Genomic DNA, 57,671 nt, shown 5'->3' with positions numbered 1-57,671 from the left:
ATGATCTTATAGAAGAATTGATACCAAATATTGATAACGAGAATGAGGTAAATTCAGAACACACCATTACTGAATTATCTCAAAATAAGTTTGAAATATCGGCAAGGGCCCTTATAAAGGATATAGAGGAAAATCTAAAAATAGAGTTGTGTGACTCTGAAGAGCATTATGCCACACTTAGTGGTTTGGTTCTTTCAATTGCTGGTAAGGTACCTTCTGTAGATGAAGTTATAAGATATAAAAATGGTATAAAATTTATCATCAAGGATGCAAATGAACGATACATTAACAAAATAATACTAGACTTAAGTGATTACAAAAATTAAATTCAATATTTTTTAGTGAAAGGTACTTTATCTTGGAAGTAGGAGACATAGTAGCCAGGTATGCAATTTAAACAATTTCTTAATATACAAAAGTTTGTAGTTCTATACGTTACTGTTTGATAATTAAGGTGGGAATAGTTTTTTTGGTATAAAGTTATAAAAATTAGTTGTTTAAATATTTTTAGCGATCTGTAACTTTCAAAAAGGGAGTGTTAAATAAACTGTGTCAAGCCGCATTTTTAATTCAACTCTACAAGAAAAAAAGATATCAAGTTGAGACATAGTCAAAGCCCAATCATGTATAGGCATAGCCCATTTTTCTCCTAACTTTTTTATAGCACAATATACCTGTTCATAGAAGGCATTTGTGCTAGTAAATGAGCCCTTAGTTTTAGTAAATTTTCTGATCTGTCTATGTAACCCTTCAATAGGATTTGTGGTATAAATTAATTTTCTTACAGGGCCGGAATATTTAAAATAACTAGACAGATTTTCCCAATTATTTTCCCAAAACTAAAGTATAGCTGTTCTCATAATAGTGGAAACAAATGAAGAAAAGCAGAATCGACAGCTTGACGAAAAGATTTAAAAAGAGGAATGTTTTTCCTGGCTCTGTTTTTTATAGCAAACCAATGATGCTCAATTTTATTGAAATCTGGAGAATATGGAGGCAGATACAGAATGTCTGCACCAACCCTTTTGGCAAATTCGACAATCTTTTTAGACTTATGAAAAGTTGCATTATCTAAAATCACTGTTTGTCCAGGCTATAAAGTTGGTGCCAGAAATTGCTCGAACCAGCCATTAAAAACCTCTGTATCACAATAGCCTTCAAACGTCATAGGTGCAACGATTTTTCCCTTATTTAAAGATGCAATCATGCTAACTCTCTGAGTTTTCTTGCCTGATTTTAGTGCATGAAACCTCTCTCCCTTTCTGCAATATCCGTATGGGTAATCTTCTGTATTGTCTATACCAGATTCATCAATATATACCAAATTTTTAGGGGACTCTGCCGATATGACTTTCAGAAATTCAGCTCGTTTTTCTTCGTTTCTTTCTTCATATCCATAAATCTTTTTTTGCGTGTAAATCCAAATTTTTTTAGAGCTCTATGAATCGTTTGACGACTTATATTGCCCCAGAGTTTGGCCACCTCTGATTGTGTTTTACCGCCGTGCTTTTTTATAAATTCTACAAACGCATTCCAATCGGTGATTTTATGATTATAGCCTCTATTTCCCAGTTTCTTCGATTCCTGTTTCTTTCCGCCTTTTCTCCCATTTGTACAATGTCACTCTACCGATTTTGAACCTCTTTGCTACTGCTGTTTTACTCTCTCCTTCATGGCTTTTTTCCCTAAGTCATAACTGTATGCTGCTGGCACTTTTACCTTCTTATTACCCTAAGTCTCTATTTTATCCTGTTTCCACTATTATGAGAAGAGCTATATATTTTTCTCACCATTTTTCCTCTAGCTCAAGCAAATAATTTTCGGCAGTTTCTCTACTTGCAGCACGGTATATTTTTTTCAAATCATTCATGAAAATTTTCACATCTTTGCTCGATGCATATTTCAGTGAATTTCTTATCTGATGTACAATACATAGTTGTATTTCTGCTTTAGGAAATACACTGTTTATTGCTGTAGGAAAGCTTTTAGCCCATCTACACATACAATCAGGATATCTTCTACTCCTTTCTCTTTTAAGTCATTTAACATCCCTAGCCAAAAGTTAGCTCCCTCACTTTCTGCTATATAAAAACCTAAAACTTCTTTCCTTTCATTCTGCTAATATATTCTACATGTATTTACTTACGCAATGCCTGTCTTCTTTGACCTTAAAAAACATAAACACTATTGGATACACTGATTGCAGTGGACGACTACGCCACTCATTGATTACAGGCAATAATTTATCAGTAATACTTGATATCTCTGCTACAGATATTTTATATCTTTTCTACATGCGACGCTATATCTCTATATACCATGCCACTGGCATATACTTAAAACCTTTGCTTCAAGTTCGGTTGTTTGCCTTTTTCTGACTACTTGTGGCTCAAAGCTTCCTTCCCTATCCCTTGGTGTCAATAACTCAAATGAACCTACACTTGTCCGTAAAGTCTTTGAATTTCTTCAATTTCTTCGGTTATTTTCTTCGCTTTTAGCCGACAAGTGATTTTTTATTTCACCTTCCAGACTCGATTCCAGTAGCCTTTTTACAAACGGTGTTAATGCACCATCTCTTTCCGTCAATGGTCTTCCTTCTCGTATAGACGATAAGATATTTGTTTCTAATTCTTTATAGTCTACCAAACCGGTAGTTCTGTTTGCTTGACTCATTGTCAAACCTCCATTTTTTGTTTCTATTTTATTATTACTTCTCGGTTTGATACAGTTTATTTAACACTTCCCTAAGTACGTAAAAAAAACACTCCTATACTGAAAGTACAAGCATTTGTTGAGATTATTAGGAATGTAAAACCTAGCAGAAATCTTGATAATTCAAACGCTGAACAACTTCAAGCTATTGATAGAAAAATCCCTTAATTGTACATAGGCCAAGTTGGCTTATGTGTTCTTATTCTCACTTTGTAAACATGCCAATAATTTTATCCACTATTCCACCCATATTTGCTTCAGCTTGAGTATGCGCTATTTTACCACCGTGTGAAATTAATTTAGGATCTGCACCAGGTAATATATTAACAAATTTACTACCAACAACTCCACTACTAGCGATTAGAGCTGAGCTATCAATTGGCAACTTTATGTCTCTGCTTATGCACATATCGATTCGTGCTATGTAGGTAGCTTTGTCAAGTGATACACCAGTTATGCTTCCGATTTCTACACCAGAGATCTTGACACTATCACCAACCCCTACACCGTTAGCATCAGTAAAAAGGCCATGTATTTTATAGCAATCCTTATAATTTCTCTTTGTGTAAGATAGCTTATTAATAGCGAAGAAGACAAGAAAAATAGTGAAAATTAATACAAATGATCCAGCAATTATTTCAAGTATATTTGACCTTCGCATCTTTAATTATTAGGATTCCAGCTTTCATAGTAGTTTTTCACCTTTTGATTTGGGTAGTATGCACCTTTCGTACCTGTTAAATTAGGAGTTTTTCTTTTGTTATTATTAACTGGTACTTCATTATTAGTATAATGCAGCCATATATGCCATTCTGGAGGAATTGTTGTGGGCTCAGAAACATTACCATATATTACCCATCTTTTCCCTTTACTTGACTCATAGTAAGAATTTACGTTTTCATCCCTACCTATAAGTTTACCTTTTCTCCTTAATAAGTTTGTTACTGCATTATAAATTTTAGATAACATAAAGGTATTAAAACAAAAAGTATTATATATACTAATACTTTAACGATGTATTAACAACAGTTTAATGCAATTACCAATTCTACAAGTTATTATACCAATAATTGCATTGATGTTCTGCTTTCTTACCAGGAAACATAAGGTGTCCTGGTTTATCTCTTTTTTTACAACGGCAGCTACTTTCTTTATTTCATTAATGTTGCTAGTGAAAACATACAATGGTGAAATTATAACTTATTATCTTGGAGATTGGGCTCCTCCATACGGAATAGAGTTGAGAATCGACATATTGAACTCCTTGATTCTAACTTTGGTGAATTTTATAGCGCTGATTAGTGTGCTTTATAGCTTTCATATTAATGAAAAAGAGATTAGCAAAAACAAAATCATTGGTTTTTATTCTCTATTTTTACTGTGCTTGAGTGGATTACTTGGAATTTTAGTAACAAACGATATATTCAACCTTTATGTCTTTTTAGAAATTTCATCTCTTTCTTCTTATGTTTTAGTTTCAATGGGAAGGGATAAGAAAGCTTTAGTTGCAGCATTTGAATACCTCATTAGTGGTACTGTAGGAGCAACATTTTACTTGTTTGGCATCGGCCTTTTATACTCTATGACCGGAACGCTCAACATGTCTGACATGGCTGAAAGAATAGTACCATTATACGATAATAACATCATAAGACTTGGTACATTATTCATTTTTGTTGGTCTCTCAATCAAAATGGCACTGTTTCCACTCAGCAGATGGCTGGTTAACGCATATAGTGAAGCACCTAGCTTCATTAGCATATTTTTTTCAGGTACAGTAACCAAAGTGATGATATATGTTTTTATTAGAATCTTTTACACTGTTTTTCAGCAAAATTTTTTCTTACCACTAAGCAACGTGATGATCATCCTTGCGCTTTGTGCTGTTGTATTTGGATCAATATCTGCAATGATCGAAAAAGATATAAAAAGACTGTTTGCTCACTCCAGTATCAGTCAGATTGGCTATATAATTTTAATGCTGGGTTTAAATTCAAAAGCAGGTTTGTTTTCAGCAGTTCTTCACATAGTAAATCATAGCATGATAAAAACGTCTTTATTCATGACTGCAGGGTGTATTTCTTATAAGTTTGGTATGACAAAAATAGAAAATTTATCAGGACTAAAAAAGTCAATGCCCTATACAACACTTGCATTTACTCTACTTAGTTTCGCATTAATCGGTGTACCTTTGACAAATGGCTTTGTAAGTAAGTGGTATATGATGAAAGCAATTATCGAATCTCATGCATGGATTTCCCTTGCAGTTTTTGCTGCTGGCTCTTTTCTTGCACTAATATATATGTGGAGAATGGTTGAGAAAATATATTTTGAAAACAGTACAGCATCAAACGCTGGAATGACACTTAATGAGGTACCATTGCTTATGCTCTTTTGTCTATTATTTATGGCAATTTTAACGGTAATAACTGGGATATATAGTAGTCCAATTCGGTTGGTAATTAATAAATTTGCTTTTTGATTTTCTTATGTTTTATTGTATCTCAAAGTCTGTAAAGTTTTTGCTGTGGATAAGCTGAAGAAGATTCACTTATTATTAGTCATTAACGTAATAGCTCTGTTTTGCGTTGGCATTGTTGTGCAATATTCTTCTGCTGGAGGAAAGTGGGCTCCATTTGCAATTCACCAATTGGTCATATTCTCTTTCTTCTTTTTGCTTGCTATAGCTATGTCATTTATAGAGCTAGATTTTTATTTGAAGCACGCTTATTTTTTTTACATAGTAGCAGTAATTGCGCTGTTAGCAGTAAATTTTTTTGGCTCGCATATAATGGGTGCAACGAGATGGATAAGAATTGGGTCAATTAGTTTACAACCATCAGAATTTGTAAAAGTGGGCTTAATACTTGCACTTGCTCGTTATTTTAATAAACAAAGTGTGTATAAAATGATGAAATTTCAAAGTTTATTTAAGCCACTTATAATTATTTTCTTACCTGTATTCCTTGTATTGAAGCAACCTAATTTAGGAACAGCTGTAATAATATTGTTTATAGGAGCATCAATTATATTCACAGCAATAATGGAAAGACCTCATTTAATAATTTTTGGAGCGCTTGGCATTTTCGCAATACCAGCTATTTGGCCTTTTTTGCGCCCTTATCACAAGCAAAGGATATTATCATTTTTGGATTCATCAGTAGATCCACTTGGAATAGGTTATAATGCACAGCAATCTCAAATAGCTATTGGTTCAGGAGGTTTATTTGGTAAGGGATTTGTTAATGGGAGTCAAACTCAACTTGGATTTTTGCCAGAGAAACGCACAGATTTTGCTTTTGCGGTACTGAGTGAGGAATGGGGTTTTTTAGGCAGCATAACTTTGATTTTACTCTATACCACATTCCTCGCTATAATATTCTCTATCGCTTACAGGTCAAAAAATTATTTTTCTAAGTTAATATCTATCGGGGTTTTCGCCTTTTTTGGTGCTCATTTCTTTATAAACATTGGAATGACAATAGGCCTTTTACCTATAATAGGTGACCCACTTCCATTTCTATCCTATGGCGGAAGCACAACTGCTGCGAGCTTAATATGTATAGGATTGCTACTTAGTTCCGTGGCATCTACAAAGAACTTAAAGCTAAGTTTCCGATTTCACCCATAGAAAGAGCTTAGACAACCATCACTCTGCTAATGGTTAACGTCTTATTCTTCAATGAGAATCCCATTTTACGGTGCTTAAATCTATTCCCTCTTGTACCATTTCCAAAAGTGGGCTCATTTCTCTTAGCCGTCCAACATTTTTAGTAACAAGATCTGCTGCATATAGAACTTCATCTTTAGTTGTAAATCGGCCAAGGCCAAATCTAATTGATGAATGCTCAAGATCGTGGCCATTGTTTAGTGATCTTATGACATAAGAAGGTTCAAGAGATGCAGATGTGCATGCAGAACCAGAGCTTACTGCTAAATCCTTGATTGCCATGATAAGAGACTCACCCTCAACATAAGGAAAACTTAAGTTAAGGTTACCTGGAATCCTATTTTCGTAGTCACCATTTAAAACAACATCAGGAAATGCCTCTTTTATTTTGTTGTACAAAATATCTCTCAACTCTTCTAATTTGCTTGCTTCTATTTCCATTTCTTCTTTAGCGATACGTGCCGCTTCACCAAAACCAACTGCAAGGGGAGTAGGAACTGTTCCAGAGCGCATGCCTCTCTCCTGTCCACCACCACTAATTAGTGGCGTCAACCTAACACGAGGATTTTTTCTACGGACATATAATGCACCTATTCCCATAGGTCCATAAATTTTATGGCTAGAAAGGCTCATAAGATCAATGTTCATTTCATTTACGTCTATTGGAACTTTTCCAAAGCTTTGAGCAGCGTCTGTATGAAAAAATATATTATGCTTTCTACACATTGCACCAATTTCTTTGACAGGTTGCATTACTCCGATCTCATTATTTGCCATCATCACTGAAATCAGAATTGTTTTATCAGTGATTGCCTCCTCAAGTTTCAACAAATCTATAATTCCGTTTTGCTTAACGGACAAATATGTAACTTTAAAGCCTTCATTTTCCAGATGTCGACAAGAATCTAAAACGCACTTATGCTCCGTGCAGACAGTTATTATATGATTTCCCTTATTCTTATAAAAATGAGCAACACCTTTGATAGCCATGTTATTTGATTCGGTTGCACCCGAGGTAAAGACGATTTCTTTGCTGTCTGCATTCACTAAATCAGCAATGTGCTTCCTTGCTTTTTCTACTGCTTCCTCAGCTGTCCAACCAAATGAATGACTACGAGAGTGTGCATTACTAAACTCACCAAAATAAGGTATCATCACCTCCAAAACACGAGGATCTACTTTAGTAGTAGATTGATAATCGAGAAATATTGGTAATTTTATTTTAGCATTGCGTATTTTTTCCATATTCATAGTCAGGTTTCAGCATAGAAGTTACAATATTTAGTAGCACTAAAGCTTAATTTTTTCAAGATATAATCTTGCCTAAACGAAAGTTGTCAGCGCTCTCTCCTACGTTATTCCAGTGTCCCTGTAATGTCATTTTCTATGATCAGTAGTTTATGCAGCTAGGTCGAATACGTGCTAGGTAACCCTACTAGTGCTAGCAGCTTCTTGACGCCCATCCATTAAGACTGCTACTCCATCAACTTTAGTACTGGGCTTTAACATCATATATGTAGCACCACCAACTGCTAGTGCTACTGCTATAACTGCAACCACTGCTATAGCTATAGGTATTGCAATTGTTTCAGTTGCAAAAAGTACCGCTGCTATAGCAGTGCCTAATAATGCAGTTTTTACAGCGGTAGCAATCCCTTTATTAAATGCTTTCACAAAAGAACGTCCTCCTGCCTTTAATAGAACTTCTACGTTTTGACCCTTGGCATAATCTAAAGGGGTCATTCCATGTGTATTTACTGCATTAACATTTGCTCCTTTTTCGAGTAAAACATCTACTGTCTCTTTGTGACAATAAGAAACAGCATAATGTAAAGGAGTTCCATACAAATGTTGCGCATCAACATTTGCTCCTGCTTGGAGTAAAACCTCTACTATCTCTTTGTGATCTTTATGAACAGCATTGTGTAATGGGGTAAACCCATGTTCATTCCTTTCATCAATTTTAATTCCTTCGATCTTTAATAGAGCTTCTACTGTTCCTATATGGCCATGTTTAGCTGCTAAATTTAATACAGGAGTCCAACCTTTTCCACTCTTATCGCTAATGTTTGATCCTGATGATATTAGAGCATCCAACACATTTGCATAGCCTGCCTCAGCAGCTATCCTTGATAACGTAAACTTTAAATATTTAGGATGATCTGAGGTAAATTCATGATTTATATCGAATTTCTCATCAATCCACTCTTTATGTAAATCTTGATCCTGCCTCTCTAGTTCTTCTTGTATTTTCTCAATTATGTTATCTTTATTAAAATCTTGCTTATCGTTAATTACATTCAATACTTTTTTCAGTGTTTCATATCCTTTTGCCATAACTTTACCTTTAAACTAGAGTAAAACATCTAACTATCATATATTATACTAGAAAAGCAATATTTATTTTAAATGAGCTTATAATCGAAATTGTGGGTAGCAAATTATTGCCTCTTGAATCACAATGTTCGTATAGCTGCAACCCTGAAGCTACTATCTCTCATCCACTGAAGGTATTGCACAGTGCTGTCTACTTGATCGTCGTGGCGGGTTTCTGGGAACATTAAAATTTCATACTCAAAATCGCTGAGCCATATTGCTTGATGCGGCAGAAAAACCTTGCCGGATTCTATTATCGGAACAATCTGGTGGAATCGAGCGATTTTACTGTTATGCGGCACTATCTCAATAACAGGTATTGTCTTTAGCTCTTGAATCAATTGTTGACCGCTTGTTTTTGCTTCGATTAAAATTGCGTGTGGCTTCCACCTTGCAGCTAGTGATAGAACTTGTTCTTTAAGTTTTGGATACTCAAGCTTCGCACGGTATACATCGAGTAAATAAAACTTATTATTCACCTTTGTCCAGGTGGTGCAGACACTAAAGCCGCTAGAATCGTTTGTTGAAACTGCAGTATCCCAGCTCTGAGTTATATGTGAGAGATTGTCAGGAAAATTTCTATAGCGTTTCAACCATTCTTGCTTAATTATACCACTTGAAAGCGGCAGAGGATTTTGTTGATATTGAGCAGCAAAAGCGTAACTCCCAAGTTCAGCCTTTATCATTTCAATTTCTCCTACATCTAGGGGATATAGCAGCTGACCTTCCTTTTTTAAGTATAAAATCCTTGAAGATGTAGCGCCTGTTGAGCTTTTGCACTCATTTGTAGTTACTTGAATAATAGGAACAGGAGAAGGGAGAATTGATCTTTTGATTGAATAGATAATTTCCTTATTTTCAGAAATCATTGGCAAACAAACATGATGCCATATATTTTTCGGCTTGGAGAGAAGATGCCCAGTCAAATCCTCTTGATGTAGTCTGTGCATTACAACAACGATAACTCCTTTTTTCCTGTCATTAAGCCTGGTTATTAGAGTCTGATCGAACCAGTTTGTGGCACGTTTTCTAAACGTCTCGCTCAAAGCTTGAGAGGAACTCAGTGGATCATCCACGACGATAAAATCTCCACCTTCACCAGTCAGTGTTCCACCAACAGATGTTGCAATCCTACATCCTCTCTGCACTGTTTGAAATTTATATTTAGTGTTCTGGTCTTTGCATAGTTCTACCTCTGGAAATAGCACTCTATACCAACTAGACTGCATCACGCACCTGGTGTCAAGCGAATGCTTTTCGCTAAGCCGCTGAGAATAGCTTGCAACTATTATTCTTGCGGTTGGCTGATTACCAAGTATCCATGCGGGCCATGCAACACTCACGCACATAGACTTCATCGAGCGCGGAGGCATATTGAATATTATTCGCTTCACTTCACCAACACTTGCTGCTTCAAGCCTGTCTGCTATGATTTTTATATACTGATAATTGTTATACTCACATCCCGGCATCACCGTTTGAAAGCATAGTTCGATAAATTTTAAAAAGTTCATGTTAGTCTCCTATAGTGTTAGTGGAATTTACTTTATGGTGGTGTCAGCCTCTTTGGTGTCATATCAGCGTCCTTTTTCTTGTCATCCAAGTAGCCCTTTCCTTGTCATTCCAGTGCTTGACACTGGTTCACCTTATGATGGTGTTATTCAAGTAGCCTCTATCCAAGTGCCCCTTTGGTGTCATCCGAGTAGCTGACACTGGTTTCTTACCAACAAAACCTAGCATAACTTTTGTGCTCAAAAGATTTCTGGATTCCAGCATCAAGTGCTGGCCTGAAGCTTTAGTTACAAGTATTAAGAAATTCACCAAATGAAGAAAAAAGGCAAAAGAATCCCCGTGTAACGAGTTTTGACCCTATAATAATGTAAATTGGCATTGTAATAATGTGCTAACGCTTATTTAAAGCGCATTTTGGCTGAATGTAGAAAAAATAAAAAAGACATGCAGCCGCTATAATTTTATGTAATCTGCCAATATATACCTGAGTTTTTTACTGAATTTTGTTGTTAAATCTGCAGAGATTAAAAACAAGGATAAATACTCTTATTGATATGATAAGGGAGTTGGGGAAATTTGTAAAGTAATCTTTTTCGTTTGTATTCCCTTATGCTTGAGATAACTGCATGCAGGTTCATGGATCTCTTTACTCTTTAATTTCGATGAATTCCCTTTGAAGTTGAATATTGAAAATTAACTGGAGAATTGTGAATTACTTTGTATATGTGATAACAAGCCATGGCGCTCTCAGCAAAACCATTTAGTATCAATTTTAGTTTGTCTGGATAAGTAGCTATATCTCCGATTGCATATATTCTATCTCTACTGGTTCTAAGTGTAGCTGGGTCGACAATTATGCGGCCATGTTCTAACTCTATACCCCAATTGTTTATTGGACCAAGATTCATTGATAATCCAAAAAATGGCAGCAAAAAATCAGCGGATATTTCTCTTTCTTCCTTAGAGGCAATGTTTTTTACTATCACTGCTCTCAACTGCCCATTACCTCCTGCTAGTTCGTGTAATTGATATGGCACTACCAGTTCTATCTTTCCGTCATTTTCAAGTGATTCTAATTTATTTCTAGTTTCAGGAGTGCAGCGAAATTCCTTTCTCCTATGTATCACATAAATTTTCTTCGCAACTTTAGAAAGTTCTACAGTCCAATCAGCCGCAGAATCACCCCCCCCTGCAATGACTATAGTTTTGTCCTGAAAATCAGAAATTTTATTTACACTATAAAATACAGATTTATTTTCATATTCTAATATACCACTTAAGGGTGGACGGTTAGGTTCAAACATTCCGTTACCTGCAGCAATGATAACGGCTTTGCATTTTACCTCTGTACCTATGTTCGTTATGATAGTAAAGTTTTCACCTTCGTTATTTGAAATCTTTTCCACTTTTTGACTTAAATGGTAAACAGGCTCAAACGGTGAAGCTTGCTCCATTAACTGCTCAATTAATTTTTGGGCAGTAATTACAGGATAACCAGGTATATCATATATTGGCTTTTCTGAGTAAAGAGCTGTGCATTGTCCTCCTGCTTGATCCAAAACATCTATTACATGACATCTCATATCAAGCATTCCCGCTTGAAAAGCAGTGAATATTCCAATAGGCCCTGCACCTATTATTACTATATCGGTTTCCATATTCAGATGGTGATCTATTTATAGATATTAGCTTTCTTTGCTAACAAGGTCAATTTACAAAGGGATGTATTTTTAAAAGATGTGGCTAGATTAGACAAGATTTCCAGCGTTACGAACCATCTAAATAAGCTCTAAAAATTAACTAACATTTTAAATCTGAGAAGTAAGTGCGGACGGAATGGGATTCGAACCCATGGTACGTTTCCGTACGTCAGTTTTCAAGACTGGTGCCTTAAACCGCTCGGCCATCCGTCCACCTCTTTTTTACCACAATATTTAATTTCAAGCAATCTATAAAAATCTTACTTGCCTACACAAAAGCTACTAAACACACTATCCAATATTTCCTCAACATTAATAATTCCAATTACTGCACCAAGTTCAAATGCAGCAAGCCTCAAGTCTTCAGATATCAACTCAATTGGATTATAGATATTAAAACGCTGTAAATGTTCCAGTGCTTTCTGCATGTGATTCCTATGTCTTTGCCGAGTAATCACAGGAGTGTCTCTATCATGCCCAAATTTTTCCTCTGCCTTCTTTTTTATGAGAGAGATCAACTTGTTTGTACCTATTCCCTTTAAAATAGAAATAGGTAGAAAATCTACACCGCCAATCAGTATATTTCTGTCATTAATTGCATCGTCAGCTTTGCTCAATACATAAATAGTACCGCTATTTACAACGTTGCAATTGATATTATGACGCTGTTCAAAAGGAAATAGTTCTATTCTTAAATCAGCTTCAAAAGACCTTTTTTTCGCTCGACTTATACCTTCTGATTCTATTGGATCTGAACTCTCACGAATTCCAGCAGTATCAGAGAGAATGATTGGGTATCCCCCAATGTCAATATGAGCTTCAAGTATATCTCTTGTTGTGCCTGCATATTCAGAAACAATAGCAATATCACGCTTGGCTAAGAAATTAAACAGAGTTGATTTACCGACATTTGGTTCACCAGTTATTACAATATGTAAACCCTCACGCAACCTTTCGCCCCGTCTATTATCATTTAAATGCTCTTGTATCAACTGCACGAGAGATTGCACTTCATTATTAATTTTTTCCAATTCACTTTTTTCTGCCCAAATGTCCTCTGGAAAGTCTATATATGCTTCGATTTTGGATTGTATCGTTATTAATCTTTGCCTCCAATTGCTGTATAGTCTCTCCAATTCTCCTGATATCTGCTTAATCGCTTGTTTAGCTTGCATTTTCGTTTCAGCATCAATTAAGTCTGCAATTCCTTCTATTTGCGTTAAGTCAAATTTACCATTTAGAAAAGCCCTAAGTGAGAATTCTCCAGGCCTGGCCATAACGAAAATTTTTGATAATTTCTCCAAGATGATTTTTATGACGGCCTTGCTTCCATGCACTTGTAACTCTATAACATCCTCGCCAGTGAAACTGTTTGGAGCAGGGAAATAGATGATTATTCCATTATCTATCAATTGATTGGAATCATCATATAGATCAACTAAAGTAGCAAATCTTGGTTTGATTTTTTTCTTAATATGAAAATGATTTAAAGCTTTAAGGGTGTAGTTGCCTGAAATTCTGATTACTGCAACTCCTGACTTACCAAATACGGTCGACAAAGCAAAAATAGTTTCATTTGTGTTTGTCATTATTTATATAAACTACTTAGCAATTTAAGAAATCGAAATACCTAATCTAAAAAATTTTTGCTTATATTACTTATTCATATTAATGCAGTATTAGTAAATATATTGTATAGAAAAACTACAAAAGTCATCCAGATGAAAATATTTATTTTGAAAACTGATAATATGATTTATAATGACTGACACAAGTTTTAAATATTATGCTCAAGAAATTAGCTTGGTATTGGTCTTCTGTAGAGTTAATTAAAGGGTTTGTTATTACATTAAAATATATGTTCAAACCAAAGGTTACTTTGAGGTATCCTATGGAGAAGGGCCCTTTAAGTCCAAGGTTTCGTGGTGAGCATGCGCTGCGTAGGTATCCAAATGGTGAAGAACGATGCATAGCTTGTAAGTTATGCGAAGTTATCTGCCCTGCTCAAGCAATAGTTATTGAAGCAGAGGAAAGAGAAGACGGTAGTCGCCGCACCACACGCTATGATATTGACATGACAAAATGCATATATTGCGGACTTTGCCAAGAAGCATGTCCAGTTGATGCAATTGTGGAGGGTCCTAACTTTGAATTTGCTACTGAAACAAGAGAGGAGCTAATGTACAATAAAGAAAAGCTATTGCGTAATGGTGAAGTTTGGGAAGAAGCAATTGCACTCAGGTTAAAAAAGAATAGGCCGTATTATTAACTAGGTATGTCAACAATTAAAATTTCTTACAGCAAGTATGTAATAGATCTCTTGTACAACTGTTATTTAACTGAAAGATCAGTAGCTCACCTTTTGGTGTCATTCCAGCGCGTGGCGCTGGAATCTAGAAAAGAAAGAAACATGGATCCCAGTGTCAAGCACTGGGATGATAAAAGGTCTAATGAATGATAAAAGTTACCTTTTTAGCCGAACAAAAAGTAAAAGAATACAGTGGTAGAGTCACTGGCTTTGATATATTACAACCGGATGCTTTGAGAGAAGCAATTGCCTTTAAGGTAAATGGTGAGTTGTATGATCTCTCACGTGAAATTGAATCTGATACAGAGATAGAGGTAATACAACTGAGTGACGAAGCGGGTTTAGATATAATAAGGCATGATGCTGCTCATATAATGGCGCAGGCAGTAAAAGAGCTCTTTCCTAATACTCAGATTACTATCGGGCCAACAATTCAAGATGGTTTCTACTATGATTTTGCTACAGATCGTACCTTTACCACGGACGATCTTGCTGCAATAGAAAAAAAAATGAAGGAAATTATAAAAAGTAACCACAGATTCGTCCGAGAAGTTTGGACTCGTAAGCAGGCAATTGATTTCTTTAGTGATATAGGTGAAAGATACAAGGTTGATATTGTCTCATCAATACCAGAAAACGAAAACCTAACTGTTTATAAACAAGGCAACTTTGTAGACCTATGTCGTGGTCCGCACTCACCATCAACTGGCAGAGTTAAAGCGTTTAAACTTATGAAAGTGGCAGGTGCATACTGGCGTGGCGATTCTAAGGGCCCAATGTTGCAAAGAATATATGGCACCGTGTGGAGAAATAAGGATGAATTAAATACTTATCTTAAACGTCTGGAGGAAGCAGAAAAACGCGACCACCGCAAAATTGCTAAGGATATGGACTTATTTCACATTCAAGAGGAAGCTGTTGGGCAGATTTTTTGGCATGAACAGGGATATACTTTATATAATGTTCTTGAGTCTTACATCAGAAAAAAGTTAATGAACAATGGCTACTTTGAGGTGAAAACTCCTATTTTAGTAAGCAAAGAGCTGTGGGAAAAATCGGGACATTGGGATAAGTTTCGTGAAAATATGTTCATTATTGATGAATCTGAAAGTAAAAAGCTAGCAATAAAACCCATGAATTGCCCTTGTCATGTGCAGATTTTTAATTCTCACATCAGAAGCTATCGTGATTTACCGATACGTATGGCAGAGTTTGGCACATGCCATAGAAATGAAAGCTCAGGCTCATTGCATGGACTGATGCGAGTGCGTGGTTTTACGCAAGACGATGCACATATTTTTTGTATGGAAAAACAAGTGAATTCTGAAACTGTAAAGTTTTGTGACCTTTTAAAAGAAGTATATTCAGAACTTGGGTTCAATGAAATTTCTGTGAAATTTTCAGACCGTCCAGATACTAGATCAGGTAATGATGAAGTGTGGGATAGAGCTGAAAGAGCACTGCTTGAAGCAGTTAAAGAAGCAGGGCTTAGTTATGAACTTAATCCTGGTGAAGGTGCATTTTATGGTCCAAAGTTAGAGTTTATTTTGAAAGATGCAATAGGTAGAAATTGGCAATGTGGAACGTTGCAAGTTGATTTTATTTTACCGGAGCGGCTTGGAGCTTTTTATATAGGAACAGACGGGCACAAGCATCACCCTGTCATGTTACATAGGGCAATTCTTGGAACTTTTGAGCGTTTTATTGGAATTTTAATAGAAAATTATGCAGGAAAATTTCCAGTTTGGCTTGCTCCAACACAGCTTGCTATTCTGACCATTACAAATGAGTCTGACGGTTATGCTACAGAAATCAGCAACGTTTTAAAAGAACAAGGTGTGAGAATCAAAACTGATTTGACCAATGAAAAAATTAGCTATAAGATACGTTTGCATAGTTCAAGTAAGGTACCTATATTATGGATCATAGGCAAAAATGAAGTTACAAATAAAACTGTGTCAGTGAGAAATTTAGGATCGGAAAAACAGGAGTCTTTTTCTTTGGAGAATGCTACTGAATTGCTGTTAAAGATTATTAATTTGAATTAATGGAGCTAAAATTTGCAAGTCAAAAAGAACAATAAAAACAGAATTAATGAACTCATCACAGCTAAGGAGGTACGCTTAGTTGATCATAGTGGTGAAATGGTCGGAATTGTTCCAATAGAAAAAGCTTTGGAAGTTGCACAAAGTGTTAATTTAGACTTGGTAGAAATCGCACCTGATTCAACTCCTCCAGTATGTAAAATTCTGGACTATAGCAAACAAAAGTATGATATAAAAAAGAAGGCAAGTGAAGCAAAAAAGAAACAAAAAACATTAACTATAAAAGAAATTAAACTGGGTCCTAATATTGGTGATCACGACTACGAAACAAAATTGCGTCAAGCAAGGGATTTTCTTGTGCATGGACATAGAATTAAAGTCACAATGAGATTTAGAGGGAGAGAGCTTGTAAACACTGAAGTTGGACTGAAAAAATTAGAACGGCTAATTAGAGACGCTGAAGATATTGCAAAAGTAGAATTAGCACCTAAAAGGGAAGGAAATCAATATTCTTTAACTTTAGCTGCTAAGTAGTAAAATCATTTAAAAGTATAAGTTAAGTTACTATCCTCTCTTCAATTATATGACGAAAATGTCTGATTAATCCTTGAACTGGCCAAGCTGCAGCATCGCCAAGTGCACAAATTGTATGCCCTTCTATTTGAGTTGTAAGGTCAAGTAGCTTATCTACTTCACCAGGTTTAATATTTCCTGCTACCATTCTTCTCATAATCCTCCACATCCATCCAGTGCCTTCACGGCATGGTGTACATTGTCCGCAGGACTCATGCATATAGAAATGTGATAATCTTTCTATTGCAGCTATTATGTCAGTTGATTTATCCATCACTATTACAGCAGCAGTACCAAGCCCTGATTGTGCAGCCCTTAATGAATCAAAATCCATTTCAATAGTATCACATATAGATTTTGGAATTAGTGGGACTGAAGACCCACCAGGTATTACAGCAAGTAAATTATCCCAACCTCCTCTCACTCCACCTGCGTATTTTTCAATTAATTCACGCAGTGAAATTCCGAGCTCTTCTTCAACATTACATGGATTATTTACATGCCCTGAAATGCAAAAGACCTTAGTGCCAGTATTATTTGGTTTACCAAGAGATGCAAACCACTCTCCTCCGCGATTTAGAATATCTGGAACCATGGCTATAGTTTCAACGTTGTTTATTGTGGTTGGGTAGCCAAAAAGTCCAACACCTGCAGGGAATGGAGGTTTCATGCGAGGAAAGCCTTTTTTTCCTTCAATTGATTCAAGTTGAGCTGTTTCTTCTCCACATATATAAGCTCCTGCACCTCTGTGAATGAATACATCAAGATCATAACCTGATTTGCAGGCATTTTTTCCAATTAAGTTTTCTTTATAGGCTTCCTCAAGTGCCTTTTTTAGAACTAAATATTCATTATAAAATTCACCCCTGATATAAATATATGCAACTGATGCGCTGATCGCTCTGCCAGCTAGAAGAATTCCCTCAAGTAACTTATGTGGCTCATATCGTGATATATCTCTATCTTTACACGTACCAGGTTCTGACTCATCTGCATTGACTACTAAATACGCTTTTGAAGTATTTTTAGGCATAAAGCTCCACTTAAGGCCAGTAGAAAATCCTGCACCCCCTCGACCTCTCAAGCCAGATTTCTTTACTTCCTCAATGATTTTTTCTGATCCTAAATCCAGTAATTCCTTTGTTTTTTGCCAACTACCACGTTTTTTTGCACCCTCAAGTAGTGGTGTTTCTTTACCATTTAAGTTTGTGAATATTTTGTCCTGTTCTTTTAGCATGCTTTTAAGATTCTAAGTGATCCCGACGCGATTCGAACGCGTGACCCACTGATTAAAAGTCAGTTGCTCTACCGGCTGAGCTACGGGATCATTTTATTTTTCAGCTACACTAAACAGTAATATAGTTTTTATCCGTTTTAATCAAACTAAAATTTTCATGTGTGGTTAAATAAATTACATAATGTACTGCATTAGTGATAATTTAATTAAAAATTTTTGAAGGAAAACTTCTTGTTAATTCAAAGATTCATTTTGGTAAAGCTGACGTACAACTCTAAAAAGATAGAGAATTATACATAAATGCAGAATTTGTGCACTATTTAGCAATAGCCTCACAAATAAATATTTCTTGCATTTCAGCGTGAGTGATTTATGCTTTAAGCAAGAATTGGGGGCATAGCTCAGCTGGTAGAGCATCTGTTTTGCACGCAGAAGGTCAGCGGTTCGATCCCGCTTGCCTCCACCAATATAGGTTCTAGCGTATCATAAAGTCAGCTTATTTTAATCTAGGAGTGTTTTATACTAGTTTCCTAAAAAATCCCTCTTTCTGTAACTTTTCTTTATGCAAGTAATGTGTGTTATTATAATTCTGATATATACTAACTTAACAATAAATTAATCAATAAATGTTAGAATAGCTATAATTAAGTTGATTAGGAAATACTTATGAGTAGCAAGAAACGCGTTTTTAAGATGGTACCCGGAGAGGAATTATCAAAAGGATTTGGTAACAACGTCTATTGGCCTGAATTTTCTCTTTTTCAATCGGTTAAAAAAGTTAAGCTTGTGCAACTGGGAAAAGAAGATGAAACGATAGAATTACCAATAAGATTATGCGGCAATAACATCCTTGGAGATACCTTTTATTGCATAAGGAACGAAGAGGGAAATACTTTGAAAGGTAGTTTTTCTAGAGATAAACCATGTTATACAAAAAACAGTTGTGCATTTGTATATTATAATGATATGTTAGTCAAGCTATCAATGAAATCGTACTTTGTAGACTGCGAAGAAGGTTGTTCTGGTACTTTGCGTAATGATATTAAATCTGAGAGATCTAAGTACATTTATGTAACACAGGAAGAATTGTCTGATACTTATAAATATTATTTCTCAGATTATCAAGGAAATATTGTTAATTCACCTGACAATCAGGCATTACAATATATTGGGCTGGACGTCAGTGAAGAAACAGTAAAAAATATATTATCTAAAATACCAGAGAATATAATACTATCAAAGGTGTTTGCTAAAATTTTTGTTGGGGGACTAACAGAAGATCAGTTAGAAACTCTTACCCATACTCTTAGTGAAGTCCAAATAGAGAACTTAGTAAAGCACTTAACAGATAATCAATGGAAAACTTTGGTGAGTCATTTAACCAATCACCAATTACATATTCTTGCTTATGAACTAAATCCAGAAAAATTACAAATAATTATTCCTATTTTAAATGATGATCAGCTTGGAGCCCTAGTGAGAGAATTAAATCCAGAGCAAGTAAGAGAAATTTTACCTCATTTAAAAGTCGATCAGTTCAAGGCACTTATCAATAATATAGACGATTATCAGCTTGTAGAATTAGCAAAAGATTTAGATGAGCACCATTTGACCATTCTTTCCAAGGAATTGTGGTCTGAGCAACTTCCAGCCCTAGTACACACTTTAGAAGGAGATAGGTTACATAATTTAATTAATAAACTAGACCACGATAAACTTGCAATAGTAGCTCGAGATTTAACTGATTCTAATAAGATTCAGATTATCATTAAGTCTTTAGCTGACAACCCAGACAAACTTCAAGCTTTTGCTCGCAATATGTCTAATGAGCAGTTTAAAGAACTTTTGGATAATTTAGGTGCAGGAGAGCTTAAAGATATTATTCACAAATTGCCTCACGAGAAAGTTATATCTGTGATTGGTAATCTTGATAGTAAAGGTCATTCTAAAGCTATTCTTGATGCATTGAAGGAGAAATTTAACGAGCAAAATGAAAAAATAAAAGAGCTTCTGGATAAGGTTGACCGAATGATTCCTGAGGAGAGTGAAGCAAATTGGAATGATGCACATCCATCAACTTACGTTTTTCAAGATATGAATACTGAGTTTGCAATAATAGATAATTTATTGTGAACTTGGATATTGATAAATTAACAGTGTGCATGTGAAACTAAAAAATAATTTAAACTTTAATAATTTATGGAGGTAATTTATATGAGTGAGAACTCGCAAAACCTTTTACAAAGTGCTAATAATGAAGAACAACTTATAAGCGCTCTTGGTCTTATTACACTTAAGACAGGTAGTGGTAAGGATATACAGGACTTTAAGAAAGCGGTTAGTGGTGATACTGTTAAAAAAGCATTTGATGAATTAGCTAATAATATTAATGAACAACTTATTAATAGGTTGAATAGTATGTTAAAAGAAGAGCAAGATAAAGTTGCAAGTTTGCAAGATATTATAGGCAACAAAAGTAAAGGGTTACAAAAAGATCTAGCAGATTTAACCGCTAAATTAAATGATATGTTACCTGAGGAGGCACCACCCTATTATGACATGTTGTAAAGTATAAGAAAGTAACAGCCTCATACCAGTCTGTATATGCCATTTCAATAGGAGCTAACATGAGTAACAACAGTAAACAAGAAAGCGAAAATAACTTTGAAGTAATAAACCAAATGAGCGATTTCAACTTTAAAGAAATAGACAATATAGAAGTTGAAGTTAAGCCCACAAACTTTGAGGACATTGCAGATAAAATTGCAACAATTCATTACGTCTATCAAGTTATGGATAAGTTAGTCTACGATTTAAATGAGAAGTTTGTTTCTGATTTGAATGCCTCACTTATGAACAACATAGCACAACTTCGAAAAGAGTCTCTTGATATAAACCAACGCTTGGCCAAAGGTTTATCTCATTTGAATGAGTTAATTCAACAGGATGGATTTATTGATAATAATAAAAACTATAGAACATGGGCAGAAGAACTTGATCACCTAAGGGGAGAAGTTGAAGGATTAAAAGCAGCAATAATTGACCATAATAACGTAGAATGGGAAGCACCAACTCACTCTGATATATTGTGGTAGTTAGGAAAGTAACAGCTTGCTAGCAGGCTGTTGCTTTCTTTCACATACCATTTCAATACAACTGAATTAGGAAATCTATTTTAGGACTTTCGGCTTATAGTTCTCATCATGTTTTGCAAACACCGTATCTGCAAGAAAGGTACCATTATCAAACATTTTACCTTGTACAACAACACCACTTTTTTCTGAAAACATTGGTGGAAGTATTCCCTGATATTTCACCATAACGCTCTTATTAAAATCTGTCATCTGAAAAATTACTTCGCTTTCGCTCCGTATCACGCTATTTTCAACAATCATTCCACCAACACGGATTGGCTTTTGATTATTTGGTAAAACTATTGCCTCACTTACTGTATAGAAAAATGAGATATTTTCTTTGAGCGTTGTTAAAATAAAAAAAACTGCACAACTTAAAAAGCAGAAAATTCCTGAAGTTATAAGTAATCGCTTATGTTTCTTCTTCATTGTTGCTTTTAAGACTTTCTAAGTTTTTTTTACTTTTTATATAGCAAGAAACGGTAAAAATCAAATTTCCACCAATCAGTATGAAACTAATAAGGTAAGCAAAAATTACATATATATTCATAATGCACTGCCAATAAATAACTCACCTGCATCAAAATAAATTAAGCTTCCATCCTTTTGCTGCAACACCAATTTACCACTTTTATCTATATCAGCAAAAATTCCTTCATACAATTTGTCAGCTAACTTTACACTGATTTGCTCATTCATTTTGAATGCTTTTTTTAACCACATTTCTCTTATAGCATAAAACCCATCAAATAGCCATTGCTTTCTTAGCTTATTAAAATTTATTATTAATTCCTTTAACAGATCCATGTTAGACACAGATTCACCGTAATTGCTAATGCACGTTGTGCCTGGAAGTGGCGCATGATTGACATTAATTCCAATTCCTATAATGAGCCAATTTGAATTGGATTTTTTTTCAACCAATATTCCGCTTATTTTCTTGCCATCGATTAGAATGTCATTTGGCCATTTATGTTGAAGATTGAGATCGTTTATGAATTGATCTCTTGTCATCCCAGTGCTTTGACACTGGGATCCAGAAGAAAAAGTATGGATTCCAGTGTCACGCACTGGAATGACACCGCAGTGGGTTTGATTATTCAAGAAATTTAACGATAATAAAGTATTTCCAACAGCAAGAGCAGTCACAAAAGTCAATTCTGTCAATTTGCTGACATCCGTTTCTTGGTTAATTATCAAACTCGCATAGAGATTACCCTCTGGAGAAATCCAGCTTTTTCCAGTGCGTCCCCTACCTTCTGTTTGTTTATCAGCAATAATGACAGTTTCATTTGATATCCCTTTCTCAATTAAACCCAATGCTTCTTTATTAGTACTTGGAACTTCTTTGTAATGATGAATATGAAAGCCCTCAAATGTTTCAGGGATCATTTTCTTAATTCTATCAAAAAACTCTCTTATCTAGAAAAACTGTTGCCACGGCTAGCAGAACTTGATAATACAGGTGATTGCATACTGCTATATGAAGCCCTATTTTCATTTACGTCATAGGGCATTGCTTCAGGACCGCTGTTAACATTTGTTTCAGTAAGTGGAAATTCCCGTTTGTAATTAGGAGCTTCCCCTGCATTCTCAGAAAGTCTAGTATAATTTACTTCATAATCAACGCTATCAAAAATTTTTTTATTTACATCATATAAAAGCTCCTTCTTTGGTTGAAAAGACTGCACTGATGGATTGTCACTTCCTAAACTTGCTTGTAGCCTATCTGGTTCTTGTATTGATGAAAGCATAGAAGAACAATAACTGTTAGAGCAATTATTCATAAGAGATAGCTGTCTTAGATACTCGAGTATATTATGAACATTATTTAGTTCAGAAAAACACCTAACTCCTCCTGACCGTTCTTCTAATTCTTGGGTGATACTAACACTAGGAAGGCTATTGTTGGCAATTATTGAGTCCTCAAAGTCACTGCCCCAGGAAACATAACTATTTTCTGTACTAGCCTGATTAGGTTGTTGCCTTTTGTACTCATCTAATGCAGCTCTCAGCTTAAATGCCAATAACGTTAAAGGTTGCTCTGACAGACTTGGTAAAAATAACACATATTCTCGTTCTTTGCAATTTTTGATAGAATTACTACTACCTTCCAAACTAACAATTGACGGCGATTCAGGAAGCGATTTGAGTTGATCCATGCTATTTAGAGGCGAGGTGGGTTCTAGATATGGTGGCAACGATTCCTCTGTTTGGTTAGCTTGCTGATCAGCACCATTAACCATAACGTCAGGTTGCGGTGTTTCTGTTTCTTTCACTGGATCATCAACTGGTGGTTGTTGTGGAATAGGAATAACCGACTTTTCAGGCTCTTGCGAAAGCAACGGTGGCGTAAGAATAGGCACAGCTTGCTCTTTTTCTTGTACTAGACTTTCTCCTTCTTCTTCATTTTTACTTCTTGGTTCGCTACTAACCTTATTAGATTTACCCTTACTGCGTATGGCGGAAATAGTAAATGCTGCTAATGTAATTACTGAAACTAATGCAGCAACTACAGAAATGGCAAAAATTGCCAGAGGAGCTGTAGAGATTACAATACCAAATTTAATTGCTAAAGCAACATAAGGAAAATATAAAACAGCTACAGTGCTCGATCCTCCTAGCAAGAGAGCGGCAATTGAAAATTTCAAAACAGTTTTTCTTTTACTCATTTTTCACCACAAAATATTAATTAATCACTAATTATAAACACTAAATTGTTAATTTGTCAATGAATTAATCAATGAGTAAAGATCTTCTGCGTACAAGAAAAGAACGAGGTTAATCAGTGAAGCCACCGAAGTGATAATGAATAGACCCTTAGAATAAGCAACCTTATTACCACTAGCTTTATCAAAATACATAACTTTCATGATATTTAAATAATAGTAGCATGATATCACACTCGCTGTTACAAGAATCAAAGACAGGCTGATAAAGCCAGAATTTATTAAACTTTTGAATATAAAAAATTTAGCGATAAAACCTGCAAGTGGAGGTATTCCCGACATCGAGAGTAACAGTACAGAAAGATGAAATGCTACAATTGGGTGTTTATTCCCTATACCAGATAAATTTGCAATATCACAATCGTCATCGTCAATTTGTACGAGATATGAGAATAGCCCTATGCTTGTGATGATATATATCACCAAATACATTAAGGCACTATCTGTTCCTGCTTGTGTAAAAATAGAAAGTGAAGCAAATATAAAACCAATGTGACCAATTGAACTGTAAGCAAGCAGCCTTTTTAAGTTTTGCTGACGTAAGGCCCCAAAAGCTGAGATAAGCACAGACAATGCTGAAACGTATAAGAAAATAGGCTGAACATAACTTTTTACATTTACTAACTCTTCATTCATCAATCGAATTAAAAATGTTACAAGTGCAGCTTTTGGGGCCGTAGAAAAAAACGCAGTTACTATGGTAGGTGCACCTTGATAGACATCTGGAGCCCACATATGAAAAGGAGCAATAGCAAGCTTGAAACACAAACCAATAAGGATAAAAACTAACCCAAAAACTATTCCATAAGTTATCTGATGGTTTTGCAAGAATGAACCGAGCTCAGAGAAATTGACTTGTCCTGTATATCCATAAAGCAGCGACATTCCATATAGCATAATGCAGGAAGATAGTGCACTAAGTGTAAAATATTTCACTCCTGCTTCACATGAATAAGCTGAATCTTTATTAAAGCTCGCAAGAACATACAAAGATATACTCATCAACTCAAAAGCTAAATAAAAAGAAATCAGACTATTTGCTGAAACCAAAGTTATCATGCCAAATAGCGCAAAAAGAATCAGTATTGAAAATTCATATTTATAGTCATATTTTGATAAATTCAGCATCAAAAGTATTAAAATTCCTGTGCTGAGAATTAACCCTTGGGCTGACCTGATGTATAAATTGAGTTTTAACAACGAATTAAAGAGAAAAATTTCATTGTTTTCTGCCGAAAGAATTAAAATAATCAAAGTTACCACTGTGCAGCCAAGTGCTAATAAGTTGATAGTTCTGCGGTTAAATATAATCCCAAGCAGTAGCAACACTAACGAGGAGATAATAGAGAACATTTCCGGCAATATCTGTATATAATTCATAGCGCATTATATTTGACTAACAAATTTGCCATACATGGCTTCAAATAATTCAGTGCAAGGGTTGGGTAGAATCCAAGCAAAATAACAAACACTGCAAGCAGAATTAAGACAGAAAATTCTATGCTATCCAAGCGATTATTTAATAATTTAGAATAGCTAACCCCCCATATTATTTGCTTACATAAATTCAGCATATAAACTGCGCTTAAAATAGTGCCAAGTGCGATAAATCCTGTAAAAAACCCTATGCTCTTAAACATTCCAACCATAGCCAAAAACTCACCTATGAATCCAGATGTTCCAGGTAGCCCTATTGAAGCCATTGAAAATAAAATGAACATAAAACCAAATTTTGGCATTGTGTTTACTATGCCAAAATACTTTGCAATCTCCAAAGTTCCAGTTCGAGTATATAGCATTCCAACACACAAAAATAAAGCAGCAGAAATAAGGCCATGACTAATCATTTGAAATATGCTACCCAGTACTCCTTCCTCACAAAATGAAAAGAGGCCAGCGGTAACGATCCCCATATGTGCTATTGAAGAATAAGCTATTAACTTCTTTATATCATCTTGAGCAAACGCAACTAGAGAAGCATATATCACCGCAATAATGCTCAGCACAACAACGAAATTTGAAAAATACAAACTTGCCTGAGGAAGCATTGGAATAGAAAACCTTAAAAATCCATATCCCCCCATTTTAATAAGCAAGCCAGCTAAAATCACAGATCCAGAAGTTGGTGATTGCACATGCGCATCAGGAAGCCAAGTGTGAAATGGAAACATAGGTACTTTTATTGCAAAAGAAATAAAAAATGTAATCCACAGCAATGACTGCACTTCAAGATCAAGGCTTGGCACTAATGTAGCTAATTTTTGTATATTAAACGTCCCAAAAGTACTATAGATATACACCAATCCAAGCAGAAATAATAATGAGCCAGTTAATGTATAAAGAAATAACTTAAACGTCGCATATATCCTTTGCTTCCCTCCCCAAATGCCAATAATAAAGAACATTGGTATTAAAACAGCTTCAAAAAACACATAAAAGCTTATAGCATTCAGTGAAACGAAAAAACCGACTACAAAACTCTCAAGCAGTAGAAATAATGCCATATAGGCTTTTAGGGTCGTATAACTCATTTTGCAGTTATAGAGTATACAAATTACAAACAAGAAAGTTGTAAGCAGAAGGAAAAGCAACGATATACCATCTATCCCTATTCCTACATTCTTGATTGGATAGCTGACAAACTGAAAGTCCGCATTGTTATAATCAAATTCTATACAAGCTACAATGCTAAGCAAAAATGGAAGTATAGCAAAAAATAGGGCAAGGAATTTTAGGTGTATAGATTGATGATTAATCCTGATCGAGGATAAAATCAACGCTCCTATCAGTGGAAGCAAGAATATACTAAGTAACAACACCTTCTATTTAATTCCAATAATATATAAAGCACCGATTATTAAAGTAACAAACATAATAAATGCATAATCAAATATATAACCAGTTTGTAACTTTATAGAACTTTTTGAACATTCATTAACCAACCTTACAACACCATTTGGTCCAAATGAATCAATAGCCTTAACATCAAACTTCCATAGAAGCCTAGATATAAACCTTATCGGTGCAATTATAACAAACTCATACACCTCATCAAAGTACCATTTATTCTGCAAAAACTTAAGTAAAAATTTACTCTTAATTTGCCTAATTACTTGATATTGGTAAATTAGGCACGCAAGTGCTATTCCACTTAGGCTTGCTAAGGTTGGCAGTAGTTTTATAAAGAAATTATGAACTCCATGCTCATCAATCATCACTAAACTTGATTTCCAAAACGCATTACTAGTTATGTTCAAAATATTTGCTCCCCATATTCCAGAAAATACTGATCCAAAAGCGAGTATCAGTAATGGTATAAGCATAATCTTTGGTGCCTCATGTATATTAATTTTACTTTGTTTTTGGCTGTGGAACACAAGAAGCAATAACCTCCAAGAGTAAAACGCTGTGAAGAATGCAACAACTAAGCTTATTACAAAAGCAAAGCTATCCGTGCTATAAGCATGTTCAATTATCAAATCCTTTGAGTAAAAACCTGCAAATGGAAATATTCCAGAAAGCGCAAGAGATCCAATCCACATGAGAGTATAAGTGCAAGGGATTTTCTTCCAGCAATTTCCCATTTTCTGAATGTTTTGCTCATGATGCATTGCATGAATCACATTGCCAGCACCAAGAAATAGTAGAGCTTTAAAAAAAGCGTGTGTCATTAAATGAAAAATAGCAACATTGTAAGCAGAAAGCCCACATGCCATGAACATATAACCAAGTTGACTGCAGGTTGAATAAGCAATTATTTTTTTTATATCGTTCTGAGTAATCGCAACCGTAGCTGCAAAGAAAGCAGTAAGTGCCCCAACAATAACTATTAATTCTCGTGCCACATTTGATAGCTCAAATAATGGAGAACATTTTGCTACTAAAAATATACCTGCTGTTACCATCGTTGCTGCGTGAATGAGTGCAGAAACAGGGGTTGGCCCTTCCATTGCATCTGGCAACCAAACATGTAAACCAAGCTGTGCAGATTTACCCATACAGCCAATAAAAAGTAATATGCATATTATATGAGTTACTTTGAATTCACAGCAGAATGCCCTAATGTTCTGCGTGCCAAGAAGATCAGTTGTGTCAAAAACTTCAGTAAAATTCAAAGAGTGAAATGTATAATAAATAAGAAAGGTTCCAATCAATAGTGCAAAGTCTCCTACCCTATTCACAACAAATGCTTTAATTGCTGCATTATTTGCAGAATATTTTTGGAACCAAAATCCTATGAGTAAATAAGAACATAGGCCAACCCCTTCCCAGCCAAAAAAAAGCTGCACGAAATTATCGCTTACAACCAGCACAATCATGCAAAACGTAAATAGCGATAGGTAAGAAAAAAACCTCGACTTCCCCTTATCATGCTCCATATAACCGATAGAGTAGAGATGTACTACCAGTGAAACGGTGGTAATAACAATAAGCATTAAGGATGAGAGAGCATCCACACTAATTGCCCAATTTACTTTTAATACACTTAATGAAAATAAAGGAAATAAACTCAAGTGATAATTTTCAGAGAAGGTGAGAAAAACATACCAAGATAAAACTGCAGATATTCCAATCCCTGCCGTTGTAACTAACTGACTAAAAACACCTCTTCTAAAAAGTGCTGCAAACAGCGAACCAAAGAGTGGCAAAAATACTATTAATTTCAGTATATCCATCATTCTTTCATTAAATTTGCTTGTTCAACATCTATATTGCCACGGCTTCTATAATATACAACCAATATTGCAAGCCCAACTCCTGACTCTGCTGCCGCAACAGTCAACACAAACATCACAAAAATTTGCCCAACTATATCATTCATAAAGGCAGAAAAAGCAACTAAGTTGATATTAATTGCCAGCAATAATATTTCTATTGATAACAATATATTGATTATGCTCTTACGGTTGATGAAAATACCGCACACTCCAATAGTGAACAAAACAGCAGCAACTATCAAAAAGTGATTTAATCCTATTTCCATTCTACTCCTTTTCCAAATTTAGCCTTAACTAATTTTACAGATGAAGATTGTGTCAATTGCTTTAATACATTCTGTTTTTTAACTCCTTTTTTCTTGTCCTGCAAAGTAAGAGCAATTGCACCGACAATTGCAACAAGCAGCAGAATACCAGAAAGATGAAAAGCGTACATGTAGTCGGTATACAGCAAATTACCAATAGCTTTCACATTATTGGTATTATAGTTTATAACATTGCTTATATTCGGTGCTGAGCTGCGGATTACAAAGCTGATGACTAGAAAAAACACAACACACAACATAGCACCAAGAGTGCAATGCTTTGCAAAACCCTGGCGCAACCTTATGTAGTCAATATCGAGCATCATAACTACAAAGAGGAACAACACCGCAACCGCACCGATGTATACTATCATCACCATCATAGCAATGAACTCAGCTCCAAGGAGAATGAAAAGAACTGCAGAGTTAACGAAGGTGAAAATTAAAAATAATACTGCATGCACAGGATTTCTTACACTAATTACGCATACAGCAGATAAAATGCTGAGAATTGCAAAAAAATAAAAGAAAAAAGGCATCGATACTTTAACTGCAACAATAGTTACTAACTTAAGGTAATTGTTGCTGTAAAGTCAATACTATATTAAAGATTTGAAAATATCGTACTACAAGCTTCAACTCCTCAGTAATGCAATAAACACTCTTGACAATCTTGATTTATTAATATATAATGTATGTATATTAATAGTCAGCGGTAGCTCAAAATGTACAACATATTTGGTTACTTCAAAAGCAACAATAGTTCTAACGCACAAAATAGCAGATTAAATGGAGAAGGTTATCAATACACCACAAGAGACTATATGACAATTTACTTTAATAACACATTAGCAAGTTTCAGTAGATCATTGATAGAATTTAAAGAAAAAGCATATGGTTTTATATATGATATTGGAGCTTGGTTGAAAGCAACATATGAAAATTTCACTGAACGAGCTGAAATTCATAACTTCTATGTTCCAGAAAAACTTCCTATTAAAGCTGAGGAAATAAAGATGAAGGAACTGAATCGTAAGCCTAAGCCATTTCAAACTCCACCTATTCATCAAACAAGCAGAAGTTTTGATGCCAATATCTCAAATCAAGTTGTTGTTACTCACCATACACTTGAAGCTACCCCAACAAGATAGATCTACGCTTAAATATCTAGTACTTGAATGAGTTGAATGTTATGTTCAATAAGACCTTTACAATATTTGGATCATAGGTTTAACTTTATAAAGTTATAATCTATAGAGCTTCAATGAACGATTATCTCTCACTGTTAAATCCAGAACAGCAATTAGCTGTAACTAACATAAATGGGCCAGTTTTGATACTGGCAGGAGCCGGAACCGGAAAAACAAGAACGATTACTTCAAGAATAGCACACATAATTAGAAACGGTCACGCTTATTCTGATGAGATATTAGCAGTTACATTTACAAATAAAGCAGCAAATGAGATGGTATCAAGGGTACTTGAGCTAACGGGCACAAACATACCATGGCTTGGCACTTTCCATGCAATTGCAGCAAAAATTTTGCGCATGCACGCAGAAATTGTGGGCTTAAACCCCAATTTTACAATCATTGGTGTGGATGACCAATTACAGGTAATAAAAAATATTATCAATGAAATAAATCCTGATTACCTATCAGAAAAATATAAGACCATTATGAATATTATTCAGCAATGGAAAGAGAAGTGCTTATTGCCGTCTGAAGTGGAAGATGTTCAATCATTTAGGCCAGTTTACGTAACTGCACTTAAAGTCTATTACCAGTATCAGGAAAGGTTAAAATTCCTTAACTCTGTTGATTTTGGTGACTTATTGTTATATAACATACAACTTTTTAATAAAAAGACCGAGGTTCTGTCCTACTACCAAAACAAGTTTAAGTATGTCATGGTAGATGAGTATCAAGATACAAATGCAATACAATATCTTTGGCTAAAATACCTTGCAAAAGAGCATTCAAATATTTGCTGTGTAGGAGATGATGACCAGTCGATATACAGTTGGCGTGGTGCAGAAGTTGAAAATATTTTGAAATTTTCCGATGATTTTAAAAATGCAAAAACCGTTAAACTGGAGTGTAACTACAGGTCAACATCCCACATAATTGCAACTGCATCATATGTGATCAATCACAATAAGACTCGCTTAGAAAAAAAATTGTGGACAACAAACATTGAAGGCGAAAAGGTAAATCTAATCAAATTGTGGGACGGAAAGGCTGAAGCAAGGTTCATAAGCGAACAGATATTAAAACTCAATAAATACAGATTTAGTGATATTGCAGTGCTCGTCAGGGCTACTTTTCAAACTAGAGTTCTCGAAGAGTATTTTATAAAATATTCAATTCCCTATAAGATTATAAGTGGCGTAAAATTCTACGAACGTCAAGAAGTAAGGGATATAATTGCATATTTGAGGCTTGTTACAAATAATAATGATGATCTCGCTTTTGAAAGGATCGTAAATCGTCCAAAAAGAAGCATAGGAGCTACAACTCTAAAGAAAATATACACGACTGCTCAGGATAACAAAATTTCTTTTTTTGAGGCAGCAAAAATATTGGTTAATAGTGATCAAGTAACCGAAAGAATTAAACTCTCACTAAATGATTTTTTAAATAAAATTAAAGCTTGGGAAGAAATAGTAAGCGTAAAACCACTGCATGAATTTGTTAAAATCGTAGCAAATCAATCAGGATATATGGAAATGCTTGAGAATGAAGGAGTGACGGGTTTAGCGCGAATAGAAAATGTTAAAGAGCTCATTTCATCTTTGAAGAATTTTGACAGCACTATAACCTTCTTGGAGCATATTAGTTTGGTGATGGAAGTGGATAATATGAATAGCGATGACACTGTATATGTTATGACTCTTCATGCGGCTAAAGGGCTTGAATTCCCGTGCGTGTTTTTACCTGGTTGGGAAGAAGGATTATTTCCTCATCAAAGATCTTTTGAAGATAAAAGTGGTAAAGCTTTGGAAGAAGAGAGAAGACTTGCATATGTTGGCATAACTAGAGCAAAAGAAAGGTTGATCATTTCATGTGCAGATAGGAGGGAAATTAATAATCAGTGGCAACCAATGAGCACTTCTCGATTTATTAAAGAATTGCCAAGAGAAAATGTTGAGGTGATCAAGAATAGTGCCTACTGTTGAAGCTATAACTGCAGCTCTTACGACAAACACATCTGAATTACTTCAATTATATATTTCTCCTGGCAAAAATTCTCTGATGGTCTTAAATAAAATTTTCAGTGAATGATTATCAGACATGTTGTGTTCTGCTGATTTTATTAAGTGTACTTCAACGTCTGTTGACTTAATTTTTTCAGCTAAATTCAATGAAGTTTGATAAGGAACATCTTTATCATTAATGCTATGCAATAAGCGCACAGGACAGTTTATATCTATTGCTTCTCTGTTTAAAAGAAGGTTCTTTCTACCGTCTTCGATCAGATTTTTAGTTATTTTGTATGCACAATGCTCCGAAGTAAAATCTATTACACCTTTAGAACCTAGTTCTTCTTTTTGCTTGCCTGACAATTGCTTGAATATCAAATCTTCAGTAAAATCAGGAGCAGACGATATGCCGATTAATGCTGCAATTTTTTCTGGAAATTGAAGAGCAGTGAGCAGCATCAGCCATCCTCCCATACTTGAACCTATAATTATTTGTTTATTGCTAGTTAATTCACTTATCACTTTAGCACAATTTTTTTGCCAATCACTTATTGTATAATCAGCAAAATCACCGCTTGAATTACCATGGCCAAAATAATCAAAGAGCACAAGTGCTATATCATTTTCTTGGCAAAATTTGTAAACGGCAGTTGCTTTAGTTCCATCCATATTGGATGCAAAACCACTAAAAAAAACTATAGAAGCCTTCTTTCCTTGTAGCTTTCGATATGCTATATGGCCATTACTTCCATCGAGTAATTTACAATAATTCATACTACTTTGGCAAGGCAACCGGACTATCGCTCATCGAACGCAAATAGCTGACTAGATCTGCAATCTCTTGTGGATTGGAAATGCCTGCAAATGCCATACGTGTACCTTTTATGTAGGCTTTTGGATTTTTTAAAAAAGCAAATAACTCCTCATACTCCCATTTCCCACCTTTTTCAAGTAGTGCTTTTGAGTAATTGAATGAGCTGCCAAGATGGGCCTTTTTATTTCCAACCACGTTCCATAAGTTTGGCCCCACTTTATTCATTCCACCTTTCTCAAAACTATGACAAGCTATACATTTTTTTGCTGCTGACTTGCCTTTTTCAAAGCTAGCATTCTGCATGAGCTCTCCAATATCAAGTGCCACTTGTTCAATCTTTTGTTGAGGCTCATTGCTGGCTGCTACTATTGTTTGGTGTTCAATTTTATAATCCTCTGGGTTGTAGAGCATATCAACTACATTACTAACTATCATAATTATTAATCCAGAAAGTAAAATCGATGCTGCAATCTTATTAAGCTCCATAGTTAATTCTTATCAAGTAATGTTACTTAAATTATGCAAATATTTTCGCAAACAGTAAACAATTACCTTTATTTCACCAAAGATAGAAATTTCTATTACTTAGCTAAGTTAGGAGACTGCAATTCTATTTCTATCGGAGTAACTTGTGGTTCAATTACATAATGATCTGGAATAACATATTAAAATAGATTTCCTGCAAACTTGTCTGCAATGATTGAAACTGGAACTACTTCTATAATGTTCGTTTGCTTGACCTAAGATTCAGGAGCATTTAAACTGAATTTTATAAAGTACTAGAAATGATAGGAAATCTAAGAGGAATAGTTGATGAGGTGTGTAGCGATCACATAATCCTGAATGTGAATGATGTTGGCTACATAGTATATCTTTCAGCCAAAACTTTAAGTGCTTGTTCGATTGGAAGTAGAGTAAAATTACTTATCGACACTTATGCAAATAGCAGAGAAAACGTTACTCAGCTATATGGCTTTATAAGTAAAGAAGAACAGCAGTGTCTGCGTTTATTAGTTAAAGTGAGCGGTGTCAGCTATAAAACCGCAATGTCAATTTTGAGCAAATTAACTCCAGAGCAACTGTTTTTGGCAATTATAAATGAGGATAAACTAGCACTTAAGGTGAGTGGACTTGGCCTGAAACTCATAAATCGAATTATTACTGAGCTGAATGGCAAAGTAAGTAAATTAGAGATAAATAACAATCATTTTCACTCAATTAGTGAAGATGCTCTTTCAGCTTTGATCAATCTTGGATATGAAAGAACAAAAGCTTATGATACAATAAAAAAAATAGAAGATGAATCACCAAACTTGGACACTAAAGATATTATTCGTATGGCGCTTAAAACAATATGAAGTCAATATCATGTAGTAAGGAATACTCTGAAGATGTACGTAATTTAAATATCCGGCCTGAGCAACTTGATGATTTTGTCGGGCAAAAAGACTTAATACAAAATTTAAAAGTGTTTATAAATGCTGCACAGACGAGAGCTGAAGCTTTGGATCACGTATTGCTCTATGGTCCTCCAGGGCTTGGTAAAACAACTTTAGCACAAATTGTCTCTAAGGAGTTAAGGGTTAGCTTTCGTGCAACTTCTGGTCCATTGCTTAGTAAAGCTGGGGACTTAGCTGCAGTGCTCACTACTTTAAATGCAAAAGATGTTCTATTTATCGATGAGATCCATAGATTAAATCGTAGCATTGAGGAAGTTTTATATACTGCTATGGAAGATTTTTGCCTAGATATACTAGTAGGTGAGGGCCCATCTACCAGAACTTTAAGAATAGATTTACCACCATTTACACTGATTGGGGCAACAACACGGCTTGGACTGCTTTCTGCACCGCTGAGGGATCGTTTTGGTATTCCCCTGCATCTTGAGTTTTATTCTTTTGAGGAACTGATTGATATTATCAAAAGAGGTGCAAGAGTTCTTTGTGCTGAAATCGAAAAGGATGCTGTGCAGGAAATTGCCTGCCGCGCCCGTGGTACTCCAAGAATTGCTTTGAGATTACTCAGAAGAATAAGAGATTTTGTTGAAGTAAAAGATGATAAAAAAATTACCTGTGAAATTGCCGGTTCTGCACTATCAAAATTGGGTATAGATAAAATGGGACTAAATAAATTAGATATGGATTATCTGAGATTTTTGTTTAACACCTCAGGACCTGTTGGAATTGACACCATATCTATTGCACTATCTGAAGATGTTGGCAATATTGAAGAAACAGTAGAACCTTATTTAATCAAGGTCAGTTTTGTAAAGCGCACACCAAGAGGACGTGTTTTAACTGATCAAGCAAGGGAATATCTCAGCATTAATTCAGTGGTATGCTAGTATTATACTATATTTTATAACATTGTATAGTATTACATTAAACATTATAATATTCTTTTATTATATGATTTGCAGGTGTTTTAGAGGCAAATAAGAAAGTCTTCTGTTATAGTGAATATGTTCTTGAAAAATTACGTAATATATGCTAGGCTGTATATAGTATGAATGTAAAAATATCAATAATTTATTGATATTTTTTAAGATTAATACTTATTAAATACTTCATATTGTAAGATTGAGTTATTGTATTTTATAGACTTAAGATAAAATGGTAAAAAGCCTTCTAAACAATTATAGAAACAGTAATTCAATTAATGGAGAAAAAGCAATGAAAAATTTTTTAATCAATAACAACGAAGAGGACGGTAGCTCAATCTACATTAATCGAATCAGAGAGCAAGATCTCTCTGCAGAGCAGAAGCTCAATGAATTAAAAGGATTCATGGAGGAGCTTGCTAGGAAAGCTGAGCTCAAGAGAATAGAGCTTGAGCGTCAGGCTGCGAGTTGCATTGATGAAACATTATCTCAAGTAGAGCTACAGATACAAGATAATGAGGATTACTTTACTGATGATAATCAAGGGGTATTCGCAAATTTCTTTGAATCCCTCTTTAATCTTTTTGAAGTAAATGTAGATCCGAAAGTCTACAAAATGCTCAAGGAGAAGAAAGAGAAAAATCTGCTTCTTTCGATAATTAAGTTTTTGCGTGATAAGCTTAAGGAATTAGTTAAAAAGATCTTCAAAAAAGATTTAGATTTAAGTTGGGATAAAAGGCTAGACAAAGAGATAAAAGAATTGCAGGAGAAATTACTCAGCGGTGAGTTATCTCCTGAAGAAGAAATAGCAATACTCGAACGTTTGCAAGCGTTGCAAAATTTAAAATTGAAGCTTCAAACTTTTCTCGTGGGCTCAGTCATTGCAATGTTTGCAGAAATTTTTGCAGTTGATTTAGCAGCAGTAGTAGAGCAAGATGTAACTGAGGAAAAAAGAGACAAAAAAGCAGAAAAAACAGAATCAAAAGAAGTTCGTCAAGAAATAGAAACAAAAGTGAATGAAATCACACCAATTTCCCTATTTAATTTTTCATCTCAAGTTCCAATGCCAATCACTCTGAATAAGCAAGAACGTGCTATTTTACCAAAGCCTATAGAAAAATTAGTAGACACTCTACCTAAACCTGTTATAAGTCACAAAAATAGTGAAGTACAAAAACTGGAAAAAATGAATAAAGAAAAGAAAGAAGCAAAAGAAGAGAAAAATGAAAAACCAAAATTAGCTGTCTGTCCACCCGCTCCAGAGCGAAAGGAACACAGGAGAGTTAAAAGACAAAAATGTCGTGTTGATACAATGGAAACAAAGAAAGAAAAGCTAAATAAATCTTCCTGCGAGAGAAAGCTTAGTGGTCAGCAAAAGTCTAATGCTGCTGTGGAATTGCCAGGAGGATTAACTGATGATGTGAGAGTTGAAAACCATGCTTCTTCAGTCAAAGAGAGAGGTGTGTAAAGGTTCTCTCTCTTTTTTTCATTTCAGACTGGTTTTTTATCTGGATTCCAGCATCAAGTGCTGGAATGACATGGCGGAATGTCATCTAAGTAGCTCTCTCTCTTGTCATCCCAGTCTGGAATCCAGGAGTATAAAAATGGTGAATAAAATTTATGTTAAAAAACTGCTTGTGCTGATAATTGATTCTTAATATACTCATTACATAATAATTTAATTTAGAGGTTGATATGCATGGTAACAATGGTTCAGGCAAAAGAGTATTTGATAATACTGCTCCAGGAGGAGGAAGGGTTGATCTGAGCAAAATAGATCCAAAGAAAATAGATGATTTTAGAGACATGATTAGACGTGAAGAGGAAAGAAAGAAAAATCAATCTAGTGGTCAGGGCACCAGTAGGAGTGGTAAGTAATTATGTTGATTAATTAGAGAGGTGGCGTTATGCCTAATAAAAGTGAAATAAATCGAGAATTAGTAAAAGCATTTAATAGTATTCTTCGTTTTAGTGATGATGTTTTTACTAATTGTACTGTAAAGGATGATCATATTGTTATCTCGTTTGATAATAATATGACTATTGATCAGTGCAAGGGGTACTTGAAAAGTATGAGAGAAAAAGTAGTAAAAAGATTTTGTCCGGATGAAAGTATTCTTGATGATAATTTTTATACAAAGTTTTTTCCTTTTAACTTTGATCAAGGAAAATCGACTGTAGGTAATAAATTTTTGGTGCCAATGAGAAAAGAGGTGGTTTCTAATCTAAAGTTTTTGCTAGCTAATGAACTTGCGCGATTTACAACAGATCTTATTAAAGAGCAAGAAAAAGAAGACAAAAAATCGGAACTAGGTTGTGAGGATCTATCAGATGATATAGAGGAGGAGATAGAAAATCATGTAGATTATAATATAATTGATGAAGTCTTTGATAAGGGATCTTATCTATATGGTGCGGAGTGTGTTGATAGAAATTTGCAACGTTCTTTTGTAGATTTGCTTTCATCGAGAATAAAAGGTCATGAAAATGGTCCTAAAAAAACTAAGGATTTTTTAGAAGAGAAAGGAAATTATGTATATCTAAAGAAAAGCATTTTTGATAATCCTAAGCTTGTTAAAGACATAGTAAAGCATAAAGTATCTCTGACATGCCGTTGTTTTGATACTCCAAATACCGAGGATAAAATACATAAGATTCTGAAGTTTACAGTAGCTGATTTGTTTCGTAAAGCAAACATACAAGTTGATTTTATGGTGCGTAATTCTTACTTAGGGGGTGATGAAGATTCAGTTTTAATTCCTATTGTAAGTGGTAGTAATGGTAATAGATATTTAACAAGAGAAGAAGTGAATCACGTTAATAATATGTTTGGTATGGATGTATTAAATAATGTTGAAGCTTATACTTCGCAGAAGTCTCTATTGAATAGTGATAGTAAAGGATTGTACGGAATAGATTTTGCTAACCCAGACATTGCTTACTGCGTGATGGATAAGATCATAAAGAGCTCTGTAATCAACAAGGATTATAAACTGTCCATTGATCCTGCGCGTGTGCCAGCTATGAAACCACAAATTCTTGTCCCTCCTGAAAAAGTAGGGACGGATGGACCAAGTGCAGATACAAGTGCAGATAGTGGTTTTGGTGATTCACCTAAGAATTCAGTTATAGGTAAATCACATAATGGAAACACAAGCAAATTCCTTAGGCCCGACTACTATGGTGAAGGTAAAGGTGGGGATGATGCTTCGGCTAAAGATAGTGGCTTTGGCCCTTCTTCAGCACGATCTTCTTTTAATAAGCCCGAAACAACATTTAACCAACCTTCTATATCACAGCCTGACCAATGTTCTGCAAAAAAGCAGACATCAACTAATAAAAAATCAATTTGTTGTATTTTATAGCTAAAGGAAATTAGGCTATTCAAAGATGAATTGTGAATGAAAGTTTATTTGCCAAGGTAGAGCTGCCTTGGCCTACAAATCTTGGTTTCTTTATCGTTTACCATTTCATACCACTGGGCAACCCAACCAGTGGTTCTTGCAAGTGCAAAAATGGGTGTAAACATACTTGAAGGGATACCGATAGCATTCATTATTATACCTGAATAAAAATCAACATTTGGATACAACTTACGTGTAATAAAATACTCATCCTTTAAAGCTATTTCTTCAAGTTTTTTTGCAATTTCAAGTAATTCATTGTTTTGCTCTAGTTTGCTTAAAATCTCATGACAAGCATCCTTTAATATAAGCGCGCGCGGATCATAGTTTTTATAAACACGATGTCCAAATCCCATTAGCTTAAATGGATCTTTATCATCTTTAGCTTTCTCAATGAATCTATCTACATCTCCACTTTGCTCTATCTCTTTTAGCATATTTATAACTGCCTCATTAGCTCCACCGTGTGCTGGACCCCAAAGTGTAGCAACTCCTGCAGACAGGCTTGCAAATAGATTAGAACCAGCTGACCCTACCAATCTGACAGCTGCTGTAGAAGCATTCTGTTCATGATCAGCATGGAGAGTAAATATTTTATCCAGAGCTTTTACAAAAAGGGTATTATTAACAGCACTGCCAAATATCATATTTAAGAAATTCTCACTATAACTTAATTTATTATTAGCATTTGTGAATTCCTGATTGTTGATATGTCTATAAATCATTGCAACAATTGCAGGAACTTGTGCTATTGCAGAAATTCCAAAATCTAAATCTTCACCATTGACATTGTTGCCATGTGTTTCATGGTAAGATGCTGACAAATTTGCAAAACATGCAACTAAAATCGACATAGGGTGAGCAGTTTTTGGAAATGCTTTGATTACATTTGTAACTTGCTCTGATACTTTGGATGATTCTTGTATTTTGAGAAGAAATTTTTTGTGTTGCTCTGAACTGGGTAGTTCACCATAGAGCAATAAATAAATCACAGCAGTAAAACTATTATTCTCTGCCAAATCAGCTATATCATGTCCCCTATACTTAAGAACTCCTTCATCTCCATCAATGAATGTAATTGTGGAAGAGCATGAAGCTGTGGAAACAAACCCCGGATCATAAGTGAATAATCCTGTCGTCTTATATAAATCCTTAATATTTAACACGTCAGGACCTACTGTTCCACTTAATACGGGCAGATCAATTTTTGACCCATTACTTAGTTCCAATAATGCTTTTTTATCCATCACTTGAGCTACTTAATTTTATACAGAATATACAAACTGAAAAGTATATATTAATACAGTTAACTTTACATTAACCGTATTAAGCGGTCATCAATGCTTTTACTTTTGCATTTAAGCGACTTATTTTACGTGCAGCAGTATTCCTATGAATGACACCTTTATTTACACATTTGTGTAAATTGGATTCAGCATTCCGAAATGCCAAGACAACATTCTCTTTGTCACCAGACTTGATTATATCAACTAATCTTCTAATAGCAGTACGAGTTTTGCTTTTTCGCATCTTATTTACTAAAGTACGCTTTGCTATTACCTTCATCATTTTTTTAGCACTCTTATGATTTGCCATATATTAATACCTGTACTTTTCTTTTAATTATAAAGTTTTTTTGTTAATTTGCAATATCAGTTTTTTCTGCAATTAATCTACTACTTCTTTCTTCAATGATTTTTTCTAAACTTTGCAAGAATTCATTTTTGTTTAACCCAGGATATATGGGAGGTAATATTTCTATTACCGCCTTTCCGGGATTCTTTCTCAGAGAAAGTATGCTTTTTGGCCAAAACAAACCAGTGTTTAAAGCAATCGGTAACACAGGAACAGATAATACGCTATATAAAGCAGCAATACCCGATTGATATTTTATATTTTGGTTTATAGTCGTTCTTGTGCCTTCAGGAAATATTATTATGCTTCTATTTTCTTTTATATGCATTTTTGCTAGTTTAATTATATGGCGTATAGAACTGATACCATCTGAACGGTTAATAAAAATCATTTTCAGCGCTATAAGATGTAAACCAATGAATGGAATCCATTTCAATTCACGTTTTAAAATAAAAACTGCTTTTCTAAAGAGTAGTATAAAAATAAATGTTTCAAATGGAGATTGGTGTTTAGATGCAATTATAAAAGGTTGCTTAGGAATGTTTTCCATTCCCCTCACTTCATATTTAATGCCACATAATAAACGCAACATGAATAATACAACTCTCACCGAGCAAACAAGGAAAATGGTTATTACACACTCAGGAAAGAAAATTACAGGGAGAGTAATTAAAGTATAGAATACTTCCCATAATATAAGGAGTAAATTAAACAATAAACTTGCAATCACAAACACACGTAAACTTATTTGAATTTAACTTTACTACAAAACTAAAAGCAATAAGTTTAATTATTGATCATCTGAGTAATAGGATGAGAATCAGCTAATTTGTCCTTTAACTTTTCATTAGCAATATGAGTATATATTTGTGTTGTAGAAAGATTAGTATGGCCAAGAATTTTTTGTATCAGCACAATATTTGCTCCGCTATTCAGTAGATGGGTAGCAAGAGAATGCCTAATCACATGTGGAGAGATTTTATTTTCATCAATATCGCACTTTCTTGCTAATTCCTTTATTAATTGACCAACTCTTTGCCTTGTAATGGGTTTATTAGGTTTATCACCTGGGAATAGCCAATCAGATTTTTTGTTGTTAGGAAGCAGATTGTCACGAATTGATAAATAATTTTTAAGACTTTGCAATGCTTGCTCATTAAAAAGGATTTGCCTTTCTCTGCTACTTTTTCCCTTTATTATTATATAGCCTTCTTTACCATTACCGTTTACTAAATGTAATACTTCACATAACTTCATATTAATTAGTTCAGAAACACGCATCCCGGAAGAGTAAAGAATATCTAAAATTGCACATAGCCTTTTACTGCTTATCTCTTTATTCGATCCGCTTGCTGATTTTTTTACTGTTTCCATGAGCAAAAATATTTCTTGAACACTTAAATACTTAGGCAAAGGACGGGAAACCTTTGGATTTCTTAATTCATTATCATTAGCCGGTGCTGGATTAAAATCTATTATTCCATCATTAAATAGGCACTTATAGAAATTTTTGATAGCAGATATTTTTCTTGATATAGAACTAGTTTTATATTTCTTTTGTGTACGTAAAAAGTTTACATAATCTTTAATATTAGCTTTACTTGCACCAACTAAGGTAGTGCCTCCTTCTAATAAAAATTTTTCAAGTTGGTGTAAATCTGAACGATAACTTTCCAAAGTATTTTGTGTAGAGGATTTTTCAGAAACCAAAGCATCTATGTAATACGTGATGTAAAGATTCTCTTTTTTATTTTGTGGTTGTTTATTTTTCATTATCAGCTCCTATATTTATTTCTTTGACTATAATTTGATTGAAAGTATTTTTTGTGTTTTTTATAAGAAAATATGAGATAAACAAAGCATTTATCAATAAAGTAAGTACTACAAACCTTTGTTTTAACCTTTTTTTTAAATTTGATCTTATTTTTACCATATTTCAATTATCACATTGAGTCTATAAAAAACATCCTGTAAAGTAAGTTTTACTATCGTATAAAATTTCCCTTAGCTATGTCTGTTTATTCTTATTATATCATAGTATTTATTATAATTTTAACATAAAGAAATAGTGATTTCAACTTCATTATTGTATGGGTATTAATAAATTTTTAATATATGTAATAAATACCTTACAAAAAAAGGAATCAATTTGCACTTTTTTTTAATAAAGTGTTAATAAAAGGAATGGTTACATTTGATCCTATAGATTCATTATCTATTTTTTCTATAACTTTATTAATGCTGTGGAAAGAACGTTCTATTCTTGCTAGAATATAATCAATTACCTTTAGATCAATTTTTAACTGTTTATCTGAAAATTGTTTTATTAGCATAATTCTTAATAATTCTTCGCTTGCAGGTAAAATTTTTACGCTGATAGTTGATAATATTCGCGAGCTTAAATCTTTTAGTTTGAAGTTAAGCTTTTTCGGTAAAATCGAAGAAGTAATTAGCAGTCTCTTATCATTTTCTTTCATGTAATTATAACAATGTAACAACATTTCCTCATCTTTAATGTTTTGTACATCTTCTAAAATAAACGCATCGCTGTACCTCATTTCGCTTACAAAATTATTTACATCAATGAAAATAGCATCGTTTTTTGATTGCCAGATATGAGCAAGGTGAGTTTTCCCAGAGCTGTTAGGTCCAAAAAGAATCAGGCATTTCCAAGATAAATCATTAACTATTGAGTTATATACGTGCTTATTTTCATCTAAGGTGATATAATTTTGCCAACAATAATCAACTTGATTATTGTTAAATAAATTTAATTGCACGTAAAGCCTCTTACATTACTACTTTTTGATAATAATTTTTGCATAAAAATTTACTTGGTCAGGTAAGGAAGCAGTATTACTACTACCCCCTCCCTTAGAAACGCAGCATGCAGGTTTCCCCACACTACGCTTGAGCCCCTTATCTAAGTTCTTCTTTTCTAGAACCGGCTTGTCCTTCATGATTCCTCAGGAAACATCATTCTTAATGGTGACACCAACAGTAGAGAACCTTCTCTTGAAAAGGAGCTTGCTAACATTCTTGTTCGTTTCACTCTCTCATCAAAATACTTTTTCCATTTTAAGTCAAGGGGATTTGCATCCGCTCTGATTTTAACATGTCGTCTGATAGGTATATCAATCAGCTTAAGCAGTCTTAAATACCGTATCTCTTTTGGTTTGTTCTTGCATATGGGTGCAGCAAAAACCCATTGGCGTTGACCCATTACTTTGAAGTAACGATTCTTTATCCAACGTAATCCTTTACGAGGATGTCTTTTCTTTGCCCATTTCCATAAACTATGCCAAATTTCATTGTCGATCTTTCTAAACGCTTTTTTAGCACACACATGGTGATAGTAATTTCCCCATCCTCTCAGTAGAGAGTTGAGTGACTTAATTACTATAGCCTGAGTGTTCGCTATATTTGCTTTTATCAATGTACGTGCTTTATTAAGAAGTCTTTTAATACTTTCTTTCGAAGGTTTAATAATTAACTTCTTATTATATCTACGTACATTACAACCAAGAAAGTCAAACCCTGTTGTAATAGATGTAATCTTTGTCTTCTCTTCTGACAGAATTAAACCTCGCTCATGAAGAAAAGATGATACTAAAGGCTTAACTTCCTTTTCCAGTACTTCATGTGTGAAACCTGAAATAATAAAGTCGTCTGCGTACCTGATTACATTCACTCCACTTCTGATTTTTCCTCTTCTTTTGCTACCTAATTTACCAAAGCGACTTTCTAATAACTGTTCAAGACCATCTAAGGTAAAGTTAGCTAGTATTGGAGAAATTATACTTCCTTGCGGAGTGCCAGCAGTTGTGGGATACAGAGTTTTCGATTCTAGGAAACCAGCTTTTAACCATCTATGAAGAATTTTCTTTTCCATAGGAATATGCTTCATAAGCCATTCATGGTTAATGTTGTCAAAGCACCCTTTGATATCACCTTCTAGTATCCATTGTGGTCGATTGCGTCTTGCCAGTAATAAGTGACAAGCAGCAATAGCATCCGCGCAGGATCTTTTAGGTCTAAAGCCATAGGAGTGACGATCACTGATCGTTTCAGCTATCGGTTCCAGAGCAAACAGATATAATGCTTGCATCGCTCTATCTTTTATCGTGGGTATACCGAGAGGCCTTCTTTTGCCATTAGATTTACTGATATAAATTCGTTTGAGCGGAGAAGGTTTATATCCTCTTTGTTTTAACAGCTTTATTCCTTGAAATTTAGCATTGCAAGTTGACCATAGTTGACGATCTACACCTGCTGTGGTTTTTCCTTGGTTTTCAGTTACTCTCTTAACAGCCAAAGCTTTTCCGCTAAAAGAGCGTGTGAGAAGATGTTGTAAAGCTTTTACCTTACCCCATCTTCCTTCTTGGACAGCCTTAACAATACGTCTTTGTAGCCTCACAATAACTTTCTGGCATTTCTTCCATGGCAATTGCTTCCATGCTTCAAAGCTTTCGGTAGATGCACTTACAGGTTTACTTGTAATCATCTGCTTTCCTACCTTAAGTGGTTAACAAAGTTTCTTGTCACGAGGGACCAAATGGAAGTCTGCTCGTTTTCACGCGAATTAATGTTACAAATTCTATCCATTTCGTTACAAAATGGCATTCGCTTTCTCCATTCTCCTTTACCTGCACTTCCATCAGCATTCCTTGCGGTTTGCTTGCCATGTAGGCGAAAATACAGGCTTACCCTGTTTCTCCAGTCATACAACAGTGGGTTAGGTGGCTTCTCTATACCGGTGGAGTTATTATTTGCGTACATCTAGAAATGAAAAATGTAACTTATCCACATTACCTTTTGGTCAGAGCTTATCAGCATCTTTAGCTCTTTCATCGTATCGGTACTTATAAAGCTTCACTTACGTTCACCATACCACTAGCCTAGCCCTCCAACCACATGATGCTTGCAGTTTATGCCCCTCTCACGATTGAGCATCTTCTTTTTCAAGAGGAGGTTCATTGTCCGCATCGCTTGGCACCAACCGGTTGCCCGATTCGCACTGATGCGTAGACTCAGACGGCAAAACATCTGGTTTAATAAGTTTTAGAATCCTTTCAGTTTCTTTCTGAATGAATTCCTCTCCTTTTAAACAATATGACCGAAGACTTTCAGGTCGCACCATCTCTCAAATGTATCAGAGATCCTTTTTTTATCGTGAACTAATTAGCCATTTTTATAAAGCTCACTTTCAAAATATTTATTGACTGCATATTCTACTAATACACTGAACATTGCTATTATTGGAATAAAAAATAATATACCTATAAACCCAAAATATGAGGTGCATATGACAACTCCTAAAATAATGATAGTTGGATGTATATGAACTTTTTTTCCTATTAATAAAGGCACTAATATGCTTGAGTCTATTAATTGACCAACACTAAATAATAGCAAGACAGCAGTACTTTCAAACCATCCACTAAATTGAGTAATGGCGCTCAAAAATCCGATAATAGTGTATAATAATGGCCCTATATAGGGTATAAATGTTAATGTTCCTGATAAAATTCCAATAGCTACAGAATGCTTCAGCCCAATTATGCTAAGGCCCACGGAGTAAAAGATCATCATGACTATACATACGTTTAACTGTCCCTTTAGGTAATTAGATATAATGAAATCTACTTTAGAAAAATAACCTGCAGCTTTTTCTCTGTAAAGAATGGGAATTAGTTTATTAGCCTTTTCTACAATTGCAGGCCAATCACGTAATACATAAAAAAACACCACAAGCGTAATAGCTATTAATGATACCATGTAAATCAAATTAAAGCTTGAATTTAGCACTTGAATTATAAGATTACTGCCCATGCTAAGAGCATTTATAAAATAAGATATATAATCACTGTAATTTTCTACTAGATTTTTAGACAAATGATCAAATAAACTATCTTCAGTTTTTATATTAAGAAATTCTAGCACAGAAGGAATCACTTTAAGCTTTAATGAAGGTATCTTATTTACTAAGAAATTTAATATTAAAGTAATTTGAAAATATATAATAGGTAAAACAAATGTAATAACTAATATAAAAGCTATCAATAAGGCAAGTGTTATAAAAACTACAGAACATGAACGCGGTATTCTATATTTTTCAAACTTGGTTACTAGCGGGTTAAATAGATGTGCAACAAAAACAGATATTAGACACGGAACAATCATAGGACGCATCAAAAATAATGCCCCTATTATGAAAAGCAGTACACAACAAATAGTTATATGACGTTTTTGCATGTGTTTAGAATAGTTAATTTACCGAAAAATATAAAGTTTTTTGTAAGTACTATCTATTCATTATTTTATTAGGCATGAGATCAGCCAAATTTTCACTCAATTGCCAACTAGATAAAACTCCGTTATGCGGGTTATCTGTAAAGCCTCTCAGATTAACGATCTTAATCGAATTTCTATTTAACAATAGATCATCTACTGCCTTTGCCAATTGTGCAGGATATGGTATTAAGGTGTCTCTTTCATGATTAATGACTACTATTGGTATATTATCATTTTGTAGCTTTTGTATATTGCTTATTATATCAAAATCTAAATTTAGGACCTTAAGCATCTTTTTCAATAAGCATGAGGGCAGTACACTTAAAATTTTTGCTTGAGGAATTGGAAAATGCTTTATTGCATTATGAAAAGAGCTGAAAGTGCTAGTAAAAATAACGCCTCCAAGTTTAATATTTTTGTCTGTAAAATATTTTAATACTTCTGATGCAACTGCTCCCCCAAAAGAATGGCCGAAAAGTATTATATTTTCCGATTTCACACCCTTCTCCATTAATTCATTGATTTTTTCTATTGAAGACTTAGATAAGCTTTGATTCTTATTTATAAATGGAATCATGAGTGGTGGTACAGATAAAAAGGTACAAGTTAAAGCTGCTAAGATGGCTAAACTTGCTGTACTAGATGTCATTGGATTAGTAAGTAATATTAAAGTTGGTAATAGTATTGATGTTCCTAAAAACAAGAAACTAGCTATTGCGTAAGTTATATAGTTTTGAAATGCAATTGGGTATTTATGTGCATGAGTGTGAAAATTAGACCTATGGAGATATGTAGATCTATCTTGTATATACCTGGCCGCATTCTTATAATTATCACCTATTCCATGAAAAAATATAAGATGTATCTCATTTTCTTTATTATACTTAGCAACGTGTATTATTTTCCTCTAGCATATATTACACCTAGTAAAAGAATATTCTTTTTTGAGAATTGGATCAACTTTTTTAAAATGCTAGATAACTTGTATTAACACCGAAAATGGTAAGCATGTACACTAACAGACTTGAGGAATACAAGATAGCAGCATTAATAGTTGCAGCAGGAGTAGGCAGTAGATGCAATGCCAAAATCCCTAAACAGTATATAAAATTGGCAGGTAAGTCTGTTTTATTTCACACAATTAGGAAATTCTTAGCTAATCAGTACATAAGTTACATAAGAGTGGTAGTGAATGAAAGTCAAAAAGATTTCTATAAAGAAGTTACGTCATCAACTATAGATACTAAATTGCTGAGTCCAGTATGTGGAGGAAAAAGCAGGCAGAGTTCAGTTAAACTTGGACTGGAGAGTTTGCAAAAGATCAATCCAGATTTTGTTATTATACATGACGCTTGTAGGCCTTTTGTATCAAATATTCTAATAAACAACTTGATTGAATCTATGATTAATGGTCAATATACAGGAGTAGTTCCAGCAATAGAAGTCGAGGATACTATATCGTTGGTGAGTAATAATTTCATTGAATCTACGATTTCAAGAGAAAAACTTAGAGCCATGCAAACTCCTCAAATTTTTAATTTCAGAGAATTATTATCGTGCCATCAATCAGTCAAAGAATTTACTGATGATTCATCACTAATGGTAGAGCATAAAAAACATGTTGCGATTATTGAAGGTGAGAAAAAGAATTTTAAGTTAACTACAAAAGAGGATATCAATATGGCAAAACTTCTCTTTGGAGAGCCAAAATTCCGTGTCGGAACCGGTTATGATATACATAAATTTGTTAAAATTCAAAATGATGCTAAGAGCTTTATAAAAATTTGCGGTGTGGAAATTGAGCATAATATGGCAATAGAGGCACATTCCGATGGTGATGTTGCAATACATGCAATCGTTGATGCAATACTCGGAGCACTAGGATGTGGCGATATAGGAGAACATTTTCCTCCTAATTCCTCTAAATGGAAGGATTGCAATTCATCTCATTTTCTTGATTTTGCTGCTAAAAAAGCACAGGAAAAAGGATATAGCGTGTCTAATTTAGATATTACTATAGTTTGTGAAGAGCCTAAAATATCGCCTTACAAAGCAGGAATGAAGGAATTCATATCAAAAATATTAGAAATTAATGGTGAATTCCTAAGTATCAAAGCAACCACAGCGGAAAAATTAGGTTCTATTGGCAGAAATGAGGGAATAGCAACGTATGCTTCTGTGCTATTGCGTGCAAATTTTTATTGAAGGTAGGAACGAAATAACTTACTTGACAAACTCCACCATTTCACTTCCATTGCAAGGAAAGTGGGAAGGTTTGTCAAGAAATTTCTATGGGCTACTTTCGACATTAATAGCTGATTCAAGTCTTCTATTCAAAATTTTCAATATAAAATCCAATTCATTTGAGTTGTTATAACGTATCATGACTTTACCCTTAGAATTACTGTCATTAATTTTGACCTTTAAACCAAGCTGAGAAGATATAGCTCCTTCTAATACTGCCATATCTTGATTTTTAGTAAACTTATGCTCTTTTCGGTCGTTATTTTGTTGTAAGTCTTTTATCAATTTTTCAGTTCGCCTAACGCTCAGGCCCTGAGAAACTATTCTTTCTGCAATACTTTCCGCATTTTCAACATTAATCAATGCTCTTGCATGACCCATAGACAATTTTTTCTCGTTGATCATTGTTTTTACTCCATTAGGGAGTGACAGCATTCGTATCATATTGGTTATGTGACTGCGGCTTTTACCTAAAGTTAAGGCTAATTCTTCGTGTGTATAGGAGAATTCATCTATTAGTTTTCTGTACGCCTCACCTTCTTCTATTGGATTAATATCTTGCCTCTGTATGTTTTCAATTATCGATACTTCTAAGCATTCCTTGTCATTTAAATCTTTTATGATAACCGGCACACTATCAAGATTTATGACCTTACTTGCTCGCCAACGACGTTCCCCTGCTACTATTTCATAACCTTCATTACTTGGATCTTTGCGCACCACAACAGGTTGTATTATACCATTTTTCTCTATCGAACCTGCAAGTTCTTTTAATGACTCCTCATCAAAATATTTTCTCGGCTGAAATTTGCTCGGGTGTAGTAATGAAATAGGTAACCGATCTTCTTTATTACCATAATTATCGCCTATGAGGCCAGCAAGACCTCTACCTAAGCGCCTATTGTCCTTCACGCTGCACCCTCACTTATCAGCTTTTTCTCTTTACAGATGCTCATGTGTTTCTTTAAAATTTCTTTTGCCAAACTTATATATGCTTGTGCACCAGGACACTTAAGATCATATACAATAGCAGGTTTTCCATGAGAAGGCGCTTCTGATAACCGTACATTACGTGGAATAATGGTCTCATACAAGGGGATAATAGTTTTATATACTTTATCATTTAAATATTGGCAAATATCATTTTTAATCTGCTCACTAAGTTTGTTGCGTCTGTCATACATTGTGAGCAATATTCCTTCTATTAACAGGAAAGGGTTTAGGTTATTTCTTTTTATCAGCTCTACAGTCTTAACTAAATGGCTCAATCCTTCCAGAGCGAAAAATTCACACTGAAGAGGAACAATAATCGAGTCAGCAGCGGTCAGAGCATTGATAGTAAGCAGACCAAGTGATGGAGGACAATCGATAATTATGTACTCATAATTATTACGTACTTTCTCTAGCGTATCTTTTAGTACGAATTTTCCCTGCTCAAGTTGTGATAGCTCAATTTCTGCAGCTGATAAGTCAACCACTGATGAAATCAGCGATAGATTTGGAATTTCCTTTATATTGAAAATTGCCGATTCCACCAATTCACTTTCGCTGCTCAGCAGTATTTTATATATATTTTTTTCTTCCCTGCTACGATAAGAAATCCCAAGTCCTGTACTAGCATTTCCTTGAGGGTCAAGATCTACCAGTAAAGTACTTTTTCCCACAGCAGCAAAGGCTGTTGATAAATTTATACTAGTTGTAGTTTTACCAACTCCACCCTTTTGATTTACTATTGCAATGATCTTGCTCACGCCTTTTATCTTATGTATAAAATAACTCTATTGTATATATGCAAGAAATTTTTGCATTAGAAAATTTTTTTTGTTGCCAATCATGCTCAAAGTAAACTGCCTTTTTTTGTCTTGTGTAACACACTTTGAACCTTATTTCCTAACTCATTCAGAGTAAATGGTTTTGGTAAAAAATGGAAGTCTTCTATATTGATTTCATCGCTCTTTAAAAAAGCATCCTCTGTATACCCAGAAATAAAAATAACTTTGATGTTTGGCCTATGTATCAATGTTTCTTTAACTATTTCTGGACCACTCACCTCTGGCATGATTACATCAGTGATTATTAGATCTATGTGTTGATTTTTTTTTCTAATGATCTCTAGTGCCTCGCTGCCTATGCTCGCTTCTATGACATTAAATCCTTTTCTTGTAAGAGCCTTAGCAGTAAATTCCCTTACTGAATCTTCATCTTCAATTAATAAAATTATACCATTACCTTTAATCTCTACCGGTTTCTCTATTTCTTTACTATCTTCCTCTTTATCATTTTCATCCGATATGTAAACTATGGGCAAAAATATGCTAAATTTAGTTCCATGATTCACTTTGCTAGCAACATAGATGTATCCTTCGGTTTGTTTAATAATGCCATATACAGTAGAGAGGCCAAGACCTGTACCAGAAGTAATATCTTTGGTAGAAAAAAATGGATCAAATGCCTTTTCAATTATATCACTCGTCATTCCACATCCAGTATCAATCACTTCAATCACAACATAATTCCCATGTTCAATCGTTTCCTTATCTGGAGAAAACATATCCTGAGGTGTAGAATTTAATGAATCAACCTTTTGATTAAAGGTTCGTATAGTTAACTCTCCCCCCTTTTCCATAGCAGCACCAGCATTAACTGCTAAGTTAAGCATAACTTGCTCTAATTGTCCTTGGTCAGCCCTAACAGCACCCAAATCGCTACCATAATAAATATTAAATTTTATATTTTCACCTATTAATCTTTTGATCATTTCATAAAGATTAGCTATCGTACCATTTACATTAATAATCTTTGGCTGCAAAGTCTGTCTTCTTGAAAAAGCAAGCAGTTGTCTTACTAAATTTGACCCACGTTTTGCATTTTGCTGTATCTGTATTATATCTCCAAAAGATGGATCGCTAGCTGAGTGCTGGAGTAAAAGCAAATCACAAAATCCTATTATTCCGGTTAATATATTATTGAAATCATGTGCAATACCACCTGCTAATTGCCCTATAGCTTGCACCTTTTGATAATGCTCAAGTTTTATCTCTAGTTTTTTACGTTCAGTATTATCAATAAAATAACAAAGTATGAACATCACTTTATTATGAAGAAACTTATTAAAATATATTTTCATGTTATTACCGCCATTGAGCTGCACATCAAAGGACGCATTATTTATCCTGTTACTTGAAAAATATTCACGCACTTTCATATGATAACCATCTGATATCAATGCAAAGATAGAATCATTACTTGACCCCGCAAGTTTTACTAATGCTATATTTTTCTTTATAAAATTGCCATTTATATCGCATTGTGCAATAGCAATTGACGAATTTGTAAAACAAGGGTGTAGTTGATAATCAACAATATTTGATTCAGTTGGTGTTATAAAGCCGTGTATATAGCTATGATTGTATTTATCACAAAATATAGCAGTACTCATATAAGCCTTAAATGGAGCACCGCTTATAGTAAAAAACATAATTTCATTTTTGGTTATTGTATCGTCATACTTAGATTGAGATATAAAATCATTGATTGAGCTACCTTTTTCCAATTTTTTTAGTTCAAACATGTCTAAAAATCTTTTATTTACAGATAAGATACCTCCTTTTGTATTTGCAACGTAAGTTGCTATATTGTGTTTCTCTATCAACTCTTCATATACCTGCTCTTTGTTTACCTGTGTTGCCTTCAGTACAAAATACCCATTCGGTCTTGCTATTGGGGCTAATGATAAATTTAAAGTCTTATTACTATTTATAGCAATTTGTGGATTATCCGGTATTGGTTCAGAGAGCAAAAGAAAGTTAGATATTCTACTCTTCTTGCTTAAGGAAATGCATACTTTTACAGAAGTGTTATTTCTTAACGCATGATAGAGTGATTTTCTGTCTTTTTCTGACACATCTCCTGCTTCAAGAATTTTATCTAGCGTAACATCATCGTTTATGTGATCTTTGAACCTTTCGTAGAACCTCGCATCAGCATAAATAATACCCTCATCTTTATGTAAAATGAGACAAAACTCTGTATTATGATTCAGCGCATTTGCAAATATTGCATTTTGAAACTCTATGATATTAAGTAGATACTTGTAACGTTTTATATTATATACCACAAAGAGAGTCATTAGAATGCTAATTAATAAATTAATCTCTATATTAACATGCTGACTATATACATTAGAAAAATAGAGTACTGATATTGCTATTGGAGGTAAGAACATAATGACTGCCATCACAATAATTGACATCCCATAATTTCTTAGTATGAAGTCAACTCTGTTCTCTTTTTTGTTATCTATGTATCTTTTACTCATTATTATTGCTTGGCATCCTTGCACATATAAAAATATTCTACTATATTGATTTAATTATTATAGATTTATTAACATCCTTGATGAGTAGTTACTATCCCAATCTAATTAAGTCCTGTAAATATAGAGTACAATAATATTAATAAGCCAACAGAAGGCATTATGGAAAAACAAAAGACACAAGCATTTGAATGGTTCTGCGCACTGAGAAACAAGATCACCGAATCTTTCTTATCAATTGAGGTACAGTCATTCACACAACCAAAAATCGAAAAAAGAAAGTGGAACCGACCAGGTGGAGGAAGTGGTGAATCTACAATTATCTTTGGTAATATTTTTGAAAAAGTTGGAATAAACGTTTCAAGAGTATACGGAAAGCTCGAAGACTCAGCCATTAATGAAATTTCTGGTGCAAGTGAAAGCAATGGAGAGTTTTGGGCAAGCGGTATATCTTTAGTGTCTCACATGCAATCTCCCCTTATCCCTGCAGCACATATGAACACAAGATTGATATATACCTCAAAACAATGGTTTGGTGGAGGAATGGACTTTACTCCAATTTATAAGGATGAGGGAGATTGCAAGTATATTCACGAATCAATTAAAGCAACTTGCGATGAGTTCAACATCGAATATTATCCGAAATTTAAAAAGCAATGTGATGATTACTTTTTTTTACAACATAGAAAAGAGCCACGTGGTATTGGTGGAATTTTTTATGACAATCTAACTTCTGGCAACTGGAAAAACGATTTTGAGTTCACAAAAGCAGTAGGTGAAGCCTTTTTAGAAATTTACTTACACATCATACACAAACATATGCAAAAATCTTGGACAAAAGAACAACGAGAAGAACAATTGATAAAACGTGGCAGATATGTGGAGTTCAATCTTCTTTATGATCGTGGTACAAGGTTTGGTTTAATGACTAATGGTAACCCCGATGCAATTATGATGTCGATGCCTCCTCTTGTTAAGTGGGTGTGAAAAGCGATTATTAATATAAAATAAATCGTTATAGTTTAAGATTGTACCACATATGGTGAGCTTTTGTATAGAGGGGTACAATCATGGGTATAAGTAGATAGTTTTTTAATTAAATCCGCTAGAAATAGCAATATAAGAGGCGTGAGGCTAGCTTTAAGTCTTCATAATATAGTAAACAGCTTTGAAAAACTCTTTTCTAGAATTAATCCTTTTAGGAACAAGGGGTCATTTGACTTGAATAATGATCAAACTTTAAATCGAGCTTTAGAGTATGCAGTAACAAATCTTGATCATAATGTAATGACGTTACTTATTAGTGCTGGAGCAAATATTAATGAGATAAATAATAGTATAGGAAATGTAATCCTTCAATACAAAATAGCATCATAAGCTATGCAGTACGGAGATAAGGACAGTCTCAAAGATCATAAAGAAAAATGTTGTTTAGTGCTTGGTGAGCTAATAAAAAAAGAAAGAAAAGAAATATTGGAGATTTTGAAACAAACGGAAAGTTGTGACAAGCTTAAAGAGGAAGTAGAGATAAAATTTAAGGCCAACTCACCTAAAAAACCTCCTAGGATTTTTGAGCATGATGATATTTTACTTTTAAAAGAGCCCATTTATGATGAGGTATATGACGCTAAGGTTAGTAACTCATTAGAAGAGTTGAGCGTATCGGAAGAATCCATTTATGCTGAAGTATATGATTTGCATAAAAGATCTACTGAAAATTTATCATTGAAAGATAGTGGTTATTCTAGTATATCAGGAGAACCTATTTATGAAGATGTAGATGATTTCTCAGAGCAAAAAAAGCCCACTAGCTTAAATCATAAAGAGCAACCAGAGCCTATTTATGCTAAAGTAGATTTATCGAAAAAGAGATCAGAAAGACAAGCAAAACATATAAAAGATAATTCTGGGACTTATCATGGATTAGTGAAGGATAAAGTGAATAATTTGCAAGTAAAACTAAATGAGCAAAGTGCTAATAAGCCAGCGAGTCAGCAAATCAAGACCAAGGCTGGCTTTAACGTAAAAGAAATAAGGCAAAATTTTGAGCGTAGAGATTCTGGATACGATTCTGGCTATGATTCAGATACAAAAGTTGAACAAAAATTAGAATTAGGATCTAAAGCTCCTAAATCTGAGATAGGTTCAGTAAGCATTGAACATGGGGTAATAGGAGGCTGTCGATATAAAATCACTACTCTAACTGTGTGATTCAAAATAATTGAATTGACTTTATATGTATAATCGATATAACTCAGTTAGATTCAAGTCGACTCTTTCGTCTAGTGGTTAGGACACCACCCTTTCACGGTGGTAACACGGGTTCAAATCCCGTAAGAGTCACTCAAACAGAATGCAAATAACTAAAGTTTTGAATGAAAAAAATTAGGCTTTATGTTGAAGAAGCTTTATCACAAAATGTAAGTTTGGCGCTTCATCCACGACAAAGTCACTATATTTACAATGTAATGCGGCTTAAGAAGCATGATAACATCTATCTTTTTAATGGAAAGGATGGAGAATGGTTAGGAGAAGTAGTGAATATATCAAGTAAATCGACAAAAATTATAATAAAAGAACGCACTAAACAACAACAACATGAAAAAAATCTATATTTGTATTGTGCTCTGGTAAAAAGCGGCGCCTTAAGCAACATAGTAAGACAAGCAACTGAAATGGGAGTAACCTGCATTCAATTTATTTCAACAGAACGTACAGTAGTAAAAAACATTAACCTAAGTAGAGCGAAATTACAGGCAATTGAAGCTGCGGAACAATCCGGTAGGACAAGTTCTCTAATTGCATAAAAGTCAACAATAATTTTTTGTATCATGAAAAATATTTTTTGATGTAAAATTCAGCTCTAATACAACCTTTTATTTATTATTGTATTATCTTATTCAATCAAAAGAGGTTTTATTGGCAATAAAAACATCAACACTAATTTCCAATTAATCTCTTTTAAACTATGTAGCCAATGAATATGTGGATAAATACGTCCACACAAACTTAAAGTATTTATCCACATATTCATTAAGCTTATAAAAACTAAGGTATCATTCTTTTCCTCTATAGTCTTAATGATTTTACATAAGTTAAAAGTAGCATGCTTCCATTGTTCTCTCCGCGGTCTAATATGGCTAATTCATATTGTAGCCAAGCCGCACTATACTTGTTAGGCGGAAGTGGACGGCAACATGTACGCCACGAAGTCTATGCTTCAACTTATCCTCTTGCTTATCCCTTCCATCGGCATTGCTATCTTTACTTTCAGTAAAATTATTGTTTTATACTTCTTTAGTGTTTATTGATAGCAAAACTCTTTTCTATCGATTAGCATCTTATGCATAATCACGGCTAATTTTCTTGCTACTGCAACAATTGCTTTTTTCATGCCCTTTTTCTTTTTAAGCTTCAATCCCCAGCTTCTTAATTTAAATGTCCTTTTACATTTTACCAGTAAGACCTGCGCGGCTTCATATAACATATTCCTACAGTCCACTGGTCCCATTTTTGATATACTTCCGTGTCGATCAATCTCACCAGAAGCGTACTGTCTTGGACTTAATCCCATATAGGCTCCAACTGTATAAGATGTTTCAAACCTATGCAGATCATCTATTGCAGCTTTATATGTCATTGCTACTATAATACCAACTCCTGGAACAGTAGTTAATAATTTACAATCCTCATCTTTTTTGCTTTGTTCTGAGAGCATTTTATCAAGTTTTCTTATTGATTCTTCTATTATTTCTAAACTATGTACTAATGATTCAATTGAGGTTTGGCTAATTTCATCTAGATTATTAACCATTTCTTGCACTTTTAAAGCAAAGTTTGCAGAACTAAGACGTTGATTAACTTTTATCCCGTATATTTTCAGTAATCCCCTTATTGTTCCCGCAATTTGCTCTCTGCAACGTATTAATTGTCTTCTGCTTCCAAGTATTATTTTAACCTGACAAGCTTCGTCTGATTTTACTAATACCTCCTTAAATAGCCCAACTCTCATCATTTGTGCTATGCCTCTTGCATCATTTTTATCATTCTTATTGATTCTCGCAGATAATGCTGCTGCCATATGCCTTGCATCTACACAAGTTACTGGTAATCCAAGATTCCTCAACTCTTTGCACATCGATATTGATAATTGCCCGCTTTCTATTCCTATGGACTCGTATTTTTTGTTTTGACCAAGCAGAAACTCAGCTATTGCACTGCTTTCACTTGCAACAACCCCTTCTTTAACAATTTTTCCTTTCTCATCAATGATACTAATAAAAGTTTCTTTGAGTGAGACATCTAACCCGCTATAATGTTTCATGAGACTACTCCTACTGTAAAAGTTTAAATTATTCTTGAAG

52 protein-coding genes, 4 tRNA genes and 5 pseudogenes (1 of these 61 only partly in view) are annotated in these 57,671 nt (G+C 34.3%); 23 read left to right on the top strand and 38 right to left on the bottom strand.

Annotated features, from left to right (window positions below):
* Nucleotides 1-326: pseudogene (locus MJ631_RS06170) on the top strand (transporter associated domain-containing protein); its annotated part reaches 124 nt to the left of the window's first position; the annotation flags it as partial.
* Between the two features lie 198 nt (nucleotides 327-524).
* Here MJ631_RS06170 and MJ631_RS06165 read toward each other — a convergent pair.
* The 5 genes and pseudogenes from MJ631_RS06165 to MJ631_RS06145 all read right to left on the bottom strand — a co-directional run.
* Nucleotides 525-836 (bottom strand): annotated as a pseudogene (locus MJ631_RS06165) (transposase); the annotation flags it as partial.
* A 20-nt stretch (nucleotides 837-856) separates the two neighbouring features.
* Nucleotides 857-1,713, bottom strand: a pseudogene (locus tag MJ631_RS06160) (IS630 family transposase).
* Nucleotides 1,714-1,789: 76 nt separating this feature from the next.
* A pseudogene (locus MJ631_RS06155) lies at nucleotides 1,790-2,673 on the bottom strand (IS256 family transposase); the annotation flags it as partial.
* A 244-nt stretch (nucleotides 2,674-2,917) separates the two neighbouring features.
* A complete protein-coding gene (gene mlaD / locus MJ631_RS06150) occupies nucleotides 2,918-3,373 on the bottom strand; it encodes an outer membrane lipid asymmetry maintenance protein MlaD (protein WP_262986274.1) in 456 nt (151 codons plus the stop codon).
* Nucleotides 3,374-3,375: 2 nt separating this feature from the next.
* Nucleotides 3,376-3,681 carry an NADH-ubiquinone oxidoreductase subunit NDUFA12 family protein gene (locus MJ631_RS06145; RefSeq protein WP_007302403.1) on the bottom strand — a complete coding sequence of 102 codons (306 nt, stop codon included), beginning with the start codon at nucleotides 3,679-3,681 and terminating at the stop codon, nucleotides 3,376-3,378.
* A gap of 64 nt (nucleotides 3,682-3,745) precedes the next feature.
* Here MJ631_RS06145 and MJ631_RS06140 point away from each other — a divergent pair, with 64 nt between their 5' ends.
* The gene (locus MJ631_RS06140) at nucleotides 3,746-5,194 is read left to right on the top strand and encodes a proton-conducting transporter transmembrane domain-containing protein (protein ID WP_262986273.1); all 1,449 of its coding nucleotides are present in this window, start codon (nucleotides 3,746-3,748) and stop codon (nucleotides 5,192-5,194) included.
* A gap of 45 nt (nucleotides 5,195-5,239) precedes the next feature.
* Nucleotides 5,240-6,343: a rod shape-determining protein RodA gene (gene rodA, locus MJ631_RS06135; protein ID WP_213863856.1), complete on the top strand. Its 1,104-nt coding sequence runs from the start codon at nucleotides 5,240-5,242 to the stop codon at nucleotides 6,341-6,343.
* 48 nt (nucleotides 6,344-6,391) lie between these two features.
* Here the strand turns inward: rodA and MJ631_RS06130 are convergent, their stop codons facing one another.
* The 6 genes from MJ631_RS06130 to mnmE form a co-directional block, all read right to left on the bottom strand.
* Nucleotides 6,392-7,633, bottom strand: a complete 1,242-nt coding sequence (locus MJ631_RS06130; protein ID WP_007302400.1) for an IscS subfamily cysteine desulfurase — start codon at nucleotides 7,631-7,633, stop codon at nucleotides 6,392-6,394.
* Between the two features lie 171 nt (nucleotides 7,634-7,804).
* Entirely contained in the window at nucleotides 7,805-8,719 is a 915-nt protein-coding gene (locus MJ631_RS06125; RefSeq protein WP_213863855.1) for an ankyrin repeat domain-containing protein, read from the bottom strand.
* A gap of 119 nt (nucleotides 8,720-8,838) precedes the next feature.
* Entirely contained in the window at nucleotides 8,839-10,272 is a 1,434-nt protein-coding gene (terL, locus tag MJ631_RS06120; RefSeq protein WP_213863854.1) for a phage terminase large subunit, read from the bottom strand.
* Nucleotides 10,273-10,923: 651 nt separating this feature from the next.
* Nucleotides 10,924-11,928: an NAD(P)/FAD-dependent oxidoreductase gene (locus MJ631_RS06115; protein WP_007302395.1), complete on the bottom strand. Its 1,005-nt coding sequence runs from the start codon at nucleotides 11,926-11,928 to the stop codon at nucleotides 10,924-10,926.
* A 170-nt stretch (nucleotides 11,929-12,098) separates the two neighbouring features.
* Nucleotides 12,099-12,183, bottom strand: a tRNA-Ser gene (locus tag MJ631_RS06110).
* 47 nt (nucleotides 12,184-12,230) lie between these two features.
* Nucleotides 12,231-13,559, bottom strand: coding sequence for a tRNA uridine-5-carboxymethylaminomethyl(34) synthesis GTPase MnmE (mnmE, locus tag MJ631_RS06105; protein ID WP_214303165.1), 1,329 nt, complete (start codon nucleotides 13,557-13,559; stop codon nucleotides 12,231-12,233).
* 197 nt (nucleotides 13,560-13,756) lie between these two features.
* Here mnmE and nuoI point away from each other — a divergent pair, with 197 nt between their 5' ends.
* The 3 genes from nuoI (at nucleotide 13,757) to infC (ending at nucleotide 16,857) form a co-directional block, all read left to right on the top strand.
* Entirely contained in the window at nucleotides 13,757-14,239 is a 483-nt protein-coding gene (gene nuoI, locus MJ631_RS06100; protein ID WP_012481971.1) for an NADH-quinone oxidoreductase subunit NuoI, read from the top strand.
* Nucleotides 14,240-14,424: 185 nt separating this feature from the next.
* Nucleotides 14,425-16,326 (top strand): threonine--tRNA ligase, encoded by a 1,902-nt coding sequence (gene thrS, locus MJ631_RS06095; RefSeq protein WP_019236808.1) that lies wholly within the window; start codon nucleotides 14,425-14,427, stop codon nucleotides 16,324-16,326.
* A gap of 12 nt (nucleotides 16,327-16,338) precedes the next feature.
* A complete protein-coding gene (gene infC, locus MJ631_RS06090; RefSeq protein WP_007302391.1) occupies nucleotides 16,339-16,857 on the top strand; it encodes a translation initiation factor IF-3 in 519 nt (172 codons plus the stop codon).
* A gap of 22 nt (nucleotides 16,858-16,879) precedes the next feature.
* Here infC and nuoF read toward each other — a convergent pair whose 3' ends face one another.
* Both nuoF and MJ631_RS06080 read right to left on the bottom strand, forming a co-directional pair.
* Nucleotides 16,880-18,133, bottom strand: coding sequence for an NADH-quinone oxidoreductase subunit NuoF (gene nuoF / locus MJ631_RS06085; RefSeq protein WP_214303163.1), 1,254 nt, complete (start codon nucleotides 18,131-18,133; stop codon nucleotides 16,880-16,882).
* Nucleotides 18,134-18,150: 17 nt separating this feature from the next.
* Nucleotides 18,151-18,223, bottom strand: a tRNA-Lys gene (locus MJ631_RS06080).
* A gap of 300 nt (nucleotides 18,224-18,523) precedes the next feature.
* On the opposite strand from MJ631_RS06080, the gene MJ631_RS06075 reads away from it, so the two are divergent.
* From MJ631_RS06075 to MJ631_RS06060, 4 genes are all read left to right on the top strand, one after another.
* Nucleotides 18,524-18,599 (top strand) — tRNA-Ala (locus MJ631_RS06075).
* A 200-nt stretch (nucleotides 18,600-18,799) separates the two neighbouring features.
* Nucleotides 18,800-20,266, top strand: coding sequence for a magnesium transporter (locus MJ631_RS06070; RefSeq protein WP_214303162.1), 1,467 nt, complete (start codon nucleotides 18,800-18,802; stop codon nucleotides 20,264-20,266).
* A gap of 81 nt (nucleotides 20,267-20,347) precedes the next feature.
* Entirely contained in the window at nucleotides 20,348-20,701 is a 354-nt protein-coding gene (locus MJ631_RS06065) for a hypothetical protein (protein ID WP_214303161.1), read from the top strand.
* 59 nt (nucleotides 20,702-20,760) lie between these two features.
* Nucleotides 20,761-21,228, top strand: coding sequence for a hypothetical protein (locus tag MJ631_RS06060; RefSeq protein ID WP_262986272.1), 468 nt, complete (start codon nucleotides 20,761-20,763; stop codon nucleotides 21,226-21,228).
* 75 nt (nucleotides 21,229-21,303) lie between these two features.
* On the opposite strand, the gene ccmE is transcribed toward MJ631_RS06060, so the two are convergent.
* The 9 genes from ccmE to MJ631_RS06020 are packed head-to-tail and all read right to left on the bottom strand — an operon-like array spanning nucleotide 21,304 to nucleotide 29,558.
* The gene (gene ccmE, locus MJ631_RS06055; RefSeq protein ID WP_012481969.1) at nucleotides 21,304-21,696 is read right to left on the bottom strand and encodes a cytochrome c maturation protein CcmE; all 393 of its coding nucleotides are present in this window, start codon (nucleotides 21,694-21,696) and stop codon (nucleotides 21,304-21,306) included.
* Entirely contained in the window at nucleotides 21,680-21,817 is a 138-nt protein-coding gene (locus tag MJ631_RS08260; protein ID WP_214303159.1) for a CcmD-like small membrane protein, read from the bottom strand. The genes ccmE and MJ631_RS08260 overlap by 17 nt, the downstream gene beginning before the upstream one ends.
* Complete coding sequence (locus MJ631_RS06050) at nucleotides 21,814-22,659, bottom strand: biotin--[acetyl-CoA-carboxylase] ligase (protein ID WP_019236810.1); 846 nt, start codon at nucleotides 22,657-22,659, stop codon at nucleotides 21,814-21,816. The genes MJ631_RS08260 and MJ631_RS06050 overlap by 4 nt, the downstream gene beginning before the upstream one ends.
* Nucleotides 22,660-22,685: 26 nt before the next feature.
* Nucleotides 22,686-23,939: a hypothetical protein gene (locus MJ631_RS06045; RefSeq protein ID WP_214303157.1), complete on the bottom strand. Its 1,254-nt coding sequence runs from the start codon at nucleotides 23,937-23,939 to the stop codon at nucleotides 22,686-22,688.
* 48 nt (nucleotides 23,940-23,987) lie between these two features.
* Entirely contained in the window at nucleotides 23,988-25,376 is a 1,389-nt protein-coding gene (locus MJ631_RS06040; RefSeq protein ID WP_019236812.1) for an NADH-quinone oxidoreductase subunit N, read from the bottom strand.
* Nucleotides 25,373-26,815 (bottom strand): complex I subunit 4 family protein, encoded by a 1,443-nt coding sequence (locus tag MJ631_RS06035; RefSeq protein ID WP_214303156.1) that lies wholly within the window; start codon nucleotides 26,813-26,815, stop codon nucleotides 25,373-25,375. Before MJ631_RS06035 ends, MJ631_RS06040 begins: the two co-directional genes overlap by 4 nt.
* A gap of 3 nt (nucleotides 26,816-26,818) precedes the next feature.
* Complete coding sequence (gene nuoL, locus MJ631_RS06030) at nucleotides 26,819-28,675, bottom strand: NADH-quinone oxidoreductase subunit L (RefSeq protein ID WP_052265006.1); 1,857 nt, start codon at nucleotides 28,673-28,675, stop codon at nucleotides 26,819-26,821.
* On the bottom strand, nucleotides 28,672-28,980 hold the full coding sequence (gene nuoK / locus MJ631_RS06025) for an NADH-quinone oxidoreductase subunit NuoK (protein WP_006012916.1): 309 nt from the start codon (nucleotides 28,978-28,980) through the stop codon (nucleotides 28,672-28,674). Before nuoK ends, nuoL begins: the two co-directional genes overlap by 4 nt.
* Nucleotides 28,971-29,558 carry an NADH-quinone oxidoreductase subunit J gene (locus MJ631_RS06020; protein ID WP_012481965.1) on the bottom strand — a complete coding sequence of 196 codons (588 nt, stop codon included), beginning with the start codon at nucleotides 29,556-29,558 and terminating at the stop codon, nucleotides 28,971-28,973. Before MJ631_RS06020 ends, nuoK begins: the two co-directional genes overlap by 10 nt.
* A 186-nt stretch (nucleotides 29,559-29,744) precedes the next feature.
* Here MJ631_RS06020 and MJ631_RS06015 point away from each other — a divergent pair, with 186 nt between their 5' ends.
* Together MJ631_RS06015 and MJ631_RS06010 are read left to right on the top strand one after the other, a co-directional pair.
* A complete protein-coding gene (locus MJ631_RS06015; RefSeq protein WP_052265004.1) occupies nucleotides 29,745-30,170 on the top strand; it encodes a WD_0964 family protein in 426 nt (141 codons plus the stop codon).
* Between the two features lie 113 nt (nucleotides 30,171-30,283).
* Complete coding sequence (locus MJ631_RS06010; RefSeq protein WP_007302378.1) at nucleotides 30,284-32,197, top strand: ATP-dependent helicase; 1,914 nt, start codon at nucleotides 30,284-30,286, stop codon at nucleotides 32,195-32,197.
* Nucleotides 32,198-32,239: 42 nt separating this feature from the next.
* On the opposite strand, the gene MJ631_RS06005 is transcribed toward MJ631_RS06010, so the two are convergent.
* Both MJ631_RS06005 and MJ631_RS06000 read right to left on the bottom strand, forming a co-directional pair.
* Nucleotides 32,240-32,995 (bottom strand): alpha/beta hydrolase, encoded by a 756-nt coding sequence (locus tag MJ631_RS06005; protein WP_007302377.1) that lies wholly within the window; start codon nucleotides 32,993-32,995, stop codon nucleotides 32,240-32,242.
* Nucleotide 32,996: 1 nt separating this feature from the next.
* Nucleotides 32,997-33,521, bottom strand: a complete 525-nt coding sequence (locus MJ631_RS06000; protein ID WP_007302376.1) for a c-type cytochrome — start codon at nucleotides 33,519-33,521, stop codon at nucleotides 32,997-32,999.
* 299 nt (nucleotides 33,522-33,820) lie between these two features.
* Between MJ631_RS06000 and ruvA the strand changes: the two genes are divergently transcribed.
* The 5 genes from ruvA to MJ631_RS05975 all read left to right on the top strand — a co-directional run bounded on the left by ruvA (nucleotide 33,821) and on the right by MJ631_RS05975 (nucleotide 38,780).
* Nucleotides 33,821-34,393 carry a Holliday junction branch migration protein RuvA gene (gene ruvA, locus MJ631_RS05995; RefSeq protein WP_007302375.1) on the top strand — a complete coding sequence of 191 codons (573 nt, stop codon included), beginning with the start codon at nucleotides 33,821-33,823 and terminating at the stop codon, nucleotides 34,391-34,393.
* Entirely contained in the window at nucleotides 34,390-35,379 is a 990-nt protein-coding gene (ruvB, locus tag MJ631_RS05990) for a Holliday junction branch migration DNA helicase RuvB (RefSeq protein ID WP_052265003.1), read from the top strand. The genes ruvA and ruvB overlap by 4 nt, the downstream gene beginning before the upstream one ends.
* A 268-nt stretch (nucleotides 35,380-35,647) precedes the next feature.
* Nucleotides 35,648-36,883 carry a hypothetical protein gene (locus MJ631_RS05985; protein ID WP_214303155.1) on the top strand — a complete coding sequence of 412 codons (1,236 nt, stop codon included), beginning with the start codon at nucleotides 35,648-35,650 and terminating at the stop codon, nucleotides 36,881-36,883.
* A 227-nt stretch (nucleotides 36,884-37,110) separates the two neighbouring features.
* Nucleotides 37,111-37,293, top strand: a complete 183-nt coding sequence (locus MJ631_RS05980; protein ID WP_213863843.1) for a hypothetical protein — start codon at nucleotides 37,111-37,113, stop codon at nucleotides 37,291-37,293.
* A gap of 29 nt (nucleotides 37,294-37,322) precedes the next feature.
* Entirely contained in the window at nucleotides 37,323-38,780 is a 1,458-nt protein-coding gene (locus MJ631_RS05975) for a hypothetical protein (protein ID WP_262986271.1), read from the top strand.
* Between the two features lie 44 nt (nucleotides 38,781-38,824).
* Here MJ631_RS05975 and MJ631_RS05970 read toward each other — a convergent pair whose 3' ends face one another.
* The 10 genes from MJ631_RS05970 to MJ631_RS08255 all read right to left on the bottom strand — a co-directional run bounded on the left by MJ631_RS05970 (nucleotide 38,825) and on the right by MJ631_RS08255 (nucleotide 47,646).
* Nucleotides 38,825-40,066, bottom strand: a complete 1,242-nt coding sequence (locus MJ631_RS05970) for a citrate synthase (RefSeq protein WP_007302370.1) — start codon at nucleotides 40,064-40,066, stop codon at nucleotides 38,825-38,827.
* A 79-nt stretch (nucleotides 40,067-40,145) separates the two neighbouring features.
* Nucleotides 40,146-40,415, bottom strand: coding sequence for a 30S ribosomal protein S20 (gene rpsT / locus MJ631_RS05965; RefSeq protein ID WP_007302369.1), 270 nt, complete (start codon nucleotides 40,413-40,415; stop codon nucleotides 40,146-40,148).
* A gap of 43 nt (nucleotides 40,416-40,458) precedes the next feature.
* Nucleotides 40,459-41,184 (bottom strand): lysophospholipid acyltransferase family protein, encoded by a 726-nt coding sequence (locus MJ631_RS05960; protein ID WP_012481964.1) that lies wholly within the window; start codon nucleotides 41,182-41,184, stop codon nucleotides 40,459-40,461.
* 56 nt (nucleotides 41,185-41,240) lie between these two features.
* The gene (locus MJ631_RS05955) at nucleotides 41,241-42,227 is read right to left on the bottom strand and encodes a site-specific tyrosine recombinase (RefSeq protein WP_007302367.1); all 987 of its coding nucleotides are present in this window, start codon (nucleotides 42,225-42,227) and stop codon (nucleotides 41,241-41,243) included.
* Nucleotides 42,228-42,598: 371 nt separating this feature from the next.
* Nucleotides 42,599-43,234, bottom strand: a complete 636-nt coding sequence (locus MJ631_RS05950; RefSeq protein WP_007302365.1) for an HdaA/DnaA family protein — start codon at nucleotides 43,232-43,234, stop codon at nucleotides 42,599-42,601.
* A gap of 18 nt (nucleotides 43,235-43,252) precedes the next feature.
* The gene (locus MJ631_RS05945) at nucleotides 43,253-43,414 is read right to left on the bottom strand and encodes a hypothetical protein (protein ID WP_012481963.1); all 162 of its coding nucleotides are present in this window, start codon (nucleotides 43,412-43,414) and stop codon (nucleotides 43,253-43,255) included.
* Nucleotides 43,411-44,958, bottom strand: a complete 1,548-nt coding sequence (ltrA, locus tag MJ631_RS05940; RefSeq protein WP_019236826.1) for a group II intron reverse transcriptase/maturase — start codon at nucleotides 44,956-44,958, stop codon at nucleotides 43,411-43,413. Before ltrA ends, MJ631_RS05945 begins: the two co-directional genes overlap by 4 nt.
* Nucleotides 44,959-45,393: 435 nt before the next feature.
* Entirely contained in the window at nucleotides 45,394-45,591 is a 198-nt protein-coding gene (locus tag MJ631_RS05935; protein ID WP_230609272.1) for a hypothetical protein, read from the bottom strand.
* Nucleotides 45,592-45,635: 44 nt separating this feature from the next.
* Nucleotides 45,636-46,709 (bottom strand): AI-2E family transporter, encoded by a 1,074-nt coding sequence (locus tag MJ631_RS05930; RefSeq protein ID WP_026097254.1) that lies wholly within the window; start codon nucleotides 46,707-46,709, stop codon nucleotides 45,636-45,638.
* 49 nt (nucleotides 46,710-46,758) lie between these two features.
* A complete protein-coding gene (locus MJ631_RS08255; RefSeq protein WP_425383939.1) occupies nucleotides 46,759-47,646 on the bottom strand; it encodes an alpha/beta hydrolase family protein in 888 nt (295 codons plus the stop codon).
* 101 nt (nucleotides 47,647-47,747) lie between these two features.
* Here MJ631_RS08255 and ispD point away from each other — a divergent pair, with 101 nt between their 5' ends.
* Nucleotides 47,748-48,953, top strand: coding sequence for a 2-C-methyl-D-erythritol 4-phosphate cytidylyltransferase (gene ispD / locus MJ631_RS05915; protein WP_012481959.1), 1,206 nt, complete (start codon nucleotides 47,748-47,750; stop codon nucleotides 48,951-48,953).
* A gap of 84 nt (nucleotides 48,954-49,037) precedes the next feature.
* Here the strand turns inward: ispD and MJ631_RS05910 are convergent, their stop codons facing one another.
* The 3 genes from MJ631_RS05910 to MJ631_RS05900 form a co-directional block, all read right to left on the bottom strand.
* On the bottom strand, nucleotides 49,038-49,904 hold the full coding sequence (locus MJ631_RS05910) for a ParB/RepB/Spo0J family partition protein (protein ID WP_007302356.1): 867 nt from the start codon (nucleotides 49,902-49,904) through the stop codon (nucleotides 49,038-49,040).
* Complete coding sequence (locus MJ631_RS05905) at nucleotides 49,901-50,743, bottom strand: ParA family protein (RefSeq protein ID WP_006014513.1); 843 nt, start codon at nucleotides 50,741-50,743, stop codon at nucleotides 49,901-49,903. The genes MJ631_RS05910 and MJ631_RS05905 overlap by 4 nt, the downstream gene beginning before the upstream one ends.
* An 86-nt stretch (nucleotides 50,744-50,829) precedes the next feature.
* On the bottom strand, nucleotides 50,830-53,310 hold the full coding sequence (locus MJ631_RS05900) for a response regulator (RefSeq protein WP_007302355.1): 2,481 nt from the start codon (nucleotides 53,308-53,310) through the stop codon (nucleotides 50,830-50,832).
* Between the two features lie 159 nt (nucleotides 53,311-53,469).
* Here MJ631_RS05900 and hemF point away from each other — a divergent pair, with 159 nt between their 5' ends.
* The 5 genes and pseudogenes from hemF to MJ631_RS05875 all read left to right on the top strand — a co-directional run.
* Nucleotides 53,470-54,294: an oxygen-dependent coproporphyrinogen oxidase gene (gene hemF, locus MJ631_RS05895; RefSeq protein ID WP_007302354.1), complete on the top strand. Its 825-nt coding sequence runs from the start codon at nucleotides 53,470-53,472 to the stop codon at nucleotides 54,292-54,294.
* A 234-nt stretch (nucleotides 54,295-54,528) separates the two neighbouring features.
* Entirely contained in the window at nucleotides 54,529-54,684 is a 156-nt protein-coding gene (locus tag MJ631_RS05890; RefSeq protein WP_007302353.1) for a hypothetical protein, read from the top strand.
* Nucleotides 54,685-54,687: 3 nt separating this feature from the next.
* Entirely contained in the window at nucleotides 54,688-55,518 is an 831-nt protein-coding gene (locus tag MJ631_RS05885) for a hypothetical protein (protein ID WP_007302352.1), read from the top strand.
* Between the two features lie 60 nt (nucleotides 55,519-55,578).
* Nucleotides 55,579-55,650 (top strand) — tRNA-Glu (locus tag MJ631_RS05880).
* A 32-nt stretch (nucleotides 55,651-55,682) separates the two neighbouring features.
* Nucleotides 55,683-56,099, top strand: a pseudogene (locus MJ631_RS05875) (RsmE family RNA methyltransferase); the annotation flags it as partial.
* 512 nt (nucleotides 56,100-56,611) lie between these two features.
* Here MJ631_RS05875 and MJ631_RS05870 read toward each other — a convergent pair.
* Nucleotides 56,612-57,631: an IS110 family RNA-guided transposase gene (locus MJ631_RS05870; protein WP_214303242.1), complete on the bottom strand. Its 1,020-nt coding sequence runs from the start codon at nucleotides 57,629-57,631 to the stop codon at nucleotides 56,612-56,614.
* Nucleotides 57,632-57,671: the final 40 nt, after the last annotated feature.

It is taken from the genome of Wolbachia endosymbiont of Oryzaephilus surinamensis, assembly GCF_025617515.1.
Classification (GTDB): Bacteria; Pseudomonadota; Alphaproteobacteria; order Rickettsiales; family Anaplasmataceae; genus Wolbachia.
Note: the sequence above shows the minus strand (reverse complement) of the source record. Positions and strands in the feature narration are given on the sequence as shown.

Coding starts and splice junctions, on each gene's coding strand:
- MJ631_RS06065 (WP_214303161.1), top strand. CDS start 20,348: ATGAGTGAGAACTCGCAAAACCTTTTACAAAGTGCTAATAATGAAGAA.
- MJ631_RS06020 (WP_012481965.1), bottom strand. CDS start 29,558: ATGCCTTTTTTCTTTTATTTTTTTGCAATTCTCAGCATTTTATCTGCT.
- MJ631_RS06040 (WP_019236812.1), bottom strand. CDS start 25,376: ATGAATTATATACAGATATTGCCGGAAATGTTCTCTATTATCTCCTCG.
- MJ631_RS05885 (WP_007302352.1), top strand. CDS start 54,688: ATGCAGTACGGAGATAAGGACAGTCTCAAAGATCATAAAGAAAAATGT.
- MJ631_RS05985 (WP_214303155.1), top strand. CDS start 35,648: ATGGTAAAAAGCCTTCTAAACAATTATAGAAACAGTAATTCAATTAAT.
- terL (WP_213863854.1), bottom strand. CDS start 10,272: ATGAACTTTTTAAAATTTATCGAACTATGCTTTCAAACGGTGATGCCG.
- nuoL (WP_052265006.1), bottom strand. CDS start 28,675: ATGATGGATATACTGAAATTAATAGTATTTTTGCCACTCTTTGGTTCG.
- MJ631_RS06050 (WP_019236810.1), bottom strand. CDS start 22,659: ATGATCCCTGAAACATTTGAGGGCTTTCATATTCATCATTACAAAGAA.
- MJ631_RS06115 (WP_007302395.1), bottom strand. CDS start 11,928: ATGGAAACCGATATAGTAATAATAGGTGCAGGGCCTATTGGAATATTC.
- MJ631_RS06070 (WP_214303162.1), top strand. CDS start 18,800: ATGAGTAGCAAGAAACGCGTTTTTAAGATGGTACCCGGAGAGGAATTA.
- MJ631_RS06145 (WP_007302403.1), bottom strand. CDS start 3,681: ATGTTATCTAAAATTTATAATGCAGTAACAAACTTATTAAGGAGAAAA.
- MJ631_RS05900 (WP_007302355.1), bottom strand. CDS start 53,310: ATGAGTAAAAGATACATAGATAACAAAAAAGAGAACAGAGTTGACTTC.
- MJ631_RS06045 (WP_214303157.1), bottom strand. CDS start 23,939: ATGAGTAAAAGAAAAACTGTTTTGAAATTTTCAATTGCCGCTCTCTTG.
- MJ631_RS06005 (WP_007302377.1), bottom strand. CDS start 32,995: ATGAATTATTGTAAATTACTCGATGGAAGTAATGGCCATATAGCATAT.
- MJ631_RS06010 (WP_007302378.1), top strand. CDS start 30,284: ATGAACGATTATCTCTCACTGTTAAATCCAGAACAGCAATTAGCTGTA.
- ispD (WP_012481959.1), top strand. CDS start 47,748: ATGGTAAGCATGTACACTAACAGACTTGAGGAATACAAGATAGCAGCA.
- rpsT (WP_007302369.1), bottom strand. CDS start 40,415: ATGGCAAATCATAAGAGTGCTAAAAAAATGATGAAGGTAATAGCAAAG.
- MJ631_RS05980 (WP_213863843.1), top strand. CDS start 37,111: ATGCATGGTAACAATGGTTCAGGCAAAAGAGTATTTGATAATACTGCT.
- MJ631_RS08260 (WP_214303159.1), bottom strand. CDS start 21,817: ATGAATATATATGTAATTTTTGCTTACCTTATTAGTTTCATACTGATT.
- MJ631_RS06130 (WP_007302400.1), bottom strand. CDS start 7,633: ATGAATATGGAAAAAATACGCAATGCTAAAATAAAATTACCAATATTT.
- nuoK (WP_006012916.1), bottom strand. CDS start 28,980: ATGGAAATAGGATTAAATCACTTTTTGATAGTTGCTGCTGTTTTGTTC.
- MJ631_RS05970 (WP_007302370.1), bottom strand. CDS start 40,066: ATGGATAAAAAAGCATTATTGGAACTAAGTAATGGGTCAAAAATTGAT.
- MJ631_RS05945 (WP_012481963.1), bottom strand. CDS start 43,414: ATGAAGGACAAGCCGGTTCTAGAAAAGAAGAACTTAGATAAGGGGCTC.
- thrS (WP_019236808.1), top strand. CDS start 14,425: ATGATAAAAGTTACCTTTTTAGCCGAACAAAAAGTAAAAGAATACAGT.
- mlaD (WP_262986274.1), bottom strand. CDS start 3,373: ATGCGAAGGTCAAATATACTTGAAATAATTGCTGGATCATTTGTATTA.
- MJ631_RS06125 (WP_213863855.1), bottom strand. CDS start 8,719: ATGGCAAAAGGATATGAAACACTGAAAAAAGTATTGAATGTAATTAAC.
- MJ631_RS06140 (WP_262986273.1), top strand. CDS start 3,746: ATGCAATTACCAATTCTACAAGTTATTATACCAATAATTGCATTGATG.
- ltrA (WP_019236826.1), bottom strand. CDS start 44,958: ATGATTACAAGTAAACCTGTAAGTGCATCTACCGAAAGCTTTGAAGCA.
- ruvA (WP_007302375.1), top strand. CDS start 33,821: ATGATAGGAAATCTAAGAGGAATAGTTGATGAGGTGTGTAGCGATCAC.
- MJ631_RS06015 (WP_052265004.1), top strand. CDS start 29,745: ATGTACAACATATTTGGTTACTTCAAAAGCAACAATAGTTCTAACGCA.
- MJ631_RS06000 (WP_007302376.1), bottom strand. CDS start 33,521: ATGGAGCTTAATAAGATTGCAGCATCGATTTTACTTTCTGGATTAATA.
- hemF (WP_007302354.1), top strand. CDS start 53,470: ATGGAAAAACAAAAGACACAAGCATTTGAATGGTTCTGCGCACTGAGA.
- MJ631_RS05955 (WP_007302367.1), bottom strand. CDS start 42,227: ATGAAAAATAAACAACCACAAAATAAAAAAGAGAATCTTTACATCACG.
- nuoF (WP_214303163.1), bottom strand. CDS start 18,133: ATGCTAAAAGAACAGGACAAAATATTCACAAACTTAAATGGTAAAGAA.
- MJ631_RS06060 (WP_262986272.1), top strand. CDS start 20,761: ATGAGTAACAACAGTAAACAAGAAAGCGAAAATAACTTTGAAGTAATA.
- ccmE (WP_012481969.1), bottom strand. CDS start 21,696: ATGAAGAAGAAACATAAGCGATTACTTATAACTTCAGGAATTTTCTGC.
- ruvB (WP_052265003.1), top strand. CDS start 34,390: ATGAAGTCAATATCATGTAGTAAGGAATACTCTGAAGATGTACGTAAT.
- mnmE (WP_214303165.1), bottom strand. CDS start 13,559: ATGACAAACACAAATGAAACTATTTTTGCTTTGTCGACCGTATTTGGT.
- MJ631_RS05870 (WP_214303242.1), bottom strand. CDS start 57,631: ATGAAACATTATAGCGGGTTAGATGTCTCACTCAAAGAAACTTTTATT.
- MJ631_RS05975 (WP_262986271.1), top strand. CDS start 37,323: ATGCCTAATAAAAGTGAAATAAATCGAGAATTAGTAAAAGCATTTAAT.
- MJ631_RS05930 (WP_026097254.1), bottom strand. CDS start 46,709: ATGCAAAAACGTCATATAACTATTTGTTGTGTACTGCTTTTCATAATA.
- nuoI (WP_012481971.1), top strand. CDS start 13,757: ATGCTCAAGAAATTAGCTTGGTATTGGTCTTCTGTAGAGTTAATTAAA.